This window comes from candidate division TA06 bacterium (assembly GCA_004376575.1).
Classification (GTDB): domain Bacteria; phylum Hydrothermota; class DG-26; order E44-bin18; family E44-bin18; genus E44-bin18.
Genome location: SOJN01000046.1, coordinates 57,672 through 115,342, shown reverse-complemented (window position 1 = coordinate 115,342; position 57,671 = coordinate 57,672). Strand labels below are relative to the sequence as shown.

General features: G+C 50.2%; 45 protein-coding genes (2 of these 45 cut by a window edge). 11 read left to right on the top strand and 34 right to left on the bottom strand.

All coding sequences use genetic code 11. The features are described 5' to 3' along the window. From E3J62_03740 to E3J62_03665, 16 genes are all read right to left on the bottom strand, one after another. On the bottom strand, positions 1 to 107 hold the start of the coding sequence (locus E3J62_03740) for an N-acetyltransferase (protein TET46724.1). It extends 592 nt beyond the left edge of the window; only the first 107 of its 699 coding nucleotides appear in the window; it begins with the start codon at positions 105 to 107; its stop codon lies off the left edge, out of view. Positions 108 to 122: 15 nt separating this feature from the next. Next, positions 123 to 1,415, bottom strand: a complete 1,293-nt coding sequence (gene asnS / locus E3J62_03735) for an asparagine--tRNA ligase (GenBank protein ID TET46723.1) — start codon at positions 1,413 to 1,415, stop codon at positions 123 to 125. Positions 1,416 to 1,429: 14 nt separating this feature from the next. After that, complete coding sequence (locus E3J62_03730) at positions 1,430 to 2,128, bottom strand: hypothetical protein (GenBank protein ID TET46722.1); 699 nt, start codon at positions 2,126 to 2,128, stop codon at positions 1,430 to 1,432. Continuing rightward, positions 2,119 to 3,129, bottom strand: a complete 1,011-nt coding sequence (locus tag E3J62_03725; protein TET46721.1) for a PorV/PorQ family protein — start codon at positions 3,127 to 3,129, stop codon at positions 2,119 to 2,121. The genes E3J62_03730 and E3J62_03725 overlap by 10 nt, the downstream gene beginning before the upstream one ends. Next, on the bottom strand, positions 3,126 to 7,961 hold the full coding sequence (locus E3J62_03720; GenBank protein TET46720.1) for a hypothetical protein: 4,836 nt from the start codon (positions 7,959 to 7,961) through the stop codon (positions 3,126 to 3,128). Before E3J62_03720 ends, E3J62_03725 begins: the two co-directional genes overlap by 4 nt. 527 nt (positions 7,962 to 8,488) lie before the next feature. Next, entirely contained in the window at positions 8,489 to 9,415 is a 927-nt protein-coding gene (locus tag E3J62_03715) for a hypothetical protein (GenBank protein ID TET46719.1), read from the bottom strand. Between the two features lie 18 nt (positions 9,416 to 9,433). Further along, the gene (locus tag E3J62_03710) at positions 9,434 to 11,467 is read right to left on the bottom strand and encodes a hypothetical protein (protein ID TET46718.1); all 2,034 of its coding nucleotides are present in this window, start codon (positions 11,465 to 11,467) and stop codon (positions 9,434 to 9,436) included. A 747-nt stretch (positions 11,468 to 12,214) separates the two neighbouring features. Then, the gene (locus E3J62_03705; protein ID TET46717.1) at positions 12,215 to 13,102 is read right to left on the bottom strand and encodes a hypothetical protein; all 888 of its coding nucleotides are present in this window, start codon (positions 13,100 to 13,102) and stop codon (positions 12,215 to 12,217) included. A gap of 12 nt (positions 13,103 to 13,114) precedes the next feature. After that, on the bottom strand, positions 13,115 to 16,036 hold the full coding sequence (locus E3J62_03700; GenBank protein ID TET46716.1) for a hypothetical protein: 2,922 nt from the start codon (positions 16,034 to 16,036) through the stop codon (positions 13,115 to 13,117). Positions 16,037 to 16,352: 316 nt separating this feature from the next. Continuing rightward, positions 16,353 to 16,604 (bottom strand): hypothetical protein, encoded by a 252-nt coding sequence (locus E3J62_03695; protein ID TET46715.1) that lies wholly within the window; start codon positions 16,602 to 16,604, stop codon positions 16,353 to 16,355. Between the two features lie 166 nt (positions 16,605 to 16,770). Beyond that, on the bottom strand, positions 16,771 to 17,229 hold the full coding sequence (locus E3J62_03690; GenBank protein TET46714.1) for a response regulator: 459 nt from the start codon (positions 17,227 to 17,229) through the stop codon (positions 16,771 to 16,773). 154 nt (positions 17,230 to 17,383) lie between these two features. Next, positions 17,384 to 19,018: a hypothetical protein gene (locus E3J62_03685; GenBank protein ID TET46713.1), complete on the bottom strand. Its 1,635-nt coding sequence runs from the start codon at positions 19,016 to 19,018 to the stop codon at positions 17,384 to 17,386. 396 nt (positions 19,019 to 19,414) lie between these two features. Continuing rightward, a complete protein-coding gene (locus E3J62_03680) occupies positions 19,415 to 19,696 on the bottom strand; it encodes a T9SS type A sorting domain-containing protein (protein ID TET46712.1) in 282 nt (93 codons plus the stop codon). After that, positions 19,696 to 20,115: a hypothetical protein gene (locus tag E3J62_03675; protein TET46711.1), complete on the bottom strand. Its 420-nt coding sequence runs from the start codon at positions 20,113 to 20,115 to the stop codon at positions 19,696 to 19,698. The genes E3J62_03680 and E3J62_03675 overlap by 1 nt, the downstream gene beginning before the upstream one ends. Before the next feature lie 88 nt (positions 20,116 to 20,203). Next, entirely contained in the window at positions 20,204 to 20,581 is a 378-nt protein-coding gene (locus E3J62_03670; protein ID TET46710.1) for a response regulator, read from the bottom strand. 233 nt (positions 20,582 to 20,814) lie between these two features. Beyond that, a complete protein-coding gene (locus E3J62_03665; GenBank protein ID TET46709.1) occupies positions 20,815 to 21,798 on the bottom strand; it encodes a sigma-54-dependent Fis family transcriptional regulator in 984 nt (327 codons plus the stop codon). A 351-nt stretch (positions 21,799 to 22,149) separates the two neighbouring features. Here E3J62_03665 and E3J62_03660 point away from each other — a divergent pair, with 351 nt between their 5' ends. The 11 genes from E3J62_03660 (at position 22,150) to E3J62_03610 (ending at position 35,115) form a co-directional block, all read left to right on the top strand. Next, the gene (locus tag E3J62_03660; GenBank protein TET46708.1) at positions 22,150 to 23,505 is read left to right on the top strand and encodes a sigma-54-dependent Fis family transcriptional regulator; all 1,356 of its coding nucleotides are present in this window, start codon (positions 22,150 to 22,152) and stop codon (positions 23,503 to 23,505) included. A 281-nt stretch (positions 23,506 to 23,786) separates the two neighbouring features. Beyond that, positions 23,787 to 24,209, top strand: coding sequence for a response regulator (locus E3J62_03655; GenBank protein TET46707.1), 423 nt, complete (start codon positions 23,787 to 23,789; stop codon positions 24,207 to 24,209). 12 nt (positions 24,210 to 24,221) lie between these two features. Continuing rightward, positions 24,222 to 25,967 (top strand): sensor histidine kinase, encoded by a 1,746-nt coding sequence (locus E3J62_03650; GenBank protein ID TET46706.1) that lies wholly within the window; start codon positions 24,222 to 24,224, stop codon positions 25,965 to 25,967. Positions 25,968 to 25,984: 17 nt separating this feature from the next. Further along, positions 25,985 to 26,164 carry a hypothetical protein gene (locus tag E3J62_03645; GenBank protein ID TET46705.1) on the top strand — a complete coding sequence of 60 codons (180 nt, stop codon included), beginning with the start codon at positions 25,985 to 25,987 and terminating at the stop codon, positions 26,162 to 26,164. A 34-nt stretch (positions 26,165 to 26,198) separates the two neighbouring features. Then, a complete protein-coding gene (locus E3J62_03640) occupies positions 26,199 to 26,471 on the top strand; it encodes a hypothetical protein (GenBank protein ID TET46704.1) in 273 nt (90 codons plus the stop codon). Beyond that, positions 26,435 to 26,917, top strand: coding sequence for a hypothetical protein (locus tag E3J62_03635; protein ID TET46703.1), 483 nt, complete (start codon positions 26,435 to 26,437; stop codon positions 26,915 to 26,917). The genes E3J62_03640 and E3J62_03635 overlap by 37 nt, the downstream gene beginning before the upstream one ends. A gap of 57 nt (positions 26,918 to 26,974) precedes the next feature. Then, positions 26,975 to 27,175: a hypothetical protein gene (locus E3J62_03630; GenBank protein ID TET46702.1), complete on the top strand. Its 201-nt coding sequence runs from the start codon at positions 26,975 to 26,977 to the stop codon at positions 27,173 to 27,175. Between the two features lie 81 nt (positions 27,176 to 27,256). Beyond that, positions 27,257 to 27,457: a hypothetical protein gene (locus E3J62_03625; protein TET46701.1), complete on the top strand. Its 201-nt coding sequence runs from the start codon at positions 27,257 to 27,259 to the stop codon at positions 27,455 to 27,457. Further along, positions 27,457 to 28,917 carry a sigma-54-dependent Fis family transcriptional regulator gene (locus E3J62_03620; GenBank protein TET46700.1) on the top strand — a complete coding sequence of 487 codons (1,461 nt, stop codon included), beginning with the start codon at positions 27,457 to 27,459 and terminating at the stop codon, positions 28,915 to 28,917. Before E3J62_03625 ends, E3J62_03620 begins: the two co-directional genes overlap by 1 nt. Positions 28,918 to 29,002: 85 nt before the next feature. Continuing rightward, positions 29,003 to 34,132 carry a tetratricopeptide repeat protein gene (locus E3J62_03615; GenBank protein ID TET46699.1) on the top strand — a complete coding sequence of 1,710 codons (5,130 nt, stop codon included), beginning with the start codon at positions 29,003 to 29,005 and terminating at the stop codon, positions 34,130 to 34,132. Between the two features lie 722 nt (positions 34,133 to 34,854). Further along, the gene (locus E3J62_03610) at positions 34,855 to 35,115 is read left to right on the top strand and encodes a hypothetical protein (protein ID TET46698.1); all 261 of its coding nucleotides are present in this window, start codon (positions 34,855 to 34,857) and stop codon (positions 35,113 to 35,115) included. 4 nt (positions 35,116 to 35,119) lie between these two features. Here E3J62_03610 and E3J62_03605 read toward each other — a convergent pair whose 3' ends face one another. The 18 genes from E3J62_03605 to E3J62_03520 form a co-directional block, all read right to left on the bottom strand. After that, positions 35,120 to 36,808, bottom strand: coding sequence for a hypothetical protein (locus E3J62_03605; GenBank protein TET46697.1), 1,689 nt, complete (start codon positions 36,806 to 36,808; stop codon positions 35,120 to 35,122). After that, entirely contained in the window at positions 36,809 to 37,759 is a 951-nt protein-coding gene (locus E3J62_03600; protein TET46696.1) for an ROK family protein, read from the bottom strand. After that, positions 37,756 to 39,036, bottom strand: coding sequence for a hypothetical protein (locus E3J62_03595; protein ID TET46695.1), 1,281 nt, complete (start codon positions 39,034 to 39,036; stop codon positions 37,756 to 37,758). Before E3J62_03595 ends, E3J62_03600 begins: the two co-directional genes overlap by 4 nt. Positions 39,037 to 39,186: 150 nt before the next feature. After that, positions 39,187 to 40,644, bottom strand: coding sequence for a sugar transferase (locus tag E3J62_03590; protein TET46694.1), 1,458 nt, complete (start codon positions 40,642 to 40,644; stop codon positions 39,187 to 39,189). Beyond that, positions 40,634 to 41,623 (bottom strand): Gfo/Idh/MocA family oxidoreductase, encoded by a 990-nt coding sequence (locus E3J62_03585; GenBank protein TET46693.1) that lies wholly within the window; start codon positions 41,621 to 41,623, stop codon positions 40,634 to 40,636. Before E3J62_03585 ends, E3J62_03590 begins: the two co-directional genes overlap by 11 nt. A gap of 23 nt (positions 41,624 to 41,646) precedes the next feature. After that, on the bottom strand, positions 41,647 to 42,687 hold the full coding sequence (locus E3J62_03580) for a glycosyltransferase (protein TET46692.1): 1,041 nt from the start codon (positions 42,685 to 42,687) through the stop codon (positions 41,647 to 41,649). A 47-nt stretch (positions 42,688 to 42,734) separates the two neighbouring features. Continuing rightward, entirely contained in the window at positions 42,735 to 43,730 is a 996-nt protein-coding gene (locus E3J62_03575; GenBank protein ID TET46691.1) for a radical SAM protein, read from the bottom strand. Next, complete coding sequence (locus E3J62_03570; GenBank protein ID TET46690.1) at positions 43,727 to 44,950, bottom strand: glycosyltransferase family 1 protein; 1,224 nt, start codon at positions 44,948 to 44,950, stop codon at positions 43,727 to 43,729. The genes E3J62_03575 and E3J62_03570 overlap by 4 nt, the downstream gene beginning before the upstream one ends. Beyond that, the gene (locus E3J62_03565) at positions 44,947 to 46,545 is read right to left on the bottom strand and encodes a hypothetical protein (GenBank protein ID TET46689.1); all 1,599 of its coding nucleotides are present in this window, start codon (positions 46,543 to 46,545) and stop codon (positions 44,947 to 44,949) included. The genes E3J62_03570 and E3J62_03565 overlap by 4 nt, the downstream gene beginning before the upstream one ends. Then, complete coding sequence (locus E3J62_03560) at positions 46,523 to 47,596, bottom strand: glycosyltransferase (protein TET46688.1); 1,074 nt, start codon at positions 47,594 to 47,596, stop codon at positions 46,523 to 46,525. The genes E3J62_03565 and E3J62_03560 overlap by 23 nt, the downstream gene beginning before the upstream one ends. Next, a complete protein-coding gene (locus E3J62_03555; protein TET46687.1) occupies positions 47,589 to 48,818 on the bottom strand; it encodes a glycosyltransferase family 1 protein in 1,230 nt (409 codons plus the stop codon). The genes E3J62_03560 and E3J62_03555 overlap by 8 nt, the downstream gene beginning before the upstream one ends. A gap of 8 nt (positions 48,819 to 48,826) precedes the next feature. Then, positions 48,827 to 51,190: a glycosyltransferase gene (locus E3J62_03550; protein TET46686.1), complete on the bottom strand. Its 2,364-nt coding sequence runs from the start codon at positions 51,188 to 51,190 to the stop codon at positions 48,827 to 48,829. Beyond that, a complete protein-coding gene (locus tag E3J62_03545; protein ID TET46685.1) occupies positions 51,187 to 52,386 on the bottom strand; it encodes a glycosyltransferase in 1,200 nt (399 codons plus the stop codon). Before E3J62_03545 ends, E3J62_03550 begins: the two co-directional genes overlap by 4 nt. Positions 52,387 to 52,389: 3 nt before the next feature. Next, positions 52,390 to 52,587 (bottom strand): hypothetical protein, encoded by a 198-nt coding sequence (locus E3J62_03540; protein TET46684.1) that lies wholly within the window; start codon positions 52,585 to 52,587, stop codon positions 52,390 to 52,392. A gap of 106 nt (positions 52,588 to 52,693) precedes the next feature. Next, entirely contained in the window at positions 52,694 to 53,500 is an 807-nt protein-coding gene (locus E3J62_03535) for a hypothetical protein (protein ID TET46683.1), read from the bottom strand. Further along, on the bottom strand, positions 53,497 to 56,025 hold the full coding sequence (locus E3J62_03530) for a polysaccharide biosynthesis tyrosine autokinase (protein TET46682.1): 2,529 nt from the start codon (positions 56,023 to 56,025) through the stop codon (positions 53,497 to 53,499). The genes E3J62_03535 and E3J62_03530 overlap by 4 nt, the downstream gene beginning before the upstream one ends. A gap of 30 nt (positions 56,026 to 56,055) precedes the next feature. Continuing rightward, positions 56,056 to 56,685 carry a hypothetical protein gene (locus tag E3J62_03525; protein ID TET46681.1) on the bottom strand — a complete coding sequence of 210 codons (630 nt, stop codon included), beginning with the start codon at positions 56,683 to 56,685 and terminating at the stop codon, positions 56,056 to 56,058. A 23-nt stretch (positions 56,686 to 56,708) separates the two neighbouring features. Then, positions 56,709 to 57,671: the 3' portion of a D-glycerate dehydrogenase gene (locus tag E3J62_03520; protein TET46680.1), read on the bottom strand. Its footprint extends 27 nt past the window's final position; only the last 963 of its 990 coding nucleotides appear in the window; its start codon lies beyond the right edge, outside the window — the gene reads right to left on this strand; the stop codon is at positions 56,709 to 56,711.

The window sequence follows — 57,671 nt, the reverse complement described above, 5'->3', positions numbered from 1 at the left end:
ACAAGGTGGTGAACAGTCGTTCCTTTTCCTATCTTCACTCCTTCATAGACAATACACTGCCGACCAAATTTAACCTTTGGGAACGACGACTTCAAATCTTCTATCATTTCTGAGAGCCTCCGTCAGGGATATACACGATCAAGCATTCTTGGAAACGGAATCGTCTCTCTCAGGTGCTGAATCTTGCAGATCCAAGCGACGATCCTTTCTATGCCCATCCCAAATCCAGCATGGGGGACTGAACCGTATCTCCGTAGGTCCAGATACCATTCAAAATCCTTTCTCTGCAGGTTGTTCTCATCTAACCTGCTGAGGAGAATGTTCAGGTCATCCTCCCTCTGTCCACCTCCTACTATTTCACCATAGCCTTCGGGCGCAAGACAATCCATACACAGAGCAAGCGCTTCATCATCCGGGTCTCTCTTCATATAGAATGGCTTACACCTGGCCGGATACTTGATGACGAAGAACGGCTTCTCTTGATTCATAGAAAGCTCTGTCTCGTGTGGAGCGCCAAAATCACTCCCCTCAGATATGTCCAGCCCGCTTTCTCTCAGTGCAGCCACAGCATCTTTATATTCAATCCTTGGAAATGGAGTGCTAACCCTCTCCAGCGGTGCAGTCTCACGTTCGAGTACATCCAATTCCTTCCTTCTCTTTTCCAGCACTCTTTCTACTATGTAGGTAACAAGCTGCTCAGCCAGATTCAATATGTCACCGAGGTCTGCATAGGCCACCTCCGGCTCAACCTGCCAGAATTCTGTAAGATGCCTTCTCGTCTTCGACTTTTCTGCCCTGAATGACGGGCCAAGGCAGTAAGACTTCCCAAATGTCATGCAGGTCGCTTCATTGTAAAGCTGGCCACTCTGGGTGAGATAGGCCATCTGGTCGAAATACCTGGTCTCAAAAAGCGTCGATGTCGACTCACATGGCGCAGGAGTGAAGATGGGTGTGTCTGCGAGAACAAACCCCCGTTCATCAAAGAAGTCCCTGCACGCCCTCATCACTTCAGCCCTTATCCTCAAGATCGCATGCTGTTTCCTGGACCTTATCCATAGATGCCTGTGTTCCAGAAGGAACGCGACGCCGTGTTCCTTCGGGCCTATAGGGTACTCTTCAGCCTGCTGTACTATCTCGCCACTTTTGACGACCAACTCGTATCCCTCTGGCGCCCTGGCATCTTTTCTTACCGATCCCCTCAGAATGAGAGAACTCTCCTGAGGAAGTTTTTCGCATCTTTCAAAGAACTCTCTGTCCACATCGGCCTTTGAAACGACACATTGGATTGTGCCGGTCCCGTCTCTTAATAACAGGAAAACGAGCTTACCGCTTGACCGTTTGTTGTAGAGCCACCCTTTTAGCTCGACTTCCTGGCCATCGAAATCAGAGATTTTTTCCACGAAGGCTGCCTTCAAAACTGACCTCCCGGTTACCTTTTGAAGAAGGGAACCTCTTTCGACTCCGAACCCTTGTCCTCGCTAAAAGTGACATCTCCAATATAATCCACCCGCCACTTGTAATCACCGACAGGAAGAGAAGGAGAGTATGCCCTCAGCGTGTCATAGGCGTTCGTCCATCCCATCCAGCAGGTTGAATCATCGCTGTCAGAGTACAACTTGACCAAAAACGCACCCTCAAGCCCTCCCTCCCAAGTCCATCCAAACCTTACAGAATCTGTGAAGACTGTGTCCGATTTTGCAGGGCTCGTGGGCACAGCCTTGGCCGTCAGCTCGTAGTCCACTTTTGTGGATGGTTCACTCGTGTTGCCTGATTGATCTCTCGCCTTTATGTAGTAGTAGTATTTGGTCAGCAGTACACTGTTATCAGTGTATGTGCTCTCACCCGCAGGACGGATGGTAAGGGAGATGAACCCGGAGGTCGGGTTAGATGAGCGAAATATCTCATACTCCTTCAGGTCTTCCTCTGTATTTGGAATCCATTCCACGAGTATGCACTGGCACTCAGGTTTCGCGTCGGTCCCCACTTCTACTGGGAGCGTGTCCGTTTCTGCTGTGTGTGGTCGAAGGTATGGGCTTTCAGGAGGATTCGTATCGATCTCCTCCTTGCAGGATGCAGTCAACACAAGCGCAACCAAAGCGGCATAAAGCAAGAGATTCTTCAAAACCATAAGGCAAAACTCACCCTGTGAGTGTTGTCAAGCTGGTGATTCATGAATGCATAGTCCAGAGTGGAGTTGTACGGCCCGGACACTCCTGCACCAAGAGTTAGATCACTGCCAGTATATCCGGCTCTGACTGCCACTTTTTTCAGTAATGAATATTCTGCACCGTAGGAATTCTTCTGTTCGTATCTCGTGTCGGCCTGCCAGGCCAGGGTGACTTCACCCCGCAGGAGATCGATCTCCTGGCTCAAGCTCGCGCCATACCTGAAATTCAAGGGTATCTCGTCTGCCCTTTGGCTCCTGGTGTTCCAGGTGATCTTTGTACCGCCGATGTCCATCACATCTACTCCCAGCGAGAGCCTCCCTGGAAATGCTCCCGTGAATATGTCCCTTAAGTTTATAGCAAAGATCGCTCCTAAATCAACTCCAATGCCTGTGCCTGTCTTATCCTTAAGACTTTGGTGCAGGTACTTGGCGTTCCCTCCGATGCATATGAAAATTGGAATGGCGACATACCTCACACCTTTTCCAAACTCGTAAGTGATAGCCTTGCCCACGCTCAGGTAAGCGGCATATTCCGCATCTTGAAAATACCCCAGAGGCGTACCGTCAGGCCTCAACTCCAGGGAGTCTCTCCTTTCATCAGGTGTTCCTGAAAGCTCGGGAAAGATGGGAATCTCGTCCACGCCCAGCCTTACCAACGAGAGGCCTATGCCAAGACCGTCTCCAACAGGGCCGGCAAAACTCAAAAAGTCATAGTTCGCCATCCCCATAAAGAGCCAGGTGTGCATAAGGGTTATTCCCTTCTTTTCAAGCTGTCCAAAACCAGCAGGATTGAAAAACGCCGCACTACCATCGTTGGCCAGAGCAACAAAAGCTCCCCCCATACCCAGGGCCCTTCCCCCCACCCCAATGTCCAGGAAGTCGCCGGCATATCTTCCCCCTGATGATGTAACAGGAAACACAAGAACTACTGCAACAATACCTATGCCCAGCCTAAAACTCATCTCAATACCGCCAATTTGCCCGTCTCCTTTATGGTCTTATTCTCTATCTTAGCCCTGAACATATAGAAGTAGAGACCATTCGCTACTGGAAACCAATCTTCGTCTGTCAGGTTCCAGACCACTTCATGATACCCTATCTCCTTGAGATCCCGCCATCTCCCTCTGTCGAACGATTTGACGAGCCTTCCCGAAGGTGTGTAAATCCTCAGCTCAGCCTCATCGGCGACTGCAGTCATGGTGAATGCGAAAACGGTCTCTCTTGACTCTACGGGATTGGGGTAGTTGCCCAGGCCTGTCACCTGGAATTCGGACTGAACCTGTACGGCGAAGTCCAAACTTCTGAAATTGCCAGAGCAGTCCCAGCAACCAACCCTTATGGTATGAGGACCATCTGTTAGATGAGGGTAAAAACCGACCTGCACCTCATTTGCATCACCAAATATTCCAGGGTACACATAGTCCGCAATCCCAACATCCTCACCGTCCAGAACCAGAAGAAGCCCTTTCTCCATATCAATGCCATTGTCGTCTATCAGGAGAAAAGAAATTGCAGGGCTGGCGGGGACAAAGTCTCCACTGGCAAAGGCCTGGTCCTTGACAGAGACTTTGATCTCAGGTGGTTGAACGTCACCGCTCGTGATCACTGCATACTCCCGAAGCTTTCTCGCCTGAAGACTCATCTCTGAAGAATCTATTTGGCCTCCGTACTTTTTCCATTTCAAAGTGAGCGGATTGAACGCGTAGATTCCCATGAGATCCAGCTCCTCGTTATTCAAGGAGTCCTCACTGTCGAATCTCATTTTGAGGACCATTTCCTTTCCCGACAGCAGAGTGTCACTGCTATCAGCAAGGGAGAGCTTGTACGCACCTCCCGATTTGAAACCTGGAAGGGCGGCAAACCTCAGACTCGGCTGTTCCATCACGTGCGGTTCTACAACCTGAATCTGAAGTACAACGCTGTCGCTCACAGCGTCGGATGGTATGCTGCAAACTAGATTGGAGTCAATGCTGCTCACCCATCCTGAGGTGCCGGATTCCTTTGAGACATTGAATCTATCCACGATGATTGTGGTTGGTGAGTTGATGCTCGAGTTGTCATCCTCCCGAGACTCATCAATCTCGTTTCCAGGGTCTATCTCGACATAGACACTCCAGAGCAACCCTCCGAGGGACCAGGGGACAGAAGCCTCCCCGTACCCGAGGACCGGCACAGAGGCCCAACCTTCGCCAATGGAAAGACTGTCAGGAAGAGTTTTGAATAGGACCGGACATGAGTCAACCTCAACGCTTCCGGTGTTGAAGACCTTCGCAGACAACGTGACCCTTCTTTCTCCTCCAAGGTAGATGTCTTCCTCGCTGAGGAGAAGGAGATTAGGTCTATCCGGGACCTGGTATGAGTACAGCGCGCTCTCCAGCGTCTTTCCATCTGACCCGTACGCAACTACCTTATAGCAGACCGGCTTGTCCGGAGTTTGTTGAGGAATAGGCGATGAGGTCTGGAAGGTATCTCCGGCAATGGCTGTCATCCCTATCGTGTTCCAGTTTTGAGGGCTTCTCGATCTTGCCCAGTAGGTGTTTGCCGAGTCGATCCCAGGACTGTATTGGATACAGGCCATCACGTGAACCGAATCCCATGGTCCGGGCTTCTGGGGAATGGTCTTTACCAGATAGATGGACGGCGATGAGATGGCGAACTCCGCGGCGCCCAGAGCGTCAAATGCCGATTCTGTATCCCACGCATAGGCTCTGGCCAACGCCATTCCCGACTTGACTCCCATAGGTACCTCAAAGCTGATCGCTCCCTGGCCACCAGCCAGCGGAATGACTGTCTCACCAAAGGTGCCGGCTGAATCGCTCACACAGACGAACGCGGAATCCGGCTTCTGCGAAGTCAAACGCAACTCCAATCTCACGCTGTCGCCTTTGCCCACAGACCGGGGATAGACACCCACTTCAACTTCTCGAACTGGTAATGAGAACCGGGAGGCGGGATCACCCAGCATGCAGTAGCACTTAATCATTGTGGCGGCGTAGCCTCCATAGTTGGAGAATGCGTAGTTCAGTTTTGAACCATAGAAGAGCGACCCCACGGTTCTTGTGGAATCCTCCACCATCGTCTGGTTGAATGAGCGCGCCAGGTCCACATCCTCCCAGAAATAGCCGAGGGATGTTGCCCCGATCACCGCGACTGCGCCCCCTTCCGGTTCGAGGAACAACGCTTCACCCAGGCCTTGTCTGCTGGGCTGGTCGAACACGGAAGTGAAACATGTGAAGCTCGCCACCACTGGTATCTTACCCGTATTGTCCAGGTCCGGCACATCCTGGGGAGTCAAAAGATAAGGGTTGGACCAAGTCCCTCCACTTCCGTGGCCGAGATACTGGACTACCGACACACCATCATTTAAGAAGCCGAAAAGATCGCCCTTGTCTCCGTAAAAGGGGTCAGGGTCAACTCCGGGCAGATGCTCTGCGTATACCCTCTTTCCGTCAGCCCAGATTGGAAGGTAGATTTTCGCGATGCTGTCTTCCATCAGCTCTCTGAATCTTACCCCGAAGCCCCCTCCTTCACCCGCAGCACAGAGCACTCTCCCCCTCCATGCACCCACGGTGGATCTGTCCTCATGCCTTTTGAGCTTTTCTATGACAGACGAAAGCTCCTGGCGAGTCAATACAGGAAACCTGGAGACAATCATATCAGGGAGAAAGTCATCGCCGATGATGCAAGCGTACCAGTTATCACTGGCCACCAGCCCGCTGTAGATGGACCTCTCAACGTGAACAGGGATCAGGTTCCCTCCCCTCTTGTTCAGGTCTCTATCGTCACTACTACCATCGCCAATCAGAACACACATCGAAGGAGCGGGAGGAATCCAATTCAAATAGGCATACCTCAAGAAATCTCTTATCGCGCTTGCGTCTCTTATTCCATAACTGAACTCATCGTAAACATCACTCACGTTCACCAGTTCGACCCTGTAGCCCTGGGACTCTCTAAAAGTCTCATACTCTTCTGCGGAAACGGCCAGGGAATCATGCACCACGACTATGATGTCGGCACCATTCAGGCTTGAGTGCAGGTCAGAAGGTTGATCTTTCTCCAGCGAAACAACTTTCTTTTTTCTGGATTCCGCGACGGCCACAAACTCCACACCCTCAGAGACTATTCTCGTCTGGAAAGCAGCCTGGTATGACGTGTCCCCAAATAATATGACAGGCTCTATGGACAGATTTGCCAGCTTACTCTTTCCCAGTTTGTAGATGGAAACCTCAGGGGTCGTGAAACCCTCTATGGTGAACTGATACAGCCCGATACTTCCATTGCGAGGTTTGGAAAAACGGATGTAATCATTTTCTGCCTTATACTGCCTTGTGTAGCTAATCTCAATCCAGTTAACGAGAACTCTGTCCTCAAATCCCGCCGGCGTATCCCCGGGCATCACGATGGTAAGCTTGTTGCCGGACTCAGAGAGCACAGTGTTTTCCAGTCCTGTTCCTTCCTCCTCAGAACTGAAAACATGCGTGTGCTGTCCATCCCAGTAGGTTCCACCTGCAAGTGCACCGCTCAAATAGAATAAGCAGTGGTGGTCGGGGTTGACATCCCCATGATGGCTCATTCCCTGAAGCCCCAGTTTCACCACAACGGTGTCCCCTGAGCCCAAATCCGGATCCGGAAGATCCAGAGGAAAGTCCTTTATTGCCTGCTCACTCGCACTCACCATGTCCCAGAACCACATATCCTGCTGCACCATGGTGTCGTTGGGAAGCCTTTCGAACCAGTTATCCACTTCGGTGTGTACATCGAAATCGTAAGAGGTCGGCATTTCCAACTGCGCTGGGTCAGTCTCCAGAAGACCACCATCCTCTTCAATCATGGGAAGACCTAGAGAATCACCCACAAAGAGCCAGTACACATTAGAAGTGGCATACATGTTGAAATAAGTATAGTCACCTCTTGGTCCTTCTCCGTAGAATTCCAGGTAGTCGTCCTCGTCCAGCTTCCCATCAGCATCCCCGTGGACATAGAGGGGAACAGGTTGACCAAGGTTTTCAAGGTGGATCATACGAGGGTCTACCCACTCGATCTCCATGCCCGCAGCCTCAAGCTCAGAACCAGTTATCCTGTATATTCCCTCTTCTTGAACAAGGATCTTATACCTTTCAGTTCCACCGGCGAGCAGATTGCTTTGTCTGTTATCTCTTTGCCTTCTCACCTTGTATTTACTCGACTGCTCGGGATTTATGACCAGAGAGTACAGAAGCCTATCCAGAGGGTCCTGGGTACCGAGGCCATCAATTGGACCAGCATAATTGGATTTAAATCTGACAACAAACCTGATGTGATCATAAACCCTCAGGGTTTTGGTCTCAGGAAGATAAGCGACGGGATGGATCAGAATCTGGGCAACTTTCAGATCTCTTATGAAGCCAACCAGTCCAATCTCAACGGGAGATTGAATCTCAGAACTCCCCAGCGAGCTTGGCCATCCTGATGGTATCTTCAGATCATAAGAACTCTTCTCAATAATGGTGACTGCGGGGTCTGCATCCACCGGAATGCCAACGGCAAAGCCCTTGACCGGCAGACAGGGGCCAAAAGGTGTGCAATCTTGATCAAACCCGGGGATCGTAACCGAAAAGGTACTCAGAGAGTCGCCTGTCAACGCCATGTTAGCGATAGAGCCACAGGTGACTTCTATCTCTACTCTCTCAGGGCCCAGGGCGACAATTTCTATCAGGGATGTGCGTTCTGTCTCAGCGCCAAAAGAGAGGGCCAGGCACGGATATGCCAGAATGAGAAAAAGGAGAGGCAAGCCTCTCGATCGGAAAGCCACACGCAGACCCCTCCTCACAAACTTAATTAAGCCCGATTCCACCAGTGGTTTATACTACACTGGAGATAGGTGAGAGTCAAGAGAAAAGACATCCCCGGTCCCCTACCCCACACTCAAGAGATCGAAATTGAGAAATTCCTCCCAACCTCTTCCTGCACCCTGGAAATTAGGAAAATGGAAAACACGCCGGCTGGCAGCTGATGCCCGACGGCCTGTCAATTCATAGTCTGTAGTTTGCAGTTCGCGATTTATCAAAAGTCCATGTGTATCCTGAGGGGAGTCGAAGGGCCTGCCCCCACACCCTGCTATGAATCTGGAGTAGCCGAGCCTGCTCGGCGCACACTCGCGCCACAAGTGGCGCTACTCCAAAGCAAAATCCCATCCAGGGCAGGGAAACCCTGCCCCTACAGGGTTCGAGCTGACAGCTTATGTTATTAAATGTGAGTAGAAAAAGCCCTCTGTCTGAGAGTTCCATACAGAAGGTTTCTATCTGGAGGGATGCAGCAGGTGCGTATCGCCATGCGGCCCTACTTCAGAAGTATCATCTTCTTGGTGATCGTTGTGGCCGAGCCGTCTAAGTTTTTTGTAGAGAGCCTGCAGAAATATGAACTCGAGGGCACCTTTTGTCCAAGATCGTCTCTTCCATCCCAGACGACCTGGTAAAATCCAGGCACCCGCGCCTCATCAACTAATTTGCGAACGCATCTACCTGTTGCATCGTACACGGACACGTTGGCAATGTTGTTATCAGATCCGCCGTAATAGGTGATTATGTCCTTTCCATCATCGGTCATTCCCCACACTCGTCTACCCGCAACCCAATAGGTTATGGCGGTATGCCCTTTAAACGGATTCGGATGGTTCTGGAGGAGCTCCGCAGAATAGGTCCTTTCCAACCTCCACAACAGGACTCCTTGCAGTGACCAACGCGCTGTCGTGCTCCAACTCCCACCCTCAGTCGCGTCCAGTGCCATTCTCATGCTGTTGCCGACACTCCACAGACTCGGCTGGACCAGTCTAGTATCGCCATAGTAAGTTGCGTTCTTAACAGTCTCTGCGTTCCAGGCACGCACGTAGATGCGCTCACCTACACCCACGTTACCTAGTGTTGTATTGTTCGAGAATTTGCCGGGGAAGAATGAACCCTGTCTGGTGTACGAGACATCCAGAAGTTCATCCCCTCCAGAGGGAATGCCACCTTCACCGGGCTCATCGATTCCATCTCCATCAGCGTCCCAGATGAGTTGAACAAGACATCCATCGTCTATCACTGAACCATCATGGTCAAGTATGGGATTTTGAAATGCGCCCCAGTTTACCGCTACTCCAACATCGTCCAGTATGGCTTTTCTAAACGCGTCCCCGTTGGCAACCACACCAGCCCCAGATGATGGCGGATTCGCAACCACAAGACATAACGCAAATCCCAAGAGAATCACACACGCCTTCTGCATGTAGACACCTCCATTTTTTCACCTTTGTCTTGCAAAACTCCAAGCAAATCCAGTCCCTCTCGCCTGATACCAGTAACCTTGCCCTGGTATCATAGTCATCTTAGTCGGGCCCATGGGGTCTGAGGACCACCATCTGGCGTCTTCAGGTGCGTCAGTGCGGTCCATAAGCCATGAGTATGTATAGAAAAGGCCATCCTCGTCCCAGTACCACACTCTATCAGCCAAAAGCTCGGACGGAGCTCCTTTTGCGCCGCTAGCCTGGAACCCACAACCGTCAAGCGGGAGAATCTCAGGCGATGGTGTGCCAATCATCTGCAACCCCGGACGGATATCAGCCACGGAGACGACACACTCTGGCACAGAGCCTAGAAAGGTGACCATTTGATTCTCGTGCCTTGTCTGAATGAAGAATCCCTCTCCAAAATTGAGGGTCATAGTGGAGGGTCCGAAATGACCAGAACTCCACCACTTGCCGTCAAACGGCGGCCCGACTCCGTCAACAAGCCAGGCGTATGCAAAGTCTTGAATATCTGCATCCCACTTCCACACTCTGTCCGCATACGACTCATCTGGTGCACCCGTCAGCTGGTCTCCGATGACATCCTGTACGGATGTGGAATAAGGGATAAGCGGCATAGACACAAGATGCATTTCAGTTTCGAGTGCTCTAGAGAATTTTCCAACAGTATTGGAAAAGTTCTTGAAACCCTTCAGTCTGATCCTGTAGTACCTGGCAACAACATCCTTGGGGTGTACGCCTATAATGCTGCCATCATCAATCCACTGAACCGAGTCAGTCACCGCAGATACACCGGCAACGTACTGGAATCCCGCGTAAGGTTGATGGGAATAAAAAACTTCATATGTTATACCAGGTTTACCCGGCCAGTTCAGCACAATGTCATCAGTCCCTGTCACTTTTTGTAAACCATAGAATGCCCATTGGTCGTAGATGAAAAGGTTCCTCTTTTTCGATGTGCCAGCAAGTAGCTCAATGTGCCCGTCATCATTAGCATCCCCTATGGCGAGAGCTGTCGCCTCTCCTTCCACCTCAGCGTCTACCTCTGTGCTAACCCAGCCAGACGGTCCTTTCTTATAGAGCAGAAGTCTGTTCCCCTTGTTCCCCTTCTTCCCCTTCTTCCTTCTTACTATGACAGCCAGTCTTCTTGACACGTCGTCACCCACGTCACAGATCCTCACGCCGTAAACCTCTCCTCCCACTTTCGAGTCAATAGTCTCCATTGACCATGACGATCCGTCCCACTTGTACTGGTTCACTCCCTTCTCGTCTGTGCCGACAACAATCTCCATCGCCCCATCCCCATCACAATCCCCTATGTCAATACTCCTTACCGCGGAACCGACCTTGCGATCAACTTCGCTCCTTTCCCACGATTCCCCGTTTTTCTCATACACGTAAACCCTCTTCCCCATTGTCCCGCACACTATCTCCATCTGACCATCTCCATCCGCATCTCCAACAGCCACGGCCATCACATCGTTCACGGCATTTCCATCGACCAATGTCTTTGTCCACGAATCCCCTGAGCCCTCATAGATGTATACTTTCTTTCCCTCTGTCCCCGCGACGATCTCGATGTAGCTGTCATTGTCGGCGTCTCCACAGGCTACTGACAAAACGGCTTTACCCGCATTGGCATCGACTATGTGTTCAATCCACTCATTCCTCGTGAACTGATACAGAATGACCCTTTTATCGGCTGTGCCGCAGACTACTTCTTGTTCGCCATCATTGTCTGCATCTGAAACTGTGACTGAATTTATCTTCAATCCCGCGACAATCTCTTCGGAGTTCCAGGAGCATTTTGCTCCATCATAAATTCTAAGTCCCGAGCCAGTTCCTCCAGCTACCACTTCATTGTCCCCATCATTATCGACATCTCCAACAGCCAGGGCAATCACGTCCATTGGCGGCCTCTCATCCACACTGTATCTCTGCCAGTCTCCTGAGAAAGTCACTCCCCAGAACATGATGCTGATGACGACCAGGGCAGTCACCGAGAATCTACTTCTAACAAGTTTTGGTTTCATGAGAACCCCTCCTACGGCATGTAACAACACATTGCGTTGTTCCTGACAAATATAACAACATATTCCAGGCTCTCATAGCAGTAGAGATAAGTCAGTGCGAGAGGATTTGACCTAGTAAGTCTCTCGGCTATTGTCACTTAGTAACAACCAACCTTCCGTTCAATTGCCTATTTCCCACCGAGTCACCGCACCCCACGTATGCATTAAGCATCAATAACTGTGCCAGAAATGAGCACGAAAACAGTCTCCAAAAGACGCTCCACAGGCTCTGTTTTGTCGCTTTTTGCACTCCGCCACAGTGCCCCACGGTTAGAACCCAAGTACTGATATAACAAACCGTTACGCGCCTCGCGCCTTTGTCCTCTGTACTCTCTACTCATTCTTTCCCGATTCACAATTGGCAATTCTTCAAAAGTCCAAAGGTCCTGAGCAAGGTCAAAGGGCAAAAGTCCAAAAGTGCACGCCTGACCCCACCTCCTCGAAAGCCTCTGAACCACAGATTTTCACAGATTACCACAAGATTATCCTTCTGGTTCGGGTTGAACCATGAGGATGGGTTTCAATCTGTGTTAATCTTGTGTAATCTAGTGGTTCCAATGTCTTGCTTTCGGATTGAGGTCTCTGTACTGTACTCCGTACCTTATGCGTTGTACTTTGCATTTTGTACTTTGTACTTCGTAGAAAGGAAGTGCCCTCTGCGCGAAAACTGATCACAGAGGGCATGTGTGGGAGGGAAGATATTGTCGTTTATTTCAAAAGCACCATCTTCTTGGTAATCGTCCTGGCCGACCCATCTGACTTCTTAATAGACAGCCTGCAGAAATATGAGCCCGAGGGAACTCTTCTCCCAAGGTCGTCTTTTGCGTCCCAGGCGATTTGGTGATAGCCGGGCAGCCTGTGTGCACCAACTACTTTCCTCACCATCCTCCCAGACACATCGTATATCCTGACACTCACACTATTCAGGTCAGTCTCATCATATACGGCATTCCTGTCTCCACCCTTCATCATCTCCCAGGTTCGTACGCCAGGAACGCAGTAGCCTATTGTCGTATTCCCCAAGAAGGGATTCGGACGGTTCTGAAGGAGTTCCGTACGATAGTACCTGGCCAGCCTCCCAAGCGGGACGTCCGCCGGTCCCCACCAAAGCGTTGTCCCCCAGGGCGTGTCTTCTGTAGCATCCACAGTCAAGCCAACCCTGTTGTCTACGACCCACAGACCGGGATCCAAAACTCTCGTATCACCATAGTGTGTGGCCTTACCGATCTTTTCTGCATTCCAGGCTCTCACATAGATACACTCACCTCTTCCCACAATCTTGAGATTCGTATTCTCGGAGAACTTGCCTGCAAAGAAGCTGCCACATCCTGTATACGAGATATCAAGAAGCTCATCTCCGCCAGAAGGAAGACCATCTTCACCAGGCGGATCGATTCCATCTCCATCAGCATCCCAGATGAGTTGAACAAGACACAAATCATCCAGCGGTTTGCCACCCTTGTCCAGTATGGGATGAGTGAATGCACCCCAGTTGACATTTATCCCCACATTAGATGCGGCCGGGGCTGCAATCAGAAAGACCAACGCCGTCAACGAAATACACGCAACTAACTTTTTCACGGGCATCACCTCCATTTCTGTTCTCTATTACGGATTTGGTGGCGCATCATAGGGCTTCGAATAACTCCAGGTAAATGGGTTACCTCTTGTCTGATACCAGTAACCCTCGCCGGGCCTCAGAGTGATTGAAGTCTCACCCCAGGGGTCTGAATCCCACCATAGACTATCGTTCGGGCCTCCCGTATCGTCCACCAACCACGCATAGTCGTACTTAGTTGAATCAGGATCCCACCACCAAATCCTATCGGCATTCAGTTCAGTCGTAGCACCTGTCGCACCATCTTCAATCAGGTCTGAGTTCTTCAGGAGAACTGTATCCGGATAGGGGCTCCCAAACAACTGCATCCCTGAGACAATCGATATCACCCTGTCAGAAGTATCCGAGACCTCACCAACAAAAGTCATCTCCTGGGCTGCATTTCTCGATTGTATCCAGAAACCGCAGTCAGGACCCAGATCCATTGTTGATTCCTCAAAGTCCTGAGAACTCCACCACTTTCCATCGTAAGGCGCGCCAACTCCAGCAACCAGCCATGCAAAGACGTAGTCGTCTATGTCAGTATCGTACTTCCAGACCCTGTCTGCATACCCTTCATCCGCAGCTCCTGTCAACTGTCCGCCAAGCACACTCTGAATCGATGAGTTGTATGGAATAAATGGGTTGCTGACGAGCTGCATCCCGGAGACAATCGATCTCTTCATCTTGCCCGTGGTATTTCTGCTCAGTGCTCCTGTCTGGCACTCAACCCTGTAGAACCTGGCCACAACAGAATCAGGATGCGTACCCGTAGCAGAACCATCATCTGTCCAGCTCGTGGTGTCACCACTGGCAACCACATCTGCTACATCCGTGTAGGTTCCCTGGAGAGTATCGCAGTAAAAAACGTCATAGGTCCTTCCGCTGACACTCCGCCAATAGATGGCGATGTTTCCGTCCGAAGTACTCCTGTTGATATCTCCCATGGAGGTATATGTCCCCGTGCCAGCCAGTGCCACAGTGGGTTCTGGCGATATTTTGGCGTACCAGAAATCGGTCCTCGCCACACCTGAAACTCCCATACCATCTAGAGAACCTCTGAAAAAGGTGGTGTCGATTCCTCCGCCAATCATCAGTGCTGAAGTGTCCTTGTCTATGATCACACTTACCGAGTTTGATGTATCCAAAATCCCATCCACAAAAATCTTCATGTCAGAACCATCAAAGGTTCCTGCAACGTGGTAGAACTGGGCGGCGTTCCATAAACCCTGCGCAGACGCCAAGACCGCCTCATCAGGGTAGGTGTAGATTATTCCAGAATTGCCAGTGCCTAGATAGAGAAGGCCATTGTAATCGCCAAGACTGAATACATCTTTTTGAGGGGTGTTATAGGAAAGAGACCATGAGGAGCCGTCATACTCGTATATTAGCCCGGCCCCTATAGGAGATCCAAAGGTCCCGGTACCTGCATAGAGCTTGCCTGAATATACAAATATGGAGAGCACATCCTTTTGTGATGTAATATCTTCACTCGACCAGGAAGTCCCGTCAAACTTATACACCAACCCCTCATCCCCGCTCGTCGCGAAAAGGGTATCTGTGTATACGGCCATCGAATAAATGTTCTTTGACGGGCTGTCGTACTCAAGAGACCAAGTTCCATCGTACGAGTAGAAATATCCCTTGCCTTGTGCCGAAGGGTTCCCCGTACCAGCATACAGTTTGTTGTTGTATACTCGTAGAGAGAAAATGTCCCAATCGTTTGTAATATCCTGACTTGACCAGGAAGTCCCGTCAAACTTATAGACCAACCCCGAATTCCCGCTCCCTGCGAAAAGGGTATCTCTGTATACGGCCATCGAGCGGATATTTTTGCTTGGCGTATCATACTCCAGGACCCAGCTTATGCCATCGTAGACATAAATCTTCCCGCCTCCAATACCCTGCGCTTCACCTGTGCCAGCATAAAGCTTGCCTCCGTAAACGCAAAGGCACATCACATCCTTTTCATCAGTGATGTCCTCGCTAGACCACGTGGCTCCGTCAAAGGTATGGACTATGCCACTCTCTCCAGTACCAGCGAAAAGCTTCCCGTTGTAGAGGGCCAAGGAATAGATCTCACTCTGAGGAGAGTCGTACTCCACAGTCCAACCGGAAAGACTGAATACAAGTTCTCCTGTAACGTGGTCGAGCCTAAGGCCGTAAGGCCCTTTTTCTAGGAGCGACATGTCATAGTTTTCAGAATCGGGGCCGAAGGCATTATCGAGTTTGAACCAGGTCTCCAAGGTTATCTCGTCTTCTATGTCAAGGATGGCGTCGTCAGGAACGGAGATATATTCACTAGACCCGTCAAAGTGAAGGCCAAGAGAGTGCTTTCCCTCGACCCAGTTGGTGTTGTCCATGTTATTAACAGTCCCATCATTGTCATTCCCGGAAGTGTCTTCAAGGGTCGTACCGGAGCCTGATTCGAAAAAGTAGAGTGCAGCACTGTAACCATCTTTTGGTGGCACGAATATGCTGTCAATGTCAACATTTGGTGCTGAAGCTGAAGGGTGGTTGTAGTACATCCAGTAGTTGCTGTCAGCTGCTGAAGGCGCTATATCCTGCTGAACAGCGAACCAGACCAACGTGGTGTCGGAATTCATGTAAATGATTCGCCTGTCCAATTCCACGTTGGACGCGCCATTGTAGTAAATAATCCTCAGATCGTTTCCAGAGGCAAGCATGTCGCCAGCAGAAACGAGAGTTCCGGTGTCCAGACTCTCAGCCACAGGATACCCTGCGTAAAGCGTATTGCTGGATTGATTTTGAACAATAAGCTGAGCTCTCTCGTCATGGTCTGTGTCCCACCAGGCAACCTCGCCTGCACACCGGTTTGCGAAAAGCAAGACGCAACCTGCTGCAGCCAGGCTGGCCAGGAATTTCAATCTCCTACATTTCCAGTTGCTGAATACTATTGTACTTTTATTCATGCTTGTCTCCTCATGTTGTCTGCTTTTTATCAGTTTGCACAATTACGATTTCTTTCTCGATCTATTTAGTATCAATAAGTGTGCCATATGTGACCACAAAGAATACCTGAAAAAGCCCTCTGTAGCTTCTGTTCGCGCTCTGTAACATTTTGCCGCTCCGGATTGGGCCAGAGTTGAATGACACATGTAACAAAATGTTGTTAGCAATTGTCCCATCCTTGATGAACGAGATGCTCTGTCAATCGACAGAATCTACTTCTGCAGTACCGCATAGGGGTAAACGATAGCACCCTGTTAAACTGGCGGGAAAAGCGCTCTAGAAAGCGAAGCAGGCTGTGTGCCAAACAAGGGCATGTTGTTCAGGCTCGCTCCCATCTTCCGAGTATATGGCCATCCACTTCATCATGGAACTGGCACAGGATGCAACCCCGGAGTCAACTTCCTGAGAACCGAGAGACGTCCTTAGAGGCCTACCGTAAGCCACCAGCCCGCTGGCACATGCATCGCCATCATCAACCATGAAAAGAAACGGTGCATTCTTTGAAGCTTTGTTGTTTGTGTTTGCCATATCGTCACCTATGAACCTTTCCCAACGAAATGTTGAGCAAAAAGAGTGCCAGAGTCCATGCCTCTCCTAACTAGTTGAGACCCTTGATCACAGAGGGAAGCCTCTATCAGGAGATGGCTTGAAACTCTGGCGAAATGCGAAGCTTATCGCAAAAAACGAGGCCTGTCTACTCCCAGGCCTCGCCGTAGCAATCTACTGCTCGCTCTATTGCTTCTCTGAACTCATCATCGTCCAGAGGCTTGACCATGTAGTAAAAGATACCTTCTTTCCTTACGGTCTTCTCCAGTTCCAGGCGGTTCCTTTCGGTCACTGCTATGATTGCGGTGCCCGGAGAGATCCCCTTGATCACCTCGATCGCATCAACGGGATCTATCCCCTCCTGGTCCAGATCAACCACCACGGATGAGTAGTTCTTGGTCTGGACCATTTCTATGGCCTGCCAGGTTCGCGTACAGAAATCTGTCTCCTCGGTGTACTCAGAGGCAAGATCGAAAAACTTCCTGCGGTAGGCAGGGTCATGCTCAACAATCAACACAGCGCTCACGGCTTCCCTCCTTGTTTGACCTGCGCCAAACAAGGCGCTGCAATTTCCGTGCCTCTTTTGCAGGACACAAGTAATGGACATGTAACATACGTGTCATAAAGAACTTACAAAACTCGAAAAGCGGCCCAACGTGTTGCGGTCGCTGTCATGATTGGGGGGCACCCGTAACGAAAAGATTACGCGCGAGCATGTACCCGCGCGTTTGGCCAACAGCCGATATGATCTTTCTTTAGTCCTAATCTACCTTTACGACCTTCATGATGGAAATAACCTCGTCGGTCCTCAGCCGGCAGAAGTAAAGAGCGGAGGGAACAGGCTTGCCTCCCTCATCGAGCCCGTCCCACGGGACCATGTGGGCTCCAGAATCGAAATGCCCCTGCGCAAGGGTCCTGACCAGCCTCCCGGAAACGTCGTAAACCTGAAGACTCACGCTGCTCGAGACCGCCTCATCTCTCAACTGGAAGGAAATCTGAGCAGAGCTGATGAAGGGGTTGGGACTGCATCCGTAGAGGCCTGTCTGGTCTGCCGACCTCCCCCAGTGTTCTTTCCTTGGCATCGCACTGACCACATTTTCATAGTAGGACAAGTCATTGCCGTAGGTGACACTTACCAATTTGTAGAAATATTCAGTCCCATTATTCAAGCCCCTATCTATGTACTCATAATCAATGGGCAAAGATGAATTTCCAGCCCCGGGGATCATCTCCTGATTCACTCTGGAAAAGACACCATCTTCGGACAAAGCCCTGTAAATATGAAAGCCTCTATTATCGATCTCGGTCTGGGTTGTCCATTCAAGAGTGACCATCCTGTCGCCTGCGAAAGCCTCGAATCTCGATATCTCCACTGGAAGGCCCGCGTCACCAGAGCAGAATGGAAAGTTCCCATCAATGCAGTCGGGTGCACTTATTCCAAAGTATGTGTCATTCTGAATGCAGGCAGCGGCACAGTGGCTCCGGACTGCGCTCGCTTCAATATCAAAAGCTATGTAGTAATCTACAGAGGTGGTGGTCAACGTTTCCGGGTCGAAGAAAGTGACTGTGGCTGTTCCCCCATCTGGAGGGCCCGGCCCCCACTCCGCCTCACCTATGAGCAGATCATCACTGGGATCGAAGCCAGCTCCAGAAACCTCCCTATATATCTTGACTGAATCTATGTCCTCGTCATCATTGGTGCATCCAGCGCTGGGCCCATTGTCCACCTTAATCGAATTCCAAATAGCAGTTTCCGTACCTATTACTGCTGCTATCTTAGCCATACCAACTTTCCTATCACCTGGTTCTGCATTACCCGCAATCGAGGTCCCGGTGAAGGTCGCTGAGTCTGGAAACTCGGTATCCGTTTTCCAAGTGCTATTTGCATTACAGATTATCGTTGCGGCCTCCTGAGTGTTGTCAACCTCCCAGAGAGAAGGGCTGTGCTGAGCGCTCGTTCCGTAGTAGGTAGCCCACGCACGCGTTGTATCATTCAGCGCTATTACGTAAAAAGTGTCTAGGTCGCCTTCACCGCCCCAGGTAAAGTTTGTGGAAAATCCACCAGAAGAACATGGTGGAGTGTTGCAGAAAACGCCCTGGCCTATGAAAATACTGTCTGCTATGCTGTCTCCGTCCAACTGCCTATCACAGTCAAACTCTTCAATGCCGTCCATATCCTGGTCCCAGACCAGGTAAACAAGGTCGTACACTGTGTGTCCGCACGAGCTGAAATCAAACCACACACCCTTGAGATTACGGTCATTCTCATCCTGCAGGTATTTGCTTGAGCCGCATACCCCAGCCCAGTTGACGCTCACACCTGAAGATGTTCCATAGGTGAGCACTAGTATGCACCAGAAGACTACTAAGAAAGTGTATACCTCTTTTTTTGGCAACGCGTACCTCCAGAAGTCGCAATATGATACCTTTCCTGATGTGCACTGTCAAGTCAAAAGAGTCGTCCATTCACCATGTCATGTACTTGGGCCATCTTCACTTCTCAAGCAAGAGTAAGTGAAAACAGCGACTGATGAGATTCAACGGGCGCGGAAACGGCGCCCACACACTTTGGGAAGAAGTACAAAGTACAAGAAGCGAAGTACGAAGTATCGCCTTTGCGCGGCCTTGTACTTTGGAATTCCTACCTCGTACTTTTCGTTTGTGCTCTGTAATTTGGAGTTAATTTCGTCGATTAGGGTGAGCCTAAAACCAAAAGCGGATTGGCCATTCCCTAAGGCGGGAAAATGAACATAGACCGAGGCCGGTCCCGACCAATCCGCTCAAGACTGTCTTTATCTTAGCAGAAGAACCTTTCTTGTTCCGCTCCTTTCTCCAATCTTCAATCTGCACAAATAGATCGCTGACGGAGCGCCTTTTGCTTCCGTTGTCTTTCCGTCCCAGACCACCTGATACACGCCGGGGAACATATCTTCCCGTATGAGTCTCCTGATCAACCGACCCGACACGTCAAAAATGTCGATAGATGTTTTCACTTTCTCTTTTGAAGATGATCTACCCGGAACTGAGAACCGCATTGAAGTCACGTTTACAAACGGGTTCGGGAAGTTCTGCATCAGGTCAAATCCATAAATTCTTGCCTGCGCCCGCACAACTTCCCCACATTCTTGCCCTTGACCCAGACCGAATCGACCAAAGCATCACACCCACCAACGTATATGAGCCAGTCACCCCTATCTGATTCGTCTAGAGGGTCGTTGTCCAACTCTATTGCATGGTCATCACTGCTGCCAGAGAAGGAATCCTCGCAGTCTATCTCTATGTAGAGCCAATCTGAGTCGAGACCGGCCCTAACAATGTTTATGTCGGTTCTGAATGCACTGCTTCTTTCGTAAGCGTCTTCACCATAGGAGTCGCGGCCAAAATCAGGAAGAACATTGCCCAGTTTCCAGTAGGGCTCTGATTCCTGTGCAGCAGCAGCAGTAACGAAAAAGAAAAAGCCAATCAGATAGATTGATTTGGACGACTCCGACATCGCCAACCTCTAGCTTTACAGATACTTTAGTAGCACTAACAGCCAATGTCAAACGGCATATGTTGGCCTTTTGCTCTGCAAGATAGTATCAAACTGCGAAGGAATCCGAATATTGAAGAGCCCTATTGACGGCTTCAGCGTATTCTCTTTCCTCAACCGGCTTCACAAGGTAATAGAAAATTCCTTGTTCCCTGACGTGTTTCTCCATTTCCAGCCGATTCTCATCCGTGATCGCAATAACTGACACCCCGGGAGAGACTGCCTTCAAGACGCCAATCACGTCGGCAGGATCAAGACTCTCCTGATCTATGTCGACAACCAGAGCTTGGTAGTGGTGTTCCCGCAGCTTAAGAATCGCTTCTCCGAGTCCTTGACACAAATCGGGTTCTATCCCCTGGGCAGAAGTCAGGTCTCTTAGCATCTTCCCAAAAAGGACGTCCTGTTCAACTATCAGTACTCTTGCCATTGCCTTTCTCTCAACGCACTGACCAGGGTCGCACAATGACTCGGGTTAAAACTCAAATAACAATGGGCAAAGATGCCACAGTATGTCGCAGACCCCGGTTCAGACTGCATGTTTTCCGTGTCACTACTAAGACTGAGCAAAAAACATGCCAACGATCAGAAGGTGGGAGTGCTGCACTAACCTTTTGTAGGACGGTAACTTATGAATTGAAGCAAAGGAGAGGTAGGAAGGCACTATGTGGTTTTTTGCCCCTGCGGAGAGCCAGTTGGGTTAATCTGCCCCATTCTCACCTTTCTGTAGAGAGTCTTCCTGTCGATTCCCAGAATCCGGGCCGCCCTCGTCCTATTCCCACCGGTTTCCTTCAGGACCCTGGCTATGTAGCGCCTCTCTATTTCCTCGAGCGGAACAAGTGCGTCGGCGGATGGTGCTTTGCTGATCTCTCTTAACCTTTCGGGCAGATCAAGAATATCTATCACATCTCCCTCGGAGAGTACGTAAGACCTTTCTATCACATGCTCCAGCTCCCTCACATTACCAGGCCAGTGAAAGGTGCAACAAGCATCCACAGCCGCACCTGTGATGCGCACTCTCCTTCCGCCCGCCGCCCTTTCCAGCCTCTTGAGAAAGAACTCAACCAACACGGGTATGTCATCCCTTCTGTCCCGTAGAGGTGGTATTTCTATTACGACAGTGCTTAGTCGATAATAAAGATCTTTCCTGAAAACACGATTGTCGATTGCTACTGCCAGGTCCATCGCGGATGCGGAAAGCAACCTCACATCAACCTTCACATCTCTGGTCCCTCCCACCCTTCGGAACGACTTGCTTTCAAGAGCCCTGAGGAGTTTCGCTTGAACCTTTTGAGGCATGTCCCCAATCTCATCCAGAAAAATAGTTCCCTTATCTGCGACTTCGAACAGCCCATGTTTTCTGGATACTGCACCTGTGTACGCACCCCTTTCGTGCCCGAAGAGTTCACTCTCAAGGAGAGTTTCGGACAGCACCGCGCAGTTTATGGCGATGAAAGGAGCGACCGCTCTGAGGCTCCTCTCATGTATGGCCCTAGCCACAAGTTCCTTGCCGCTTCCGGTCTCCCCCAGCACCAGTACTGGCGAGTTAGTGGAGGCAACCTTCTCAATCAGGTTAAAGACGGCCCGCATCTTGCCGTCTTTACTGATCAGCCCGGAAAACTCAAATGGGTGGGCTGCACCTTCCATAATGTCGGCTCCAGTCCTGCACTGAAGATTACGAACGCTGCGTGCACACCCCGGTCCCTGCCCTACCCACCGATAACTATAGGGAAATACCACGGTGTTGTCAAGACCAAATTCACGTGCAGTATGCAGTATACGACGGAAGGCCGTTTTGGCCCCAACCGAGACAATTGTGACCTGTGTCCCAAAAAGTGACCCAAGAACCAAGATTTCCCTTGACACACACCCGCCTTTCCGCTATAAGTCATTCTACCCTTGACTGGCCGGAGGGAAAGCCAAACTGGGCCAATTCTTCTGAAATGAGCCTGCCGGCGCAATCTTAAAGGGCGGGCCAGTCTGTCCGAAAGGGTCTAAATGGGGAGCGCAAGGGTACTTATAGTCGACGATGAAGAGGATGTGAGAGACGCTCTGAGGGACGGATTGACCCCATATGGACACAAGGTGGAAACTGCGGCCGATGGCCCTGAAGCACTCGAGAAGATCCGAAATTCCCAGTACGACATTGCCATAATTGACCTGAAGATGCCGAAGATGGACGGGATTGAGCTACTGAGATCAATAAGAAGCATAGATGACAGTATCGAGGCTGTGATGCTAACCGCCTTTGCAACTGTGAGCTCTGCAGTTTCAGCCCTGAAGCTGGGAGCCTTTGACTATCTGACCAAGCCAACACGCATGGAGGAAATAAATCACGTGATCACCAACATAATGGAAAAAAGGAGCTTGAAGGAGGAGAATACATTCCTCAAGAAACGTCTCGATGAACAGAAGGAGTTCGGCGTCCTGGTGAGCATATCCCCAAAGATGCGTGAAATAAACGAAATAATCCACAGAATATCCGCAAACGACAGTCCTATTTTTATTGAAGGTGAGAGTGGAACAGGCAAGGAACTGGTGGCCAGAGCAATTCACTTCAACAGCAAGAGAGCGCAAAAGGCGTTCATACCGGTCAACTGCGGTGCAATCCCCCACCACCTTCTGGAGAGTGAACTGTTTGGTCACAAGAAAGGATCTTTCACCGGAGCAATAAGCGATAACGTCGGCCTCTTCAGGGCTGCCGACAGTGGAACCTTGTTCTTGGACGAAATTGGTGAGATGCCCGGTTTCCTCCAGGTGAAGCTTCTACGCGTATTGCAGGACCAAGAGATCAGGCCAGTAGGAAGTACCCAGACTATTCCCACAGATGTGAGGCTGATCGCCGCGACCAACGCCGACGTTGACGAAGCGCTGGCACAAAAGGCCCTGAGAAATGACCTCTACTACAGACTGAGTGTTGTACACATAAAGATACCTCCCCTGCGCGAAAGAAAAGGCGACATACCCATACTGGTGCACCATTTCATCAAGATTTTTAACGAAAAATACAACAGAAGGGTCAAGTCTGTAGCTCCCGCCTGCATGGAAACATTCGCATACTACGATTGGCCGGGCAATGTCCGAGAACTGGAAAATGTCGTGGAAAGAGCCTTCGCCCTCAACTGTGACGAGGTCCTGATGCCACAAAACCTTCCATCAAAGCTTCTGCAACGCAGATCCAACACGAGGCTCTCCAAGCCTGGTGCCATGCCTACTATTGGAGAGATGGAGAGGCAGCTCATAGAACAGGCCCTGAGTGAGTGCGGAGGAAACAAGGGCAGGGCTGCTGACATGCTCGGCGTGGGCAGAAAGACCATTTACAGAAAGATAAAAAAGTACGGCATCTCAGCATAGCCCGACGAATGCCCCGTAGTACTTCCCCATAGTACCAGACTGACACAAGCAAGGCACCTTTGACCCGTCTTCCGAACGTCCCCATCCTTGGGTATCTCCCTGAAATGAAGGTTGACTCCGTGTCAAGGTGACACACAGAGCTGCAACCACCCCCCCCGAGACGCTCTGTGTGTGCTCCGTAAGTCCAAATCTATCATAACTTTAGCAAACCGCATCAGAGATCCGTCCTCTGGCACAATTGTTGCATGATACGTTTCGTGCCACCCTAGTCAGGGTGGTAAATGGTTGACGCGATGGATAAGACTATAGGAATCACAGATGCCGACTCAAAGTGGCTCACCAAATTGAGAAGGGCATTTGAAAGACTGGGGTTCTCAGTCATTACTGCTGAGAATGGTTCAGACCTTCTCGTCGCATTCAGAAACAGCGCTCTGTCAATACTTATTGCTGATACGCAACTGAAAGACATGAGGGGGTTAGAGCTTATCTCCACGATAAGGGAACTCGATTCTACATTCCCCATCGTTGTCACAACTTCGGACTATTCAGATGACCTGGAGATTGCATGTAGAAAGTTGGGTATAGTCTTCTATGCGCGAAAACCGCTAAACTTCGAAATCATCAGGTGGATAGTTGCAAGACACCTGTGTTCGCCACAAGCCAAGAGGGAAATAGTGGCCGCAAGAAACGCAGAGAGGAATTAGGGAGTGGGGCACGTGGCCGCATCAGAAAGTAAGACGGGACATCTGAAGACCACATTTCGCATTCCTCACGTAATCGTCGAACATCTGACCAGTGGTAGCGTACCTCCTCTGGATGCTGCCCTTCTCTTTTTTGACAAGGACAACCTCGGTGTACCCAGTCTCATGGCAGAGTCCTACCGTCCCCCCTTCCTGGAACACAAGAAGGAACTTGCCAAGTTGGAACCAGGTCGGATAAGGACAACTCTCAAGCTTTCTGCAGAACCCAGCCAGGCCGTTTCACTGACGGCAGGTGAGCTGAACTGCCTGCTTCCTAAGGGTTCAAAGGTACCAGAGTCCTGCAATGTAGTCTTGTTCCCAGTTGGCAAAACGAACATGCAGAAAGGGATGGTGCTCGGGATCAAGGAAGGCTTTCTCGGAAGCGACGAAAGATCCAAGCTTCAGGAGTTCATTTCAGTGTTTGGCGAAGCGTTCATTGCAAAACTCGACTACGATAGAATGCAGCAGAAGTCCGAAGAGGCAGAAAGCCTCATATCCGTAACAAACGCTATCAACTCTACCATGGATCCTCAGCAGATGTTTGAGCTCGTTATTAAGAAAGCGGTCGAATTGATACCAGACGTTGATGGAGCCGCAATCGTGACTTTTGACGCAGCCGGCAAGAGCATCACGCTTAGAGCGGGATATGGTTACTATAAGAAATTGATTGAGGAACAAACGAAAGACTTTGACATATCTGAACGGGTCATTGAATGTGGATCGCCATTCTTGATCTCTCCCAGTGTCGAGGAGACAGAATCCGCAGTTTCCCATTCTGGAATCAAATCTGCCATATGTGTGCCAATCAGCAGGAACAACAGAAAAATTGGGGCCATACTTCTAGAAAGCAACAAGAAGGAGGATTCTTTCAGCGAGGATAACTTGCCACTACTCAGGGCCTTCGCTGACGGAGTAGGACTGGCTATTTCCAAGGCTCAGTCCCATCACATGTTGAAACAAAAGTACTCAAGGCTGGAGGAAAACACACTGACCATGGCTGTGGCCTACCCACAGTTGCTCCAGTCTGAGAAGCTTGCCACGGTGGGCGAGTTGGCTGGGTCCATTGCACACGAAATAAACAATCCCCTGATGACCATAATGGCCAGAACAGACATTCTATTGAGCAAGATAGACCCCCGCGATCCGATATACAACTCCATCGATGTTATTGACAAACAGGTGGAAAGAATATCAAAGCTAGTACAGGGGATACTCGAGTTTGCTCGCATGTCCAGATCAGAGTTCAAGCCTCAAAGCATAACCCAAATTATAGGGGAGTCCATCCTGTTGACAGAAAACCACCTCAAGAACCACAACGTAGTACTTGAAAGGTCGCTGAAGAACGATCTACCGCGTGTACTTGCAGACAAAAACAGACTACAGCAGGTTTTTCTGAATCTGATAACAAACGCCGCACAGGCCATGAGCGAGGGGGGAACCCTGACAGTCTCCACTGGATCGAGTGTGGACAGGTTGGGCGATGAACGAGTTCTGGTATCTTTCAAAGACACAGGGTGCGGAATAAAGATGGAAGAGCTGGGCAAGATATTCGACTCGTTCTACACCACCAAAGAAACGGGAACTGGTCTGGGCCTGGCAATATCAAAAAGGATCGTAGACGAGCACGGAGGAAGCATCTCGGTAGAGAGTGCGGCAGGAGTAGGCACAACTGTGACGGTCATGCTACCCCCGATGCAGGACGAGTCCAAACAAGAGATCTAGTATTAGGAGATTCTCCGATGTCCAAACCGGTGGTTACAATACATGAACTGGAAACCACTAAGTGGACCCTTGATCGACTGAAAGAGGCAACTCCCGATGAAATAGAATCTACTCGCCGCTACATCGTACAAAAAAGTTCTGCTTCCAATCAAAAACTGTACATCACCTTCTTTTGCAGGCTGCTTGAAGATCTTTAGAGCGTCAAGGAAGAAATCAAAGCAGGAGGTTGAGATGGCAAAAGCAACTACAACCAAGATTCCCGGGGCTCTGCTGGATGAGCTGACGGCAGCGAGCACAGACGATCCCAAGTGGCTGGCTGAGAATTATTCTGCGCTTGCGCGACGCTATCCCGACCAGTTTGTTGCAGTATTCAACAAGAAGGTGGTCGGTTCACACCGGGATATTTCAGAGCTGATGAGACTGGTGGACAGAAGGCTTCCAAGAGTTTCTAAACTTGTCTCTACAGAATATTTGACGAGTACGAAGGCAACGGTGATACTTTGAAAATAATAGGTTACTTCAACTCAGACGGTTCTCCTTTTCTAGACATTATCGTCCTCAGAAGAAACGGTGGACACCCCCGGAGAATTGCATTCTTGATAGATACGGGAACGCCAAGAACGGTCATCAGTGAGCGAGACGTGGCCAAGCTGGGCATAGACTTCGCCCAAATGGAGAAGATGAATGCGGATATGTTGGGAATAGGCGGGTTTACACAGATATACAAACTGAACGACCTGACCTTCTCCTTCATAACTGAGGGCGGTGAGCACCAGCAGGATATTGATGAGGTGCTGGTCAACAAGCATGATCAGTTGCCGGAGAAGTATAAGAAGCAAATACCGAGTCTTCTGGGCAGAGATGTTATGGGTGCCTATGCCTTAGTTCTGGACGGTCGCAAAGACCTTGTCCTCTTGAGCGACGAATGGTCAATGGGGGATGCTCAGTGAAATCAAAGAAAGAATTATAAATAAGTGGGAAACCATGAAAGGAAGGAGGTGCTGAGAATGACGAGACCGAGGCCGGTCCTGACCACATACGAGCTGGAACAAATGGCCAACATCTACGACAGGCTATCCAAAGCCAGCCATAAGGAAATCACCGATACGGAGAGCTATCTCAAAGATTGTTGGCCTGGCAGTAACCCGGATTGGGTGGTTTCTTTCTTCGGCAGGCTCGTGGAACATGCCTCCAAGGTCAATCCTTAGGAGAGTCAAAGGTTGGCGGGGTAATCCCCAGAAATCCCGCGATTGTCTAATTGGTGTTAAAAGACCATAGGGAGGTGACGTATGAATCTGAAATATCCAGTCCTCACTACGTATGAGCTGGAGCAGATCGCCAACGTAGTGTCCAGAATTGCACAGGCCTCCCCAAAGGATCTCGACTACACCGAGAGTTACATAAAAGACAATTGGGGGGGGAAGAACTGCGCATGGCTTGTTTCATTCTTCGCAAAGCTCGTTGAGCACGCCCCGTCGCTCACAAGCTGATGCGGCCAAGGGGTTTCGCAGGGTTCCCCAGAAAAACCCCGCGTCTGGTTCCTAACCTTCTGAGGCGGCCCGGGGGGGTAGTAATGCAAAAGGCTAGCGTTCTGATAGTGGACGATGAGCCGGGCATAAGAGATGCTCTGGAAGACATTCTGAAAGACAGATATCACATTTCAAAGGCGGAAGATGGGAGAGCAGCCATCAAATCCCTCGAGCGCGTTAAGTATGATGTTGTTCTGTTAGACCTGAAAATGCCCTACATCACTGGACTGGATGTACTAAAAGAAATAAGAAGAAACAGGTTTGATCCTTCGGTCATAATGCTGACAGGATATGCCACTGTCGAAACTGCCGTAGAGGCGATGAAACTGGGTGCCTACGACTTTCTCAGAAAGCCCATAGGTATGGAAAGCGTCAAGCTGGTCGTGGAGAGGGCAATTGAAAGAAAGAGTCTGGTGGATGAGAACAGGTATCTGCACAAACAGCTCGAGGACACGTTCTCCTTCAGCCGCATCATTGGGAAAAGCAGGAAGATGCGTGATCTTTACGCACTCTTACGGAAGATTGCTCCAACCAAGACCACAGTTCTCATACAAGGCGAAAGTGGAACAGGAAAGGAAGTAGTTGCGAAGACGATACACTACTCCAGTCCGAGAAAGAATAAGAGATTCATTGCAATAAACTGTGGTGGGGTGCCGGAGACTCTCCTGGAAAGTGAACTATTCGGGCATACCAAGGGTGCATTCACGGGTGCTGATAGAACGAAGCAGGGCCTTTTCGAAGCAGCTGAGGGGGGAACAATATTCCTGGACGAAATAAACACAGCCCCCCTTTCCACTCAGGTAAAACTTCTTCGCGTCATTGAAGAAAGTGCTTTCATACCTGTTGGTGGCATAAAGGAAATCACAGTTGATGTCAGAATAATGGCATCCTCTAACATTGATCTGAACAAAGAGCTATCTAATGGAACCTTCAGGAAGGACCTCTTCTACAGACTTAATGTGGTAAGAATCTTTCTCCCTGCCCTGAGAGAGAGAAGAGAAGACATACCACTCCTGGCGGATCACTTCCTGCAGAAATTCTGCAGAGAGCAGAAGAAGACGGTAAGAGGTTTTACTCCCGAAGTAGTCGAATGGTTCTTGAGGCATGATTGGCCGGGAAATGTAAGAGAGCTTGAAAATGCCATCGAGCATGCGGTGACATTGTGCTCTGACGACATCATACAGGTGGGCGACCTCCCCACATCCATCACATCACCGACTCCTGAGGCAGGACTCTCAGCCATCAAGTTCCCCTTCAAAAAAGCTAAGGAAACCTTTGAGAAAGAGTACATAGTAGATATTCTCAAAGCGAACGGTGGGAACGTTGCCAAGTCAGCGCGCATGGCTCAGATTGCAAGACAGAATTTGCACGAGAAGATAAAAAGGTACGGGATAAACGCAAAGGAGTATGCAAGCGCGTAGAACGACACCGTTGCCTCTGATGAACCGTTCGAGATCGCCTGAAGCCAATCGGTGAGCGAAAAATCCTGGCAGGTGAGGGTGTGAAGTGGTTTTAGAGGGTAGGTACCGAGTCCTTCACAGACTCGGCTCAGGAGCTGTCGGAGAGGTATATCGGGTTCTTGACCTCTCCGAAAGGAAGGAGTTGGCCCTGAAGCTGGCTTCCCCCCATCTGACCAAGGAGGAGAAGCTCGCCTTTCAAAGGGAGTTCCATACTCTTTCAAACCTATCCCATCCAAACATTGTAAGAGTCCATGACTATGGAGTCACTTCTGAAGGTCGCCAGTACTTCACCATGGAACTCGTTGATGGTGAGAATTTTGACAGTGGTTTCAAAGATGACGTGGGGCTCATCGTTTCTGCGACCTGCGAGGTTCTGAGAGCCCTCCATTTCTTGCACTCCAAAGGGCTGGTCCACTGCGACCTCAAGCCACAGAACATACTTGTCTGCAAGAACTCTGAATCACCCGGTATAAAACTACTTGACTTTGGTCTTGCCGGGGCCGCGGACATCCTCAGCTCCAATGGTGTGAGCGGAACATTCGCCTACATGGCTCCAGAAATGGCCCGATGGGGTAAAGCTGACAGGAGAGCGGACATCTATTCTCTGGGAGTAGTCGTCTACGAAGAACTGACGGGAAAGACCGCGTTCAAAGGAGAGGATCCTATTACTATAATCAGATCCCATATGGAGACGAAACTTGAGCCTGTTTCCAAAACGAGGGAAGGAATCCCCATAGAGCTTGAACGTGTCATATCAAAGATGGTCGAGAAAGAACCAAGACGGCGCTACCAGAGTGCGGCAGAGGCCATACGTGACTTGAGCAAACTCCTCCCCGACCTATCCTGTGAGACTCTTCCTATCTCCCTTGGCAGACAACTTCTGACCAGCGCGCTGGTTGGAAGAGACGCGCACATTTCCAGACTCGTGTCCATGCTGGAAAAGGCAAGAAAACAACATCCATCATGTTGCTTGATTGTGGGCGAAAGAGGAAGCGGGAAGTCCAGACTTGTGCAGGAACTGAAGAGCCAGGCCCAGCTCAAGGGCGCGCTAACGTTCACAGGAAGATGTTCCAAAGCGTCAACTGCCCCCCTCCTCCCCATAAAGTCGATAGCAGACCAGGCGACGATGAGGGGCTACCAGTTGGACACAGAAATAGAAGAGACTGAGCTCACAACCGAATTGGATGAGAAGACAGATTCAAGCATGATTCTTGCCAGGATTTTCGATTCCATAGCTCTAGTATCCAGAAAGGAGAACCGCCCGATCGTCCTGGTAATAGAAGACATCAACTTTGCTGATGAGATGACGCTCAGGGTTGTGCCATTTATAGCCAGAAGCCTGAAGGATGAGAGCGTATTGTTGATCGTGACTTCTGAACCCGAACAGCCTGAAAATCCATCTGAACATCATCTTTCCCGGGAAGCACCGTTCGTAACCACAGAACTGGGGCCCTTAGACAAGGTTCAGACGACTGAAATGGTTGGACAGATGCTGGGAACCGAGCGTCCGCCCCATCAGCTTTCGGACTGGGTCTACGAGCACGCGGGAGGGAACCCGCTCCTGATAGAAGAGAGCCTAAGTGGAGCGGTCTCCGGGAAAGCGGTCACAAATGAGGACGGACAGTGGCTTGTTGACACTGATAGGCTCCAAAAGGTCAAGGCTACTCAATCTGTGACTGGTATAGTTGACAGCTGGCTCATCAGGCTGGACGAGAAAGAGCTTGAGCTATTGAGAAAAGCTTCGATTCTCGGAGACACGTTTGATGTGGACCTGCTTCAAAAGCTCGCCGAAGTCAGACCGGAAGAGCTCTTCATACTTTTGAATACTCTCGAAAACGAAAACATTCTTGTGCCTTCACCAGAGAACTCAACCAAGCTAATATTCTCGCACAAGTGGGTGAGGGACATCATATACAGCGCTATAGAAAAAGAAAGAAGGGCCGGCCTACACGAACGGGCAGTTAGAATTCTTGAATCAGATTATCCGGATAAAGAAGAGGTGACAGATACACTTGCGTACCATGCTTCGAGCGCAAATCTTGTGGATGAGAGCGTGAAATACTGTACTCTGGCTGCAAAAAAAGCGCTTAAGGTCCAGGCTTTGAAAACCGCCCTCCATTACTACCAGTGGGCTCTTGACATCCTCCCACAGGGGTCAAATCATCAAAGACCAGTGATTCTTGAGGCTGTGGGAGACCTGTACAGAACACTGGGACAGTACGATGAGGCTCTCAATGCATATAACCAGATTATCTCCTTCAGGTCCGCCTCACCCAGAATCAGTTTGAAAATCGGCCAGGCTCACATCAGAAAGGGGAACAAAGAGGAGGCCCTGGCTATCTTCAAATCTGCTATCAAGGCAATCCCTGAAGACAAAAACACTGACAGGGTCACTGTTCTCAGCGAACTGGCGCTCACCTACTTAGCATTTGACGAATATGACAAGGCAGAAGAATCAGCGCACCAAGCCCTTCGCGTTGCCGAGGAGATTGAAGACAAGCGTGGGCTCTCCCGTGTTTACCACGTACTTGGTCTCATCAAGTCGAGCAGAGAGAATTTTGAGAAGGCAATAGAATGTAACCTGAAAAGCCTGCGCATGAAAGAGGAACTGAATGATGCTAAAGGGATGGCAAGTTCTCACAATAATCTGGGAATACTCTACTGGAACAAACGGATGTACGATAAGGCCATCGAAAGTTATGCACAAAGCCTCACAATAATGGAAAAGGTGGGTGATATTGCTGGCGTTGCTCGCGCACACAACAACATTGGCCTTGTGGAGATGCAGAAAGGTTCCTGGGATGACGCTGCGGCCCATCTCAGGGAGTCCCTTAATGTTTTTGAGAGACTGAATGACAGGAGCGTGCTTGGCCAGCTGTACATGAACATGGGCGCTGTGGCCGACCGCCAGGGGAGATGGCAAGAAGCATTATCGTTCGTTGAGAAGGGTAGTTCGATGTTCGAGCAGGTGGGACAGCAGTCCAACCTCGCCACATGCCTCAGGGATGCAGGCACTCTCCATCTGAGGCTGGGGAATATGGAAGAGGCTGAGAGCAGGTTGAAGAGGGCTCTGACGTTGACCGAAAGGCTTGGCGATCCTCTTGCACAGGCCTCCGTACTCCTCGACCTCGGTTACTTCCACAGGGAGGCTTTCCATTGGAAGAAGGCCCTGAACTGCCTGAAAAGGAGTCTTGAAATCAGTGAGGCCAGAGGTGCCACCGAGAGGCTGTCTATCATAAAGAGTCTCCTTGCAGAGGTCTACACAGCCAAGGGGGATCTGGAGAATGCTAGGAAATCCGGGGAGGAGGCACTTCAGTTGTCTGTTGAAGTGGACGACCCGGCACAGATTGCAAACACACATCTTGCCCTTGCTCAGTTAGCAGTAGCAGAAGGGGATGAGCTGGTAGCTGATGACCAATTCAACAGAGCGATACAGGGCTTGTCAGGCTTAGGCAAAAGATATGACCTCGGCAGAGCACTCCTTGAAGCGGGAAAATGGAAGATATCCCTCTGGAGAAAAAGCAGAAAGAACGATGAGTTCAGCGCCGCATGTTCCTATCTTAAAGACGCAGAGGGTATATTCAGGGATCTGAATGCAAAAAGAGATCTGGAACATGTGCATGAGGCGAGCGTGGATCTTGTGGAAAAGCTCTCCTCTGAGTCCCTGGCACCCTCAACTCGGGAAGACCAGTTGAAAACCATATACGAGGTAAGTGAGATAATAAACTCAATATTGAATCTCGATGAACTCCTCAACCGAGTGATAGACCTGGTCATCCACCTGCTCGAGGCTGAGAGGGGAGTCCTCATGCTGGTAGATGAGACAACTGGAGAGCTAAAGGTTGCTGCTGGACGAGAGATAGACAGCACGACCATAGAGGATGCCTCGCAGATTTCTACCTCAGTGTTGAACAGAGTCGCGAATAGAAGAAAACCCGTAATGAGTGGCAATGCCCTGGTTGACTCCAGATTCAGCAGATCCAAATCGGTCCTCAACCACAGAATCAAGTCCTTGCTCTGCGTCCCCCTTATGATAAGAGATAGAGTGACTGGTACGATTTACGTAGATAGCCGGATCTCCCCTCACCTGTTTGGGAAAGAGGACGAACTGTTCCTGGAATCCCTGGCAAACCTCATAGCCGTGGCCATCGAAAACTCAAAGCACCACCGAGAGCTGCACGCTGAACGGGACTACTTGAGATTGGAAGTGAAGAGGAAGTACCACTTCAGAAACCTGATTGGCGCCACGGAACAGATGAAGAATCTGTACGACTTGATTGAGAGAGTGGCCAAGTCAGAGTCGAATATTCTCATACTCGGTGAAACAGGCACCGGAAAGGAACTGGTCGCCAGGGCAATACACTACTCCAGTGAAAGAGCGAATAAGAATTTCGTCACTGTTGTGGTAAGCGCCTTGCCGGAACCGCTCCTCGAATCAGAACTCTTCGGTCACAAGAAAGGCAGCTTCACAGGCGCGGTGAGTGACGAAAAGGGCCTCTTTGAAAACGCTGACGGGGGAACAATCTTCCTTGATGAGATTGGCGATGCTCCACTGGCCGTGCAGTCAAAGTTACTTAGAGTGATAGAAGAAGGAGAAACGAGGCGGGTGGGAGATACTGAACAAAGAAAGGTTGACGTGCGAGTCATCTGTGCAACAAATAGAAGGCTCCCAGAAGAAGTGAACAAGGGTAGATTCAGAGAAGATCTCTTCTACAGGCTCAACGTAATATCCATCTCCATTCCCCCGCTGAGAGAACGAAAGAAGGACATTCCTCTGCTTACAGAGCACTTTCTTAAGGTCTACCGAGACAGAACAGGCAAGAGGCTTGAGGGAATTAGCAAGGAGGCGATGAGCTGTCTTTTGGACTACGACTGGCCCGGCAATGTCCGCGAACTCGAGAACTGCATCGAACGTGCAGTGGTGATGACAAAATCTGATAGGATAGACACAGAAGACCTCTACCCCCTCTTTGGCAGGGAAACGACCGGTCTCCAGCTAAAGGAACTGAAGCACGACACGGAAAAGAAGAGGATACTCGAAGCACTTGTCAGAACCCGAGGCAATGTTACAAGAGCAGCGAAGGAACTGGGAATCCACAGGCAGCAGCTTCAAAGGCTGATGAAAAAGCATTCAGTCGCCAGAGAAGAGTTCAGAAGAGCTTCCCCTCTGGCCTAGAGTAGGCAAGCTGCTTCCCAGGACGCAACAGACGGTTGCACTATGCCTTCCCGCAGTGTGGTTTTTAGCCACATCTCACCGAGAAAAAACAATAACTCCCAGCGAAAAAAAGACTTGACAAAGGTGTCACAAAACCATTACAATTCCGACGAAGGGTAAAGAAGACGGGTTGGGGATCACTTCTACATAACACTGAATTTCGGTTGAGAGGAGGTGTTGAAAGTGAGACCTCTTAGAAAGAAGGGCAGCATTATCGCAATGCTTGTTCTTGCTGCGGTTTTGGTGTTCGGGGTTTCGTTGACTATCGCAGGTCCGCCAACCCCGGTTGGTAGTGGGCCTGTCACACCTATGCCCCTTCCAGATCCGGGCGACTAACGAGGCTCTGGCGAAGGGTAACAGACCTGAAAGAAGCTGAGACAGGGAAACACCTGGGGGCGAAAGGGGTGTTTGCGCAACTATTTGTTGCGTTTTGCAACTTCCCCAATCTCATTAACTTACAAGAAAAACTGTCGTTTCCGCCATCCTGTGGCCCCATTTTTTGGCCCGGACCTCCCGGGAAAATGCTCGTTCTCATCTGGGTTAGGTCTTTCTGGTACTGAAACTTACGCTCTTCCCGAAAGTTGCTCGCAGGGTTGGCATATTTCTTGCTGTATACTGTGTGTTGCGGAAGGCAGGGTGTATTGAAAACGGTGTTAGATGGCCCCTCAGGGAGGCGTTTTGAAATGAAAGCTGCCGTAGGATCTGGTAGTACTAATCTCTTGCTTGTCGACAGGCGTTCGAACGCCCTTTATGTTTACGGCGTGTATGACGACAACAAGGATGTTCCCCACGAGTTTTCGGGATTAGCCCTTCTCGCACTCTCCAGAGAATCCAGCTCCAAGCTGCCGACTATATTCTCTGCTGTGACCAGAAGGAACTTCTACCGTCGAAGAAGAAGATTGAACAGGAAAGAGAATAGAGAGAATTCGACAACACGCAAATAACGGCCTAGAATTGTCCTGTCAATCTCAGATGTATCTTTCCGTCTAACGGTTTGTCTTCCTTCGCCAGCCCATAGTCCAGGCCAATACCTGCTAGACCCTTCTTCAGGGTCAACCCTATACCATAACCCAGAACGCTGCCTGTGCCTTTGCTCTCGTAGTATCCAATGTCGAGAAAAGGATAGAGGTACGAGTCTCCCCCCAACTGAAACCTGTACTCCATGTTGGCCCATGCCACTCTGGAGCCGGCAAATTGCTCCTCCCTGTATCCTCTTACTGAGCTCGCACCACCCAGGAAAAAATAGTCGTGAAAAGGAACTTCTGGTTCACTCGAATACGCTTCTCTGCCGTGAACTGCTGCATAAAACGACTGCTCACCGAAAGAGGGAACATGGTGAATGAAGTCAAAAGTGAGCCTGCCTGTGTTGGCTCTCGGCTCGGGCTCTCTGACAAGTTGGGTAGGGCTGTTCATGCGCAAGGCGTATTGTGCATGGATTGTGTAGAAGATGCCTCTTCTAGGAAGTCTCGGACTGTCCCTTGTGTCGACCCATATGCCAGTCCTTACACCATAGCTTTTGCTGCTGGGAACCGGAAAAGAGCCTGGAAGTACACGATCAAGAGACAACCCCAGACTGAACCCAAGAACGGTCCCGGATCTTGTCTCGCCAACAACAGACAGCGAACTTTTTGTGAAGCTCGTGTCTCTGATCTGGTGGCTAAATGATACCTCAAACCCCACATCGTAGTTGAACACAAAAGGCTCCCGGTAGGCCAGATCAAGCCACGAGGTGAGTGGGTTCGTTCTCTGCCACCGGGCTTTCAGGCCCCTCCCACGACCGGTCAGGTTTTCCAGACTGATGGTGAGGAGTCCCGTGAGGCCGCCTTCTTCGCCGGGCTCATATCCAAGAATGCCATAGACGATGTTCATCGCACCTTCTTCAACCTCAACGATTGCCCACACCATCTCCTCAGAACTCGCAGGTTCCAGCCTGAAGTCGCCAACTCTGACCAGAAAGGTAAGCCTTTCCAGTCTTCGCTTTGCGTTCTCCAGCTCTAAGGCTGAAAAGACCTGACCCTTTCTGATGCCTGACTCTCTCGCTAGATACTGCGGCTTTGAAATAGTGCAACCCTTGACTTTCACACCGGCGAGTCTCACCTTTGGTCCTTCCATTATTCGGAGAATCAGGCCTATCTTGTGGTCTACTGTGTCATACGAGAAACCTTGCGGTACAACCTGGACAAAGGCGAACCCGTTGTCCTCATACAACCTCAGAATGTGCTCCATGTCTTTCAGGAACATCTCCTGGACAAAGATCCCTCCCGCTCTTGTATCCATCTGGGACAGAATCATATTGTCCGAAATGGACTCATTGCCCTCCATCCCAATGTGGCCCACAGTGTACCTTTGTCCTTCTTCCACTCTGACCAGGAGACGTGCTAGCTCATCTGGCTCTTCAACCACTTCTGCCTTCGCAAAGAGGTAGCCCAAATCCCTGTACAGGGCCAGCACCCTTTCCAGGGCAGCAAAAACAGACTCCGGTTCGCCAAAGCATCTTGCCTCAAGGTGAAAAGCTTGCACGAGCTTTTCCTCTGACAGGTGGCGGTTGCCAGTAAATTCCACATTTGGGACGGGCGGATCTGGAAAGGCAGCCTGGCCGAGAAAGGAAAGCAAAACAAGGACAGTCAGTCCAGACATCTACTTTGAGGCTCCAGAAGCCCTTGAGTAAGCGGAAATCCCCAGGATACCTGCATCGTCGCCCAGTTGTGAACCTACTATCTCCAAAGTGCGCAGGCGACGGCCGATGAGGTTAGAGGAGACGGCTTTTCGGATGGGCTCAATAATGAGTGGACCAGCTTTTGAGATTCCACCTCCCACGATCACCATTTCTACATCAAGCAGTGCAACTGCATTGCAAACGGCAATGCCCACATAGAAGCCTGCCTTTTCCAGGACCTTCCTTGAAAGTGAGTCTCCCTTTGCCGCCGCAGAACTGATACGGGATACGGTCATTTCGTCATTTCCCTGTGTCAAAATCGTCTCCTGGCCGGATGCAATGGCACGTTCAACCTCTGCCTCAATGCTTTTTGCACCAACAAGTGATTCCAGACAACCTCTGGCGCCGCACCTGCACTGAGGCCCATTCGGCTCCACTATTGTATGGCCCAATTCAGCCGCAAACCCATTCGCGCCTGTGTAGAGGCTTCCATCAAGCACCAGTCCACTGCCAACTCCTGTTCCCAGCGTGAGACAGAGTAGATTGTTCACTCCCTTCCCGGCACCGAACTCCCACTCCCCATACGCAACCATGTTGGCGTCGTTCTCCACATGGACCCTTGTGTCCAATCTCTCCTCAAGCTCCTCCTTCAGGCGAACCTTCTTCCATCCGGGAAGATTTGGTGGGTCAAATATGATTCCTGTTGAGCCATCTACCGGACCAGGGCACGCAATACCAACATCCACCCTGTCATTTTGCCCCAAATTCTGTACCAATTTGATAATCCGTGAAAAGACTTTTTCTTTCCCCTGTGACGCATAGGTCCTGGAGTGAGCGCGTTTCAGGATCCGACCTTCTTTGTCGACCAGGCCCGCCCTTATGTTGGTGGCGCCAAAGTCCACCCCCACAAACGCTTCGGCCCGTTCTCTCACCTTCCACTCCCCTTGTGTCCTGCGGCAGGCGAAAAAGTCCCATCCTGTCCCCCTCGAACCTGCTCGAACAAGTTTCGGACCAACCTTTCGTACGCGTCCGACATCTCCACAGACCTTCGACTCATTACTACCCTCGCCGTTGAGATTGCCTTATCAAGCCTGTACTCCTCAAGGCCGTTTGGTCCCTGCCAGGAAAAGGGAGGAATATATCTGGGAGAGACACTCCCCCCAAGCAAACTGCAAAATGGGCCTACAATTGCACCGGTGTTCAAAAGACAGCCGATGCCAGTCTTCGAATGGTCGGCAACGAAACAGCCAAGTTTCAGCATCTGCGTGTCCACAGCCGAATCCTCAGGGCCAACCCGGATAGACTGATAGTTGTTCTTGAGGTCACTGTTGTTTGTGCCCGCTCCCAGATTCACCCATTCCCCTATCCACGAATGGCCCATATAGCCAAGGTGCTGTTTGTTCGACCATCCCTGAAACACAGTGCATTCCACCTCACCTGAGACTTGGCAGCTGGGACCCATGGATGTTCCTGCTCTCACCTGGGCCGATTGCACCCTGGAACCATTTCCTATGTAGCACGGACCCTGGACCACAGAGTGTGAGGATATGGTGACCTCATCACCTATGACCACAGGGCCTCCCCTCAGATCCAGCACACAAAAAGCCTCAACCTTTGAGCCGGGACCAATGGAGAGAAGAGAAGCATCACCATAGACTACTGCCAGGGTGTCAACATCCCCATCGACTCCTCCCCCACCGAAGGTCTGGAAATCCTCACCCAGCAGCTCTGGGTTATATCGAATCAGATCCCAGGGGTGCTCAAGAACCATCACCTCAACATCATCCACCGACATCTGCTCGGTCAATTCAGCTATTGCTCTCTGGGCGACTACTCCGGACTCTGGGTCAAGCGCGATCTCCCCATCTGTCCGAAAACCGACAATGGCACCTCGGCTCCTAAACACCTTCTGGCCCTGGCTCTTGAGAATCGCCCCTGGCAAGTTCAGACAGCGGCCATTTAAGAAAAGACCGCCATTCTCGGGCGGCTCGTTCACCACACATTCTGGAAAATAGAACTTCAAGAACTCTTCAAGCTGCCTTCTGGCAATCAGGTTGACGCGGGCATCTGGTAATATTCTAGATACCCTGTGGACCAAATTCCCAAATCCACAGAGAATTCCAAACGTAGGCCTGAGGTATGTTATGGGATACAGTTTCCTGTACGCTTCGTCCTCGTATATGATCACTTCCTCATTTTTGGCTGCCATCTTTCTCCTTTTCGCTGGTCAGTCTGAGTGTCTGACTCTTCTTGTTGAGTCCTTCGATTCATGAATTCGTTTACTCAGGACGAGTGCTGAGTGAGCAACCCCGGGCAATGTCCCTTGAATAGAACGTCACTGTATTTGCGAATCGAAGCACTAGTATGCACCTTTGGTGGTAACCACAGCTGGAAGGGTCTTCAACAAGAGGGATATGTCCATCCACATTGACCTGTACCCAACATAGTAGAGATCCAGCATTACCATCTCGTCGAATGGAACCTCGCTTCTGCCCGAAACCTGCCACAATCCGGTAATCCCGGGTCTGACAGAAAGCCTTCTTTTGTGCCAGTTCTCGTACGATTCCAACTCATAAGGGAGTGGGGGCCTGGGTCCTACCAGGCTCATCTCCCCTTTTAGAACATTGAAAAGCTGAGGAAGTTCGTCGAGGCTGTATTTCCTCAGCCACAGGCCCACACTGGTCACTCTCGGATCTCTCACAATCTTGTATGATGAACGTTTCGCAGAACCATTTCTTATCAACTCCGTCACAAAACTCTTATGCATGTTCTCATTCTCTTCCAGATCGGCCTTTTCATGCATGGTCCTGAACTTATATAGAATAAACTCCTTCCCGTCCAATCCAACTCTCCTCTGCCTGAACAGGGCAGGTCCAGAAGAACTTCTTTTGATAATGACAGCACACAGAACCAAAAGCGGAGAAAGAATGAGAAGAAGAAGAACTGATCCTGCAATGTCCAGGAGTCTCTTCGAGGCGCAGCTCAGTAACCCCCTTCTGTTGCTTGTTAGCTGAAGAAGAGGCACCCCTTCAATTTTGCTCAGATCCACCCTCTTGGACAGCGTCTCGAAAAGATCAGAGACAAAACTGACCCTGACACCACCGTTGCCACAGGAGTCCCCTATGTCAAGCATCTGCTGATGGGAAAGACCGTGCACGGCAACCACGACCTCATCTGCATTCTTGCCCCGTATGGCGTCTCTTACGAGATCAGTCGTCGCCTCGATTTCCTCCATCCTGAAGTCAACAAACCCCACGAAAGTCAGCCTCATGGAATCCGACCCGACTATCCTTGCCGCTATCCTCTTACCCACTTCCCCCTGCCCAAGAACAATAACTCTGTTGCCCCAATGCCCCCGTCTGAGCATCATACCGTAAATTGACCTGAACAGAATGAGCCTGAAAGAGAAAAAGAAGAAGAGAGCCAGACCGGCGATCGCCAGAGGAACTGATCTTCTCTCCACAAAGATGTCGGTCTTGGTGATGTAGTCGTACGCAAAAGGAACAAACATACCCAGCAGAATCGTCCTCACTATGGGCGGGACCTGGGTAAGTCGGCCCACATAGGTGTGCTCGTCGTACAGGCCCTGAAGTCTGCCTATGTACAACCATGCCAGAGCTGTGAAAACCAGACCAAGGAGATGCAACGAGCCAAAGGGCGCCATATAACGGCCGAAGGGATGGAGGACACTTATGAACCATCGGCCAAGCGAAAAAGCCAGGGAAACGGCCAGGAGATCAAAAATGATGAGTATTATCTTCTGATTCCTGGCAGCTCGCTCTTTCCTTTTGGCCAAAGTTACACCTCTACTCCCCACGCTTCAAGGACATCTCAGCCATCTCCAGTGCCCTCACCACGCGCAGGCCACATTCGCCGTCTGTCCTTGGTCTTCTCCGCTCTTTCACGCAATCCAGAAAGTGGCTCACCTCTGCCTGGAGGGGTTCGAAGTTTTCCAACAGGGGAGATATCACATCTCCGGTTCTGTAGGTTAGCTGGAACTCTCCAAAATCTTTGGGCTCCTTGAATACAACTCCCTTGTCAAAAACCCTTATCTTCTCAAGATGCTCGGTATCGTCATAGATCAACATCTTCTTTGTACCCACTACTGTGGTTCTTCTCAGTTTCGTTGGAGAAAGCCAGCTCACCTCAACGTTGGCTATCACATTAGAAGGGAAATCCATACTCAAGAACGCAACGTCTGGGACCGCGGACAAAACGCATCCCCTCCCCAGCACCTTCATTGAGGAGGGTTCCTCTCCCAGCCAGTAGATAAGAATAGAGATATCATGTGAGGCCAGGTCCCAGATTACGCTCACGTCCTTCTGATGTATCCCGAGGTTCACGCGGATGCTGCTGATGAACAGGATATCACCGAGTTCCCCCTTGTCGAGAAGCTCCTTAACCTTTAACACAGGAGGACTGTACTCAAAGGTGTGGCCCACCATCAAAACATTTTTGCCCTTCTCAGCCAGCTTTATCAGCTCTTCTGCATCCTTTGTGTTATTTGCTATAGGCTTTTCCACAAACACATCTTTGCCGCTCAAGAGGGCTTCTCTGGCAACCTCAAAGTGGCTGGCTATTGGAGTCGCTACAAACACTGCTTGAATCTCATCGTCCTCAAAAACAGTACTGCTGAATCTAGTAATATCAACGAGAGGATACTTATCTTTGGCCTTTTTCAACCTCTCTTCATCCATGTCGCAGATATATCTCAAGTCGCAGTCACGTTTGTCGTAAAGGTTCCGGGCCAGATTCGGCCCCCAGTAACCGTAACCTATCAGTGCACACCTTGTCATACTACTCACCACACTTTCATTTTTCACCGAAAAAGGCCTGAATACACACGGTCGGTTGCATCCGCGATCTTCTCCCAATCGTACTCATCCCTCACCTTCTCTCTTCCCGCCTCTCCCAGCTTCTTTGCAAGATGCGGCTGATTGAGGAGATGGTTCATCTTCTCCGCCAGATCATCAACATCGCCACATCTGAAGGGAAGACTGCAACCATCAGCAACTTCGATATTTTCCGGTATGTCGCTGCATACTACAGGTCTCGCTGCGGCCATACCCTCAAGAAGAGATATAGAGAGCCCCTCGCCCTCTGATGGCACCGCAAACATGTAACAGTTGGCTATCAGTTGTCGGAGTTCCTCGCCGAACCTGAAATCGAGAAATCGAATACGGTCACTCTCGTGGCGTTTCAGTTGTCGAACATAGTCACTGCTATAGCTTGATCCTCCAACTATGGCCAGACTCTTGGTAGTATCCAGCTTCCTGTATGCTTCAATCAAGTGATGACAACCTTTGATTCGTATGAGTCTCCCCACAAAGAGAATATACTCGCCATTCGCCAACGAAAAGGCCGAAAGCCTATCGTCTCTGACTTTGCCTGGAAGACTTACACCATTAGGTATATATGATACATCACAACCGTATCTCCGTCCATAATATTCTGTTAGAGTTTTGGATACCGCGATTCTGGCCTGTGGTACTCTGGCATAGAATCTCTCGGCAAGTAAGGATAAAGACTTTGCAGTCCTGCCCCATTTCTCCTGCCTATAGGCCGTCCCATGCGAGGTGACCACAATTCTTGCTCTCAGTTTGACCAAGAAAGAGAGTATTCCGGGATCCACACTCTGAAAATGAATAACATCCATTTTCCTGTTTGTGAGCAAATCCAAAAGAGACACCCCTGTATGCGCTATCATTTCCAGATGTTTCTGCCTTACCGTCCGTTGAACCACCCTTTTGATCCCCTTGAAGTCCGAGTCTTCGTCCACATAGTGCCGTCGGCAATACACAGTAACCCTGTGTCCCCTGTGCACGAGTCTGGTGGCGAGTTCCTCGACGTGTCTCTCCACTCCGCCATAGGTGGCGGGGATGCCTTTTGTCCCAACAATTGCTATGTTCAGATTATGCTCCTCTTGCCGAGATAAATCCCTGTCTTATTCTTCAGTATCCAGAGTCCAACTCTTGCAGGATGTTTCTTGATGGAAGACCGTGCAGAACACATCATCCAGCATGGTTTTCTGCAGTTTGCTACCTTTTCTCGGACCTGGGCCGCCTTCTGAGAGTTCCACAATTTGGCGAATGGTTCACCTCTGATATTTCCCATGCTCGAATTGAGGACATTACACGCGTAAAGCTCGCCGGTGGGATCCAGGAAAAAACTTGCCTCCCCTGCCAAACAGGGAAGAACTCTCTTCCCATTCTCAACAAGCCCGTATAGTCCACTGTAGAAGTAAGACCTGAGGAGCCTCTTGGGCACAAAAGTCTTGAGTTCACTCAACGCCACAAGGTTCAACTGTTCTTTCAAACAGCCAAGAGAGTTCAATCTGAGGCCTGACGTTTTGAAATAGACATCAGAATCATGTGCTACCACGCAACTGAACTCCACTTCCAGCCTCCGGGAAAGGTCATAGACATCCTTCATCTGATCGATGTTATCCTCTACGGCTGTGAACGCGATTCTTAAGTTCTTAATCCCCAACTTTTTCAAGACTTGCAGGGTCTGAATCGCCTTTTCATATGCGCCCTTGAGGCCTCTTGTTCTATCATGGACTTCTCCGATGCCATCAATTGAAATACCGACGCCAATTCTCGGGTCAATGTGGACGATTCTTTCCATAGACCGCTCAATTCTTTTCACGGCAATGCCATTTGTGGAGATTATGAGCTTGGCTCCAGGGCATTTCCCTTTCACCACGCTTACTATTTCCGGAAGATCGTCTCTCAGGAAGGGTTCACCTCCACTGATATTTATGTCCTTCAGGCTGGCTGGCATATTCGCCCACTCCGCGGGCGACAGGTCATCCTGCATAGGAGTCTGCCAGATGTTGCACATGACGCAGCGAGCATTGCAGCGGTATGTAACTGCCAACAAAGCATCAACAGGAAAACTCATGGCTTGATTCTCTCCCACACATGCATGAGGTGCTGGTACTGATTTTCCGGCGTAAACCGGCTCAGGGCTTTGGCTCTACCATTTCGACCCATCTTCTCTGTTGCCTGTTTAGAAGAAAACATCGAAGACATCTTCTCTGCGAGTTCCTCACAGTCACCCGGTTCGCAGAGAAGACCGTCAACGCCATCGTCCACCAGTTCCTTAACAGCACCAATTCTTGAAGCCACAACAGGCTTACCCACAGCAAAAGACTCCAGAATACTCCTCCCAAAAGTCTCATAACACAAACTGGGGAAGACCGTAAAAAGGGAGGCACCAACTGTAGTCATCAACTCATCAAAACCCATTCCATCTCTGAAGCTGACGTTCCCTGCACCCAATTCCTCTGCGTAGCGTACAAGGGACGATTTGAGCTCACCGTCTCCAATGATCAGCAGTTCATGACCGCACACCTTTGCCGCTTCTATCAACACCTTCAACCCTTTCTCTTTGGACAACCTCCCAAAGTAGACACAGAACGGCTCAGAAGAAGTATCCTTTGAGCCAAAGTCCTCCGGGCTGATGAAGTTGGGAACGACAAATATCTTTTCCCTATCCATCCCGAACTCAACCAGTTTCTTCTTACAGAACTGGCTTGGGGCTAGGAAGGCTCTGACCGAATCGTAGGTCCTTCTGTGGCGGTGCAAATACGCCTCCAAGCAGGCTACGGCGCTGGGAATAAGAGAGTTTCTCTTGCACCTGTGAATCAACGAGTTGTAGTACTTTTCCCCTTTACACCTCTCGCAGATTCCGGATCTATCGAGCAGTACGCTGTTTGGGCAGATAATCTTGTAATCCCGGACAGACATCATAACCGGAAGCCTGAACTCCTTGAATACATCGAGTATTGATGGTGATATGTGATGAGCTATGTTGTTCACATACACAAGATCGGGTACACTTTTTTGAACCAGTCTCCTCACTTTACTCGCAGCCTCAGTTGAATAGAGCACTCGCCCGAGGGCTCTGGCATTCCACAACACATTGTGCGGTCTGTAATCGTCAAACTCAAGGTTGCTCACGAAGTAGCCTGAGCCGTCAGAAACCTCGTTTTTCGGATCTTCCATTCCAAAGAAGACAACTTCGTGCCCTTTTGCAACTAACAGTTCCGCAAGTTCGAAAAAGGAAACCTCGGCTCCACCTCTTCTATAAAGATACGTATTGCAGAGAAGAATTCTCATCTCTGAGCCACTCTCTCTTCGTCCTTCTGAATCTGGAGCAGTCTGACTACAATGCCAGCAAACATCCAGAAATAAAGACTGCTCGCCCTGTAGGTGAAGTTGAAGCTAAACATGTTTTCCACCATGATACAGACAAAACCACCAACAAAGCCGAGTGCCAGAATCCATTCGAGGGAATCCCTGGCCCTGCGGAAACACGCCAGAGAAGCCGTGAATATTCGAGAAATAATCCACAGGAACGCACATAGTCCCAGTATACCGTATTGTACAAGAATAGCCGCCCACCCGACATCGCCAAGTGGCATGACCTTTTCTGTGGGCAGATCAAGAACATCCCACCTCTCGCCGCCGCCAAATACTTTTCCTGCTGCCGATGCCACACTTCCTGGCCCCAGGCCCAAGGCCGGGGAGATCTGCATTACACGCCTTGTTGTCGTCGTGATAGCGTAAAGTCTATCGCTTCGAAGCGACACTTCTACGTATCTCCGGGAGAACATTCCCAGATACCTCTGCAAAACGCTAGCAGCCGCAGTCTCACTCACTTCTCTGGTTCCAGCGCCATACAGCTGGAAAAGAACAAAGGTACCTACCATAGAAATAACCAAGTAGGAAATCACCTTGCTCTTTCTCATCAACAGGAGCATGGAGATGAATCCTGCGTAGAACCCCATCCACGACATTCGGGAAAAAGAAAGCGTAAGAACAACAAGACCTGCAATCAACAGCACTCTGATTTTTCTTTTTTCAACACCTGAGAACTCCCCTCTTTTTGAGTACAGTATCGCAACAAAGAACAACAGAAAGAAGGAGAGAAAGTTAGCATAGAGATTGTATCTGCCGAAGGTGGAAAAGATTCTTGTGTGGCTAGAAACAACTTGCGAGAACCCTCTTCTGACGAAGAGGTCGCCAACCGTGACATTCTGGGGAGCAAGAAATGCGGTGGCTGTATTTCCGAGTATTGAATGAAGTAAACCCAAACCCACCTGCAAGGCTACAATACCAAGCATCAGTCTGAAAACCTTGTTCAAGAACTGCTTGTCAAATCCAGCCAGAACCAGGATATAATAGCCAACCGCATACCTCAGCAGAATACGGAGCTCAAGAACACCAACCAGCAGAGAAATCCTGTTATAGAAGATCGATAAGAGAGAAACACCCAGGAAACAGAAGAGCGGTATGTCTATGGGCGTTCTGTCTATGGGTTGTCTGCGAGCTACTCTTGAAACAAGAAGCATCGCAAGGGTTGAGAGCAAAAGGAGCTCAGGTAGATATCTCGCCAGTGCGTATGCTTGCGGTGCAACGAGCTTGAGCAGGAACTCCTCAAAAGGAGTGTAGGCCATAACGAATATTACGGTCATTCTCGGACGTACGGCGAGCGAGCCGAGCAATACCGCTCCGAGCATTCCCCCCACAATGAACACCGGTCTTCTGGCCAACTCCCTACCTGCGGCAATGGCAAACAGGCACGCCAGAAGAAAGATCATGCTACTGACGAACCTGCGATTGGAAAGAAGATGTCCAATTGAAGGAATTGGAAGCAACTTCTTGCCGCCAAGAGAAAAAGCCCTGCTGCTATTTGCTCCTACAGAGTTCATCTACTGCGTCCCTCAGTCCCAAAGCCATCTGCCTTTCACTATACTTAGAGACGACAGTCTTTCTGGCTTCTCTTGCCAGTTCATTCACTGCCTCTCTACTTGAGAGCAGAAAATGGATCTTCTTCTTCATGTCGTGGATATCGTAAGGGTTAACAAAAAGGGCTGTTTTTCCCTCCTCCACGTAATCCAGAAGCCCGGGCACTCTGGTTGCTATGACGGCCTTTCCCAGAGCCTGAGCTATGAGCAGGCTCATCTGCCCGAAAGAGTATGTATGGTAAGGCAGCGGGATCACCACAAACCTTGCCCTTGAGATAACCTCTTTTAGTCTGGACCTCGACACATAGGGCATGCACTTAACACGCGCCATCCCGTCATCAAGACCTACTCTTCCTACGATCAACAGTTCAGAGCCCGGCTCTATCTGCCTCCACGCTCGCAGGAGGGTATTCCAATCCCGCTTCATATAGCCCACGCAAACCACATAGTCATCGGAAGACTTGGATTCGCTCGGACAGTAGAACTCTGTATCCACACCCACATGCACTATCTTGAACCGATCAGGAGTCAAACAGAGCGTATGCGTATAGAATGGCACCTGGCTGCTGGAATGGCCGATAACGCCCGTGACAGAAGAGAGGCTCATGCGTATGGGTAGAAGTTCCAGGACTTTTTCACGGCCACCATTAAATGAGCCAGGGTCGATTATGATGTGAGGAGGAGTTCTTTTTCCCAGAAGCGCTTTCAACAGCGCAAGAAAAACTCCACTTTGGGCACTGTGAGATAGGATGAGATCGTACCCTTCAAGGTCAGGAAGGACACGCAGAGCTTGGGATACATAGAACTTCAAGAACCGTCTCTCAATGGTATGGACACCAAATAGCCTGGTGAAATCAACCACATCTACCTTCAGTTCCTCATCATCCCAGTGTCTGAAAAACCAGTACCTCATCCCCTCCACAACCTTATTTGATGGTTGCTCACTTGGAATGTCTTCCTTTGAGTACCGAAGCTGCCAGTTCACCAGCATCAATATCCTTTTACGCTTATGCATAGTCCCGCACTTCTTCCATGGCTTCTTCAATCTGGCCTGTGATCATGTCCATTCCATAGTTCTCTCTGGCAAAGGCTCTGCACCTCTTTCCAAGCTCTTCACGCCCTTCCATGCTTATGAATTCTAGAATCTGCTTGGCTATGTGTTGAGGCTCCAGCCTTTCGAGAATAAGCCTCGAATCAAGCCTGCTCAGGATTTCAGGGCTGGCACCAGCAGCAGTGGCAAGGACTGGAGTTCCTGATGCGAGAGCTTCCAGGGTGACCATCCCAAACCCTTCAAGAGAAAGCGTTGGCAGCACAAACAGGTCTGAAGCGGCATAGTACTTCGGTAGAAGCCCATCGTCAATGTATCCGAGCACCTTCACCCGGTGCTCAATCCCAAGGCGCACTGCTCTATTCCTGAGACTCTCGTAGAGATAACCCCTGCCTCCAATCAGAAGATACGTTTGGGGATTCCCCTCAAGCACAATAGGCATTGCATCCATGAGGTTCTCCAGGCCCATCCTGGCTATGAGCCTGCGGACTGTCAGCACGAGGAAACCCTCCAGCGGAAGTCCAAGACTTCTCCTGAGCGCGTTCCTGTCGACAACAGGTTTGAACCTTTCAGTATCTACGCCTCCGGGAATGATCCTCACCTTGGAGACGCTTCCGGGATGAAGGCTCTCAAGCTGTCTCTGAGAAAACCCGCTCAGAACCGTAATGCTCTCGGATTCCTCAAGACACTTACCCTCAACAACGCGAGCAAAAGAGGAGTAGGCTCTATCTGCCCACCACCTAAAAACAACCCTGGACAACTTTGAGTTGAATCTCCTTGGCTGCCCCGCCCTGGTACTCCATTCAAGATAGCGCGAGGCATGATAGGTGAAAAGGCCTGGTATCCCCTTCTGTTTTGCAAACAAAAGACCTCCCAGACCTGGAAAGTAGTGGTGGCACCAGACCACATCAAAGTGAATCGACTCAGAAAGGCTCTTGGCAGCAGAGTGGGCAAGAAAAGGACTGGTAAGCGACCACGGTAGGATAGTTCCCAACAGTGGATTTCCGTACCTCAAGACAGACATCCCTTCCAGTTGGCCTCTCACACTAAGACTATGATTCATTCTTGCCCCGATGATGGCAGTCTTGTGCCCTCTTTGTACAAGCCTCTTCCCCAACTCAAATATGAACGTGCCGCTCCCGCCATCAACGTCAGGGTAGAAGGATTGCGTCACAATGAGTATGTTCACAGCAAACCTCAGCCTTTGAAATCCAGACTGTCTATTGTCTCAGAGACCACTTCAAGAAAGGCCTCAGGAGTTATTGAATCTGTGCATTTCTCCCATCTGTCTCGACAAACGACGCACTTCTCCGGGCGGCAACTGCGGTCTCTGAATACCACTCTGTGGAGTTTGGAGCTGCCATAGGCGCCCCACTTCGTCAAGTCCACGCCTCCGCCAATGTATACGGCAGGTACTCCCATGGCAACGGCCATGTGAAGTGGCCCTGAGCAAGAAGACAGCAACATGTCGCTCTGGGCTATGACTGCAGCCAACTGGCCCAGCGAGCACCTTCCTGCGAGATTGACAGCCTCGCCCTTCATTCCATCCTGGATGGCCCTGCACAGCCTCTCCTCGTTCTTACTGCCTATAATGATTATTCCACAGCCATATTTTACCAGGAGCGCGTCCAGGACAATACACCACCGGTCTTCAGGCCAGCGACGCTCCCTAATCCCCTTTGAGCCGGGATGGACACAAATCACCGGCCTGGAGCTACCCGCCAAAAGCGAACGGGCAAATTCTCTATCTGCCTCATTTGCCAGCTCGGTCTCAAAATCCACTCTCCCGCCAGTGCCAAGACCCGATCCGTTCACCAGATTCCTAACCACATCTGCGAAATGGACTCCTGTTGTGCGCATACTGTAGCGGTGGCTAAAGAAGATGCTCCTCAGTCCAACAGAAAACCCAACAAGGTCTCTGGCACCTGATAGGAACAAGATAAGAGGAGACAGGACGGAACGGTCACGCAAGATGTCTATGGCCAGGTCTGGCTTCAGAATACGCAGTTTCCTCACCACCTTGTAGATATCCGAAGTCCCGGCGTGCTCAATGTTGAAAGATATGACCTTGTCCACAGACCCGAATCTGCTCACAAGACCGCTAACATAGGGGATGGCAAGAACCGTTATGTGCGAATCTGGAAACCTTCTGCGCAACTCGTTCAGAGCAGGCGTGCAGAGGATAGCATCCCCAATACCCCTGGTCAGCATTGCAAAGAGTATCCTGGGGGCCTGGAGTTTTGACAAGTCCTGCGGCTTGGAAAACAGCCGGAAGTAGACGTCGAAAACCTTCCGGAGTACGGGAACTGCCGTTCTATCGATAAGCCGACCAAAAACATGTCTTAGTTCACGCAACCTGCCTTCAGCCAGAACTGTAGGCTTATCTTCGGGCCCGGTCCGAACCCTCACCAGACCAGTCTTCGGGGCAATTTCCCGGTACAGGTCCACCATCTTGTTCAGGACTTTTTCCTCACCATATTCGGATTCTGCTCTTGCTCGCGCGTCTCTTGAGAGGTTCCGGGCCAATTCAGAATCTTCAAGGACAAGCCCAATCTGAGAAGCGAGCTGCTCAACATCTCCTGGCTCAAAGAGGAGACCGCAGCCGGCCAACAGCTCCGGCGCAGACCCTGTCTTTGTAGCGATAACGGGAATCCCTGAAGCCATCGCCTCAAGCATTGTCCTCCCAAAAGGCTCGGGCCATAGTCCAGGATGAACAAAGACGGACGCTTTTTCGTAGGTCTTTTTGGTTTCCGCGTAGTGAAGTTTTCCTGAAAACCTTACACGTTCATCCACTCCCAGCTCTGCGGCAAGGGTCTGAAGTTCATCCGCAGCTGGTCCTGTCCCCACAATGACCAGTTTCAAGTCCTTATCTTCAGGCTTAACCAATGCAAATGCTCTTATCAGAGTGCCTACCCCTTTCTCAGATGAAAGTCTACCCACGTAGAGGATGATTCTCGCTCTAGTGTTGAAGGTAGCCGGCTTTCTCTCAAGGAAGGACGGGTCCACAAAATTTGGTATCACCCTTATCTTCTCTCCGGGAAAACCTAACTCCTGGTAGATTCTCTTTTGAGCCGCAGACAGAGTCACCAGCACATCAGCCCCGGCTATGATAAGGCGCCTGCATAGGGCATCTGAAACTCGCTGATGGAGGCCGCCAAGCAGCGTCACAGGACTCTTCAGCCCCTTCACGTGCTGAGGGTAGTAGAATCCGTAGGTTGTCATAGTCAGGACCGATGACAACCCCAGCGCCTTTGAGACGTGAGCAGTTGCAGGATAGTATTTCATGTTGTATCCGTGTATGAGGTCTTTTCCCCTGCAGAACTCCCTTATCTTTGGATACTCAAATATGTTGCTTTTCTCCACTGGGAAATGAAAAGACTGACTCCCTCTGGTGCGTCTCACCCGTATTCCTTCATGAACATCTTCTCCACAACCATCGAATGAAAGGACTTCAACGTCGATGCCTCGGCGTTTCAGGGCCTGTGCCAGGAGCGAAACACTGATCTCTCCCCCACCTTTCACGTTCGGCGGAAATCTTTCTGTAACTATTCCTACTTTCAACTGCGACTCCCGCTGCCGGCAAGCTCCACATAAACGGCTTCAAGCTGTTTTGCCAGCCGGCAGATGTCGTGCCTTTCCTCTACGTGCCTTCTCCCTTCCCTACCCATCTCTCCCCGGATTTGTGGATTCTCCACCAGAAATCCAATCTTCTCGGCAAGCCCATCCACGTCCCTTTCCTCTACAAGGAATGCACTCTTACCTGCGACAACCACTTGCGGTATGTCATCGTGATACGTGCTCACAATCGGAACGCCCATCGCCTGCATCTCCAGAAGCGTAGTTGGTGCGCCTCCCTCCGAGTCTCCGTCGCTCGCGGTCACACTCGGCTGAACAAAGATGTGCGCAGCCTTGGATTGAACCGCATACTGCTCATGGGACGTATACCCCAGCATCTTTACCGAGCTGTTCAGGTCGAGTGAGCAGACGAGCCGCTCCAGCTCACCGAATCTGGGACCATCACCAATGATTCTCATTTCGGTGTGGGGAAACCTTGAGTGAACCTTTGAAAATGCGCGTATGCCATATTCCAGTCCCTTCTTCTCAACCATGCGGCCGCACATCAGAATGAGAACTTTGTCTGTGTCTGGTCTTTCACCATAATCGTTTCTGGAAAACCTGTCAAGGTCAACGCCTATGCGCTGTATCCTTACCTTCAGGGGAGAGCACCCGATTGCGAGCAGCTTTCCCTTCATTGCAGGTCCTTCCACCAGAAACAGGTCGCCGATTCTGAAGAGAATAGAGTATGCTTTTCTCCAGTAAGGATGCTTGGACCCGGCACCTATGTCCCTTCCGTAAAACGTAGTCACAAATGGTATGCCCAGTCTGCGCTTCAAAGAAACATAGTTGAATCCATCATAGCCGCCGTGGGCGTGAATCACATCTGGCTTAAGGATTTTGCACGTTTTCTCGGCGAAAGGGCTTCTGGGCAACAACGTAAAGCCTGTCTTCGGGGATCTGGTAAGCTTGTGCACGAGACGGCTATGTCCGATCGTAAGATGATTCTGCTGCATTAGTACGTGCCTTCTCTCAAATGGGAAGAGATCTGTATTCTCCTGTTTCTCAGCCAGTACGTGGGATTCAACACCCGTCATGTTTTTCAGGTATGAATAGATGAAAGTCTCAGAAATCGGAAGATACGTTCTCTTTATGTGAGCGACTCTCAGCATTTCTTCTTCCCCACCGCTATGTAGTTCCAAGCATCAGTCTCCACCCTGTGAAGCCCGCCGACCAAACCCAATGGAAGCCATGCCCACCAAGCCAAAATCGGACGGCAGCAGGAGTCTTACCAGCACGGCAGTGACGATAAATTGGCATGCCTGACAGGTGATCTGCGATATTCCATTCCAGCCGATGCCTATCACAGACTTCCGTCCGATGTCAATCTTGGGCTCAGGCATTTGCAAGATGCTCTATACCAGAAAGGCCCGTACAGCATAAAAAAGCGGCGCCCACTGTACGGGTCCATTGTTAGGCTACTGCTTCCTCTCACTCCTCACTTGCTCGTCAGAACCCAGAAAGTCTGGGCGAGAGTCTTCTGGAGACCCAGGAGAAGATTTTCTTCCCAGGCTTATCCAGATGTCTGGGAACAGACACTTCCAGTGTCTCTCCATTCAAGGCGGCCAAAGGATTATCCAGAACGAGCTTCGCGGCGTCATCGCCAATCAGTTCTTTCATCCTGACGAGAGCTGAGCTGAGCATGACAGGTCTATTCTTGGCTGAGTGGGCATCGCTAGCCACGAAGTGGACAATCCTGTTGCATACGATTGTCTCTGCAAAATCCTTTATGCTTTCTCCATACTTTCCTGTGATACTTCCCGCATTCATCTGAACAAGAGCTCCTTTTTCCACAAGGCCAAGAAGCTCTTCTGGACGCTCAATCATGCCTAGATTCCTCTCAGGGTGTGCAAGAATGGGCACGAGGCCCTTAAGGAGAACCTTGAATATGAGTTCGCCTGCGAACTTCGGAACCTCCTGCAAGGGAAACTCCAGAAGCACATATTTCCCTCCGGAGTTGATAGAGAGATTCCTCAGAATCTCTGGCTTGGACAGAAGCGCAGCAGAAACATGAACCTCTGCTCCAGGCAAAACCTCGACACTTATCTTCTCTTCACTCAGGGCACGGTTCAATTCCTTCACTTCAGCACGTATCATTTCCTGCGCGGTTCCGTAATCTTCCTCCATCACGTGTGGGGATGCCACAACATGCGATATTCCATCCTTTTCTGCCCCCTTCGCCATTTCCAGCGAAACCTCAAGGTTTCTTGCGCCATCGTCAATCCCGGGAAGTATGTGTGTATGAATATCTATCAACTGATCCTCTTCCTCCTGCCCTGTCTCCATCTGCTTGAGCGCAAGACGCTTCTCAAGCCGCTAGTAACACCACTCAAAGCTGTGCGTTTGCGGGAACTCACTCTCTTTCTCTTTTTTTTGACTTTCTCACCCTTATCATCGCCGTAGTAAGGAGGGTAGTAAGATCGGCAGTAGTAATGGTAACCGTATCCTCCCAGCGCTCTTTCGATCTTCACGTCGTTTAGAACCACGCCCAGCACCTCTACCTTCGCATTTTCTAGAAGCTTCTTCGCCTCAAGAGCCGCTCGTCTGTCCGTCTTCTCAAATCTGACCACCACAACCGTACCATCGGTCTTTCCTCCGAGCACTGCTGCATCTGTCACCACAAGAATCGGCGGCGAATCAAACAGAATGAATTCGAACTCCTCCTTGAGTTGAGTGATAAGCTGTTTCATCCGGTCGGAGCTTAGAAGTTCAGAAGGGTTTGGAGGAATAGGACCTGATGGGAGAACATACAGATTCTCGTACTTGGTTGGACTTATCACTTCATCAGGCGATTCTTCATTTACCAGGATTCCGGTCAGACCTGGGGACTTGTGCACGCCGAATATTCTGTGCTGCACAGGCCTCCTCAAATCTGAGTCGACAACCAATGTCTTTGCCCCGAGCTGAGAAAGCGTCAGGGAGATGTTCGCCAGACTGGTTGACTTTCCCTCTTCAGGAAGCGGGCTCGTAAACATTATTGTACGGTACTTCTTGTCAAGCTGTACGTATTGAAGGTTTGTTCTTACGGTCCGGTATGCCTCGGCAATTGGAGACCTCGGGTCGAATCTGGAAATTAGCACTCTTTTCAGAACCTCCTCATCACCTTCTAAGGCACCACCATGATCATTTCTCACTGAGGGCACCGCTCCCAGAAAAGGAAGCCTGAGATCCCGTTCTATATCTTCGCCAGTCTTCACCGACGTATCTAGATATTCGAGAAACAGAGCCAGGCCGATCCCTATTATCAGCCCGCCAACGGCTCCGAGAAATGTGGTTCGTTTCTTCTTCGGTAGAATTGGCCTATCAGGGCGTATCGCTCCATCGACAATTCTCGTATTTCCTACCTTCATCGCCTCTGAGATTCTGGCTTCCTCTAACTTGGTCAACAGCATAGTGTATATCTTCTCGCGGACCTCCCTCCTGCGGGTAAGTCGTGCCAGGGTTATTTCCTTCTCTGGAAGATCTTCCAACTTGGAGTTGTACACCTCCACGACCTCACCGAGAGCTGCTATCCTATCCTCAATAGCCCCCACTTCAACCTCAGCATTGATTATTCCCGAAATGATGCTTTGGTATACGGGGTCTGAGGCAGAAGGCCCGGTTTCCAAAACCTGCCTTATAGACTTGTTCAACTCCTCCTTCACCTTTTCGATCTCGCCTTCTATTTCGATTACGTCGGGATGAAGCGCAGTATACTCCTCCAGAAGTTGAGCCCTACGTATTTCGAGATTAGAGAGATTTCCTTTCAGTTTCGATATTACTGGATTACCGGTCACAATTGGGCTGGCAGCCACGATCTTATAGTCTGCAAACGCACCCTTGCCAGCGAGTTGAGCTCTCAGCAACAAAAGCCGCCTCTCAACTTCGATCTTCTTCATCTTCGCCTCTTCACGGACCGCCTCGAATCGGGCAAGAGTGGATATGTTCTCCTTTGCGTTCTCGTCCAGAAGTACAAATCTCGCCTTTTCCTTGTACTCCTTGAGCTTCTGTTCGGCATCACGAAGGGTGTCGGCAGCAACTGCGAGCTGCTCCTGTATGAACTCCTTTGCGGACCTGGCCTCGCCCCTTGCATAAGCAAGATTCTGCTTAAGGAATTGATTCGCGAGCTCGTTGGCGATTCTCGCGGCAAGAGTCGGGGAAGTGTCCCTTGCACTTATCCTTATGATGTTTGCACCCTTTACCGGCCTGACTGTGGTGCTGCCCTGAATTCTTCTCGCAGCACTCACAGGGTCTGCAACACGGAAAAAGAGACTGTCACCCGGACTGAAGCTCGATGAGTTGAGTCTGAACGAGAGGCCGTCTGTAGCGAATGTCTCTCCAACTTTGCCACTCCCTATTGTAGTACCATTTAAACCCCTGAGCTTGAAGGCTCCGGCTTTGGAAACGATTTCAATAACATAGTCCCCGTAAGGAAAATCGCGAGTGAGGATGATCTCTTCCAGCTTTCCAGAGAAATCTTTGGACTGGCCTGTTGTACCGAAATTGAGGTTTAGGGCAGTCACCACTTTTTCAGCAAGGCTGCGTGACCTTATCACCTCAATTTCGGTTTCTATCGGATTACCCCTTCGAAGTGCAGCAAGATCACTCAAAAGCGTCCCCTGTGCGCCAACGTTTTCAAGCCTTATGGTAGTGTATGCTTCGTATATCGGCCGCGTCCTCATAACGTAGAAAAGTGTGCTCAAAGAAGCAAGGAGAAACAGAACGAGAATTATCACTCTTCTCTTCCACAATATCTGGGCATAGTCAAGTAGACTTTGAGTCTTCTCTTCACCACTATCCATCCGAACGTCCCCCAAAATCTCCTCCAGTTCTTAGTCCTTGATTGAATTGTACAAAGACCAACCCAGAGCGACGGTAGAGAGAATAACCGCCCATTCACTCCAGTTCGGCCATCGGGACCTCGGAACCACCACTATATCTCCTGATTGGACTCCGATGTCTCCGAGGGTCTTTCCTGCCCTCAGGAATTCGGCGGCGTTAACCACAATCACTTTATCGCCTCTGGTTATCTTTGTCTTCTCCATGACCGCTTTTCCCCCTAGACCTCCGGCCATGGCAATCAAGTCGGTCACCTTTTCCGATCCACTCACCCAGTAGGAACCGGGCATCTTGACGGCACCCAGTATGGTAACCCTGAACATTGGAATCAAGATTATCTGCGGGTTCTTTATGTAGGCCGAGTAATGAGCCACAAGTGTATCTGTGAGGGCATCCACAGACAGACCGGAAGCTGGTACGGACCCTACCAGGGGCATTCTCAGATTACCATCCGCACCGATCTGATACTCTCCTGTAATATCCTTCTGGCGCCACATCATAACCTTGACTTTGTCACCGGGATTGAACGTGCCGCCTTGGTTTGAGGTTTCCTCCGCCTGAGTTGGAGGCAAGATGAGGCCCACAACCAACAGAAGTGCTGCCAATCTTCCAAAGCCTTTCATTTCCCTCACCGGATGCTCGCTCTCTACCTGTATTTTCTCCCCGTTGGACGAGGGTTCACAACATTGACCGGCTTCTTATTGGAAAGCGCCGCAATCAAGTTGCTGGAGGCCATGATCGCCATTTTCTTTCTGGTTTCGATAGTCGCACTCCCGATGTGAGGACAGAGCACGGTATTGTTAAGTCTAATCAGTTGCGGTTCAATCTCCGGTTCTTTCTCATAGACATCCAAACCTGCACCGGCTATCGAGTTCGACTTCAGTGCCCTGACAAGGGCTTTCTCGTCGACGACCTGACCTCTGGAGGTGTTTATGAAGATTGCAGTAGGTTTCATCATTTGAAATTCCTCGACAGAAAAGAGATGATACGTCTTATCGGTAAGGGGTACGTGGACTGATATGAAATCGGATTCTTTCAGGAGTGTATTCAGCTTCACCTTCTTGGCATCCAAACTGTCTTCAAGAACTTGATTCTTGAGTGAGTCGTAGTACAGGATCTTCATATCGAACCCCTTTGACTTCAACGCAAAGGCGGTTCCTATCCTGCCCGCGCCAACTACACCGAGAGTCTTGCCGTGGACATCGAACCCAAGAAATCCCAGTGGATCCCACCCTTTGAACTTCTCAGCTCTGGAAAACCTATCAGATTCAACTGTTCTGCGGGCAACGGAAAAAAGGAGGGACCACGCCAGCTCAGCAGCGGCGTCTGTCAGCACCCCGGGAGTATTGGTGACGACTATTCCCCGTTTGGTCGCCGCGGCCACATCAATATTGTCATATCCTACTGCATAGTTCGATATGGCCTTGAGTGCATGCCCTGCGTCCATTACCTTCTCATCCACAATATCGGTCAGACAACAAAACAAGCCCTCTTTGGCTTTGATAAGAGAAAAGAGCTTCTGCCTTGGAATGGGTCTACTACCATTGTACACTTCAACATGCAGACAGTGGGCTCTCAGTATTTCAAGCCCCTCCTCGGGGATTTTCCG

What these genes read in the sequence shown, in the direction of transcription:
- E3J62_03730 (TET46722.1), bottom strand. Translation starts at nt 2,128, where the DNA reads ATGGTTTTGAAGAATCTCTTGCTTTATGCCGCTTTGGTTGCGCTTGTG.
- E3J62_03725 (TET46721.1), bottom strand. Translation starts at nt 3,129, where the DNA reads ATGAGTTTTAGGCTGGGCATAGGTATTGTTGCAGTAGTTCTTGTGTTT.
- E3J62_03715 (TET46719.1), bottom strand. Translation starts at nt 9,415, where the DNA reads ATGCAGAAGGCGTGTGTGATTCTCTTGGGATTTGCGTTATGTCTTGTG.
- E3J62_03710 (TET46718.1), bottom strand. Translation starts at nt 11,467, where the DNA reads ATGAAACCAAAACTTGTTAGAAGTAGATTCTCGGTGACTGCCCTGGTC.
- E3J62_03705 (TET46717.1), bottom strand. Translation starts at nt 13,102, where the DNA reads ATGGAGGTGATGCCCGTGAAAAAGTTAGTTGCGTGTATTTCGTTGACG.
- E3J62_03700 (TET46716.1), bottom strand. Translation starts at nt 16,036, where the DNA reads ATGAATAAAAGTACAATAGTATTCAGCAACTGGAAATGTAGGAGATTG.
- E3J62_03695 (TET46715.1), bottom strand. Translation starts at nt 16,604, where the DNA reads ATGGCAAACACAAACAACAAAGCTTCAAAGAATGCACCGTTTCTTTTC.
- E3J62_03690 (TET46714.1), bottom strand. Translation starts at nt 17,229, where the DNA reads ATGTCCATTACTTGTGTCCTGCAAAAGAGGCACGGAAATTGCAGCGCC.
- E3J62_03680 (TET46712.1), bottom strand. Translation starts at nt 19,696, where the DNA reads ATGCAGAACTTCCCGAACCCGTTTGTAAACGTGACTTCAATGCGGTTC.
- E3J62_03675 (TET46711.1), bottom strand. Translation starts at nt 20,115, where the DNA reads ATGTCGGAGTCGTCCAAATCAATCTATCTGATTGGCTTTTTCTTTTTC.
- E3J62_03670 (TET46710.1), bottom strand. Translation starts at nt 20,581, where the DNA reads ATGGCAAGAGTACTGATAGTTGAACAGGACGTCCTTTTTGGGAAGATG.
- E3J62_03665 (TET46709.1), bottom strand. Translation starts at nt 21,798, where the DNA reads ATGGAAGGTGCAGCCCACCCATTTGAGTTTTCCGGGCTGATCAGTAAA.
- E3J62_03660 (TET46708.1), top strand. Translation starts at nt 22,150, where the DNA reads ATGGGGAGCGCAAGGGTACTTATAGTCGACGATGAAGAGGATGTGAGA.
- E3J62_03655 (TET46707.1), top strand. Translation starts at nt 23,787, where the DNA reads ATGGTTGACGCGATGGATAAGACTATAGGAATCACAGATGCCGACTCA.
- E3J62_03645 (TET46705.1), top strand. Translation starts at nt 25,985, where the DNA reads ATGTCCAAACCGGTGGTTACAATACATGAACTGGAAACCACTAAGTGG.
- E3J62_03640 (TET46704.1), top strand. Translation starts at nt 26,199, where the DNA reads ATGGCAAAAGCAACTACAACCAAGATTCCCGGGGCTCTGCTGGATGAG.
- E3J62_03630 (TET46702.1), top strand. Translation starts at nt 26,975, where the DNA reads ATGACGAGACCGAGGCCGGTCCTGACCACATACGAGCTGGAACAAATG.
- E3J62_03625 (TET46701.1), top strand. Translation starts at nt 27,257, where the DNA reads ATGAATCTGAAATATCCAGTCCTCACTACGTATGAGCTGGAGCAGATC.
- E3J62_03620 (TET46700.1), top strand. Translation starts at nt 27,457, where the DNA reads ATGCGGCCAAGGGGTTTCGCAGGGTTCCCCAGAAAAACCCCGCGTCTG.
- E3J62_03610 (TET46698.1), top strand. Translation starts at nt 34,855, where the DNA reads ATGAAAGCTGCCGTAGGATCTGGTAGTACTAATCTCTTGCTTGTCGAC.
- E3J62_03605 (TET46697.1), bottom strand. Translation starts at nt 36,808, where the DNA reads ATGTCTGGACTGACTGTCCTTGTTTTGCTTTCCTTTCTCGGCCAGGCT.
- E3J62_03595 (TET46695.1), bottom strand. Translation starts at nt 39,036, where the DNA reads ATGGCAGCCAAAAATGAGGAAGTGATCATATACGAGGACGAAGCGTAC.
- E3J62_03585 (TET46693.1), bottom strand. Translation starts at nt 41,623, where the DNA reads ATGACAAGGTGTGCACTGATAGGTTACGGTTACTGGGGGCCGAATCTG.
- E3J62_03575 (TET46691.1), bottom strand. Translation starts at nt 43,730, where the DNA reads ATGAGTTTTCCTGTTGATGCTTTGTTGGCAGTTACATACCGCTGCAAT.
- E3J62_03570 (TET46690.1), bottom strand. Translation starts at nt 44,950, where the DNA reads ATGAGAATTCTTCTCTGCAATACGTATCTTTATAGAAGAGGTGGAGCC.
- E3J62_03565 (TET46689.1), bottom strand. Translation starts at nt 46,545, where the DNA reads ATGAACTCTGTAGGAGCAAATAGCAGCAGGGCTTTTTCTCTTGGCGGC.
- E3J62_03560 (TET46688.1), bottom strand. Translation starts at nt 47,596, where the DNA reads ATGCATAAGCGTAAAAGGATATTGATGCTGGTGAACTGGCAGCTTCGG.
- E3J62_03540 (TET46684.1), bottom strand. Translation starts at nt 52,587, where the DNA reads ATGCCTGAGCCCAAGATTGACATCGGACGGAAGTCTGTGATAGGCATC.
- E3J62_03530 (TET46682.1), bottom strand. Translation starts at nt 56,025, where the DNA reads ATGGATAGTGGTGAAGAGAAGACTCAAAGTCTACTTGACTATGCCCAG.
- E3J62_03525 (TET46681.1), bottom strand. Translation starts at nt 56,685, where the DNA reads ATGAAAGGCTTTGGAAGATTGGCAGCACTTCTGTTGGTTGTGGGCCTC.